The sequence below is a fragment of the Microbacterium galbinum genome (genome assembly GCF_023101185.1).
Taxonomy (GTDB): Bacteria; Actinomycetota; Actinomycetes; order Actinomycetales; family Microbacteriaceae; genus Microbacterium; species Microbacterium galbinum.
Window position 1 is genome coordinate 165,469 of the sequence record NZ_CP078077.1, and the last position, 56,783, is coordinate 222,251.

54 protein-coding genes (2 of these 54 only partly in view) are annotated in these 56,783 nt (G+C 69.7%); 27 read left to right on the plus strand and 27 right to left on the minus strand.

The genetic code is table 11. The features are described 5' to 3' along the window. From KV396_RS00915 to murI, 4 genes are all read right to left on the minus strand, one after another. Nucleotides 1–25 carry the beginning of a cation diffusion facilitator family transporter gene (locus tag KV396_RS00915; protein ID WP_247634344.1) on the minus strand. 896 nt of this gene lie to the left of the window's left edge, so only the first 25 of its 921 coding nucleotides appear in the window; it begins with the start codon at nt 23–25; its stop codon lies off the left edge, out of view. 100 nt (nt 26–125) lie between these two features. After that, nucleotides 126–719: an RdgB/HAM1 family non-canonical purine NTP pyrophosphatase gene (gene rdgB, locus KV396_RS00920; protein WP_247624796.1), complete on the minus strand. Its 594-nt coding sequence runs from the start codon at nt 717–719 to the stop codon at nt 126–128. A gap of 2 nt (nt 720–721) precedes the next feature. After that, nucleotides 722–1,459, minus strand: coding sequence for a ribonuclease PH (rph, locus tag KV396_RS00925; RefSeq protein ID WP_247624797.1), 738 nt, complete (start codon nt 1,457–1,459; stop codon nt 722–724). 33 nt (nt 1,460–1,492) lie between these two features. Next, a complete protein-coding gene (murI, locus tag KV396_RS00930) occupies nt 1,493–2,329 on the minus strand; it encodes a glutamate racemase (RefSeq protein WP_247624798.1) in 837 nt (278 codons plus the stop codon). Nucleotides 2,330–2,391: 62 nt separating this feature from the next. On the opposite strand from murI, the gene KV396_RS00935 reads away from it, so the two are divergent. Continuing rightward, nucleotides 2,392–3,717: a nicotinate phosphoribosyltransferase gene (locus tag KV396_RS00935; protein WP_247956550.1), complete on the plus strand. Its 1,326-nt coding sequence runs from the start codon at nt 2,392–2,394 to the stop codon at nt 3,715–3,717. A gap of 16 nt (nt 3,718–3,733) precedes the next feature. Here the strand turns inward: KV396_RS00935 and KV396_RS00940 are convergent, their stop codons facing one another. From KV396_RS00940 to KV396_RS00950, 3 genes are read right to left on the minus strand one after another with little or no spacing between them, the layout of a single operon-like run. After that, a complete protein-coding gene (locus tag KV396_RS00940; RefSeq protein WP_247624800.1) occupies nt 3,734–4,000 on the minus strand; it encodes a DUF3039 domain-containing protein in 267 nt (88 codons plus the stop codon). Between the two features lie 40 nt (nt 4,001–4,040). Further along, nucleotides 4,041–5,600, minus strand: coding sequence for a hypothetical protein (locus tag KV396_RS00945; RefSeq protein ID WP_247956551.1), 1,560 nt, complete (start codon nt 5,598–5,600; stop codon nt 4,041–4,043). Next, complete coding sequence (locus tag KV396_RS00950; RefSeq protein ID WP_247956552.1) at nt 5,576–7,363, minus strand: ABC transporter ATP-binding protein; 1,788 nt, start codon at nt 7,361–7,363, stop codon at nt 5,576–5,578. Before KV396_RS00950 ends, KV396_RS00945 begins: the two co-directional genes overlap by 25 nt. 240 nt (nt 7,364–7,603) lie before the next feature. Here KV396_RS00950 and KV396_RS00955 point away from each other — a divergent pair, with 240 nt between their 5' ends. The 4 genes from KV396_RS00955 (at nt 7,604) to KV396_RS00970 (ending at nt 11,283) form a co-directional block, all read left to right on the plus strand. Then, nucleotides 7,604–8,296 carry a phosphocholine cytidylyltransferase family protein gene (locus KV396_RS00955; RefSeq protein WP_247634340.1) on the plus strand — a complete coding sequence of 231 codons (693 nt, stop codon included), beginning with the start codon at nt 7,604–7,606 and terminating at the stop codon, nt 8,294–8,296. A gap of 96 nt (nt 8,297–8,392) precedes the next feature. After that, nucleotides 8,393–9,385, plus strand: coding sequence for a hypothetical protein (locus tag KV396_RS00960; RefSeq protein ID WP_247956553.1), 993 nt, complete (start codon nt 8,393–8,395; stop codon nt 9,383–9,385). Nucleotides 9,386–9,475: 90 nt separating this feature from the next. Next, nucleotides 9,476–11,065, plus strand: a complete 1,590-nt coding sequence (locus tag KV396_RS00965) for an acyl-CoA carboxylase subunit beta (RefSeq protein WP_372491583.1) — start codon at nt 9,476–9,478, stop codon at nt 11,063–11,065. Next, nucleotides 11,062–11,283, plus strand: a complete 222-nt coding sequence (locus KV396_RS00970) for an acyl-CoA carboxylase subunit epsilon (protein ID WP_247956554.1) — start codon at nt 11,062–11,064, stop codon at nt 11,281–11,283. The genes KV396_RS00965 and KV396_RS00970 overlap by 4 nt, the downstream gene beginning before the upstream one ends. A gap of 29 nt (nt 11,284–11,312) precedes the next feature. On the opposite strand, the gene KV396_RS00975 is transcribed toward KV396_RS00970, so the two are convergent. From KV396_RS00975 to KV396_RS01000, 6 genes are all read right to left on the minus strand, one after another. Further along, a complete protein-coding gene (locus tag KV396_RS00975; protein ID WP_247956555.1) occupies nt 11,313–14,321 on the minus strand; it encodes an alpha-mannosidase in 3,009 nt (1,002 codons plus the stop codon). A 56-nt stretch (nt 14,322–14,377) separates the two neighbouring features. After that, nucleotides 14,378–15,634, minus strand: coding sequence for an ROK family transcriptional regulator (locus tag KV396_RS00980; RefSeq protein ID WP_247956556.1), 1,257 nt, complete (start codon nt 15,632–15,634; stop codon nt 14,378–14,380). Nucleotides 15,635–15,911: 277 nt separating this feature from the next. Next, nucleotides 15,912–16,919, minus strand: a complete 1,008-nt coding sequence (locus tag KV396_RS00985; protein WP_247634336.1) for a hypothetical protein — start codon at nt 16,917–16,919, stop codon at nt 15,912–15,914. Continuing rightward, complete coding sequence (locus tag KV396_RS00990; protein ID WP_247956557.1) at nt 16,916–18,151, minus strand: sensor histidine kinase; 1,236 nt, start codon at nt 18,149–18,151, stop codon at nt 16,916–16,918. The genes KV396_RS00985 and KV396_RS00990 overlap by 4 nt, the downstream gene beginning before the upstream one ends. Next, entirely contained in the window at nt 18,141–18,800 is a 660-nt protein-coding gene (locus KV396_RS00995) for a response regulator transcription factor (RefSeq protein ID WP_247624811.1), read from the minus strand. Before KV396_RS00995 ends, KV396_RS00990 begins: the two co-directional genes overlap by 11 nt. Before the next feature lie 13 nt (nt 18,801–18,813). Further along, nucleotides 18,814–20,061: a class I SAM-dependent RNA methyltransferase gene (locus KV396_RS01000; RefSeq protein WP_247956558.1), complete on the minus strand. Its 1,248-nt coding sequence runs from the start codon at nt 20,059–20,061 to the stop codon at nt 18,814–18,816. Nucleotides 20,062–20,100: 39 nt separating this feature from the next. Between KV396_RS01000 and KV396_RS01005 the strand changes: the two genes are divergently transcribed. Beyond that, on the plus strand, nt 20,101–20,757 hold the full coding sequence (locus KV396_RS01005; protein WP_247956559.1) for a Maf family protein: 657 nt from the start codon (nt 20,101–20,103) through the stop codon (nt 20,755–20,757). Nucleotides 20,758–20,835: 78 nt separating this feature from the next. After that, entirely contained in the window at nt 20,836–22,602 is a 1,767-nt protein-coding gene (locus tag KV396_RS01010; RefSeq protein WP_247956560.1) for an acetyl/propionyl/methylcrotonyl-CoA carboxylase subunit alpha, read from the plus strand. A 60-nt stretch (nt 22,603–22,662) separates the two neighbouring features. Here KV396_RS01010 and KV396_RS01015 read toward each other — a convergent pair whose 3' ends face one another. Next, nucleotides 22,663–24,111, minus strand: coding sequence for an NAD(P)H-quinone dehydrogenase (locus tag KV396_RS01015; protein WP_247956561.1), 1,449 nt, complete (start codon nt 24,109–24,111; stop codon nt 22,663–22,665). Nucleotides 24,112–24,160: 49 nt separating this feature from the next. On the opposite strand from KV396_RS01015, the gene KV396_RS01020 reads away from it, so the two are divergent. The 3 genes from KV396_RS01020 to KV396_RS01030 all read left to right on the plus strand — a co-directional run bounded on the left by KV396_RS01020 (nt 24,161) and on the right by KV396_RS01030 (nt 26,991). Beyond that, on the plus strand, nt 24,161–24,994 hold the full coding sequence (locus tag KV396_RS01020) for a purine-nucleoside phosphorylase (protein ID WP_247624816.1): 834 nt from the start codon (nt 24,161–24,163) through the stop codon (nt 24,992–24,994). After that, on the plus strand, nt 24,991–26,661 hold the full coding sequence (locus KV396_RS01025) for a phospho-sugar mutase (RefSeq protein ID WP_247956562.1): 1,671 nt from the start codon (nt 24,991–24,993) through the stop codon (nt 26,659–26,661). The genes KV396_RS01020 and KV396_RS01025 overlap by 4 nt, the downstream gene beginning before the upstream one ends. A gap of 66 nt (nt 26,662–26,727) precedes the next feature. Beyond that, nucleotides 26,728–26,991, plus strand: coding sequence for an HPr family phosphocarrier protein (locus tag KV396_RS01030; protein WP_247624818.1), 264 nt, complete (start codon nt 26,728–26,730; stop codon nt 26,989–26,991). A 38-nt stretch (nt 26,992–27,029) separates the two neighbouring features. On the opposite strand, the gene KV396_RS01035 is transcribed toward KV396_RS01030, so the two are convergent. Beyond that, nucleotides 27,030–28,949 carry a BglG family transcription antiterminator gene (locus KV396_RS01035; protein ID WP_247956563.1) on the minus strand — a complete coding sequence of 640 codons (1,920 nt, stop codon included), beginning with the start codon at nt 28,947–28,949 and terminating at the stop codon, nt 27,030–27,032. Nucleotides 28,950–29,120: 171 nt separating this feature from the next. On the opposite strand from KV396_RS01035, the gene KV396_RS01040 reads away from it, so the two are divergent. The 8 genes from KV396_RS01040 to KV396_RS01075 all read left to right on the plus strand — a co-directional run bounded on the left by KV396_RS01040 (nt 29,121) and on the right by KV396_RS01075 (nt 36,830). Continuing rightward, nucleotides 29,121–29,435, plus strand: a complete 315-nt coding sequence (locus KV396_RS01040) for a PTS sugar transporter subunit IIB (protein WP_247624820.1) — start codon at nt 29,121–29,123, stop codon at nt 29,433–29,435. Continuing rightward, nucleotides 29,432–29,707, plus strand: coding sequence for an HPr family phosphocarrier protein (locus tag KV396_RS01045; protein ID WP_247624821.1), 276 nt, complete (start codon nt 29,432–29,434; stop codon nt 29,705–29,707). The genes KV396_RS01040 and KV396_RS01045 overlap by 4 nt, the downstream gene beginning before the upstream one ends. Further along, nucleotides 29,707–31,392, plus strand: a complete 1,686-nt coding sequence (ptsP, locus tag KV396_RS01050; protein ID WP_247634328.1) for a phosphoenolpyruvate--protein phosphotransferase — start codon at nt 29,707–29,709, stop codon at nt 31,390–31,392. Before KV396_RS01045 ends, ptsP begins: the two co-directional genes overlap by 1 nt. Beyond that, nucleotides 31,389–33,005: a PTS mannitol transporter subunit IICB gene (locus tag KV396_RS01055; protein WP_247956564.1), complete on the plus strand. Its 1,617-nt coding sequence runs from the start codon at nt 31,389–31,391 to the stop codon at nt 33,003–33,005. The genes ptsP and KV396_RS01055 overlap by 4 nt, the downstream gene beginning before the upstream one ends. A 63-nt stretch (nt 33,006–33,068) precedes the next feature. Then, complete coding sequence (locus KV396_RS01060) at nt 33,069–33,503, plus strand: PTS sugar transporter subunit IIA (protein WP_247624824.1); 435 nt, start codon at nt 33,069–33,071, stop codon at nt 33,501–33,503. Next, on the plus strand, nt 33,500–34,657 hold the full coding sequence (locus KV396_RS01065; RefSeq protein ID WP_247956565.1) for a mannitol-1-phosphate 5-dehydrogenase: 1,158 nt from the start codon (nt 33,500–33,502) through the stop codon (nt 34,655–34,657). The genes KV396_RS01060 and KV396_RS01065 overlap by 4 nt, the downstream gene beginning before the upstream one ends. 81 nt (nt 34,658–34,738) lie before the next feature. Then, entirely contained in the window at nt 34,739–36,034 is a 1,296-nt protein-coding gene (locus KV396_RS01070; RefSeq protein ID WP_247956566.1) for a flavin-containing monooxygenase, read from the plus strand. A gap of 37 nt (nt 36,035–36,071) precedes the next feature. After that, nucleotides 36,072–36,830 (plus strand): alpha/beta hydrolase, encoded by a 759-nt coding sequence (locus tag KV396_RS01075; RefSeq protein ID WP_247956567.1) that lies wholly within the window; start codon nt 36,072–36,074, stop codon nt 36,828–36,830. A gap of 9 nt (nt 36,831–36,839) precedes the next feature. On the opposite strand, the gene KV396_RS01080 is transcribed toward KV396_RS01075, so the two are convergent. The 9 genes from KV396_RS01080 to KV396_RS01120 form a co-directional block, all read right to left on the minus strand. Beyond that, a complete protein-coding gene (locus tag KV396_RS01080) occupies nt 36,840–37,886 on the minus strand; it encodes a polysaccharide deacetylase family protein (protein WP_323131835.1) in 1,047 nt (348 codons plus the stop codon). A 74-nt stretch (nt 37,887–37,960) separates the two neighbouring features. Continuing rightward, nucleotides 37,961–39,076, minus strand: coding sequence for an adenosine deaminase (locus KV396_RS01085; protein WP_247624829.1), 1,116 nt, complete (start codon nt 39,074–39,076; stop codon nt 37,961–37,963). A gap of 67 nt (nt 39,077–39,143) precedes the next feature. Continuing rightward, entirely contained in the window at nt 39,144–40,439 is a 1,296-nt protein-coding gene (locus KV396_RS01090; RefSeq protein WP_247956568.1) for a thymidine phosphorylase, read from the minus strand. Continuing rightward, nucleotides 40,436–40,834, minus strand: coding sequence for a cytidine deaminase (locus KV396_RS01095; RefSeq protein ID WP_247624831.1), 399 nt, complete (start codon nt 40,832–40,834; stop codon nt 40,436–40,438). The genes KV396_RS01090 and KV396_RS01095 overlap by 4 nt, the downstream gene beginning before the upstream one ends. Before the next feature lie 7 nt (nt 40,835–40,841). Continuing rightward, nucleotides 40,842–42,122 (minus strand): ABC transporter permease, encoded by a 1,281-nt coding sequence (locus KV396_RS01100; RefSeq protein WP_247956569.1) that lies wholly within the window; start codon nt 42,120–42,122, stop codon nt 40,842–40,844. Continuing rightward, nucleotides 42,119–43,390 carry an ABC transporter permease gene (locus tag KV396_RS01105; protein ID WP_247956570.1) on the minus strand — a complete coding sequence of 424 codons (1,272 nt, stop codon included), beginning with the start codon at nt 43,388–43,390 and terminating at the stop codon, nt 42,119–42,121. The genes KV396_RS01100 and KV396_RS01105 overlap by 4 nt, the downstream gene beginning before the upstream one ends. Next, nucleotides 43,387–44,895 carry an ABC transporter ATP-binding protein gene (locus KV396_RS01110; protein WP_247956571.1) on the minus strand — a complete coding sequence of 503 codons (1,509 nt, stop codon included), beginning with the start codon at nt 44,893–44,895 and terminating at the stop codon, nt 43,387–43,389. Before KV396_RS01110 ends, KV396_RS01105 begins: the two co-directional genes overlap by 4 nt. Nucleotides 44,896–44,993: 98 nt before the next feature. Then, nucleotides 44,994–46,088 (minus strand): BMP family lipoprotein, encoded by a 1,095-nt coding sequence (locus tag KV396_RS01115; RefSeq protein ID WP_247624835.1) that lies wholly within the window; start codon nt 46,086–46,088, stop codon nt 44,994–44,996. A gap of 149 nt (nt 46,089–46,237) precedes the next feature. Beyond that, complete coding sequence (locus KV396_RS01120) at nt 46,238–47,353, minus strand: mannose-1-phosphate guanylyltransferase (protein WP_247956572.1); 1,116 nt, start codon at nt 47,351–47,353, stop codon at nt 46,238–46,240. A 265-nt stretch (nt 47,354–47,618) separates the two neighbouring features. Here KV396_RS01120 and sdhC point away from each other — a divergent pair, with 265 nt between their 5' ends. The 8 genes from sdhC to KV396_RS01160 all read left to right on the plus strand — a co-directional run bounded on the left by sdhC (nt 47,619) and on the right by KV396_RS01160 (nt 54,863). Next, a complete protein-coding gene (sdhC, locus tag KV396_RS01125) occupies nt 47,619–47,969 on the plus strand; it encodes a succinate dehydrogenase, cytochrome b556 subunit (RefSeq protein WP_407665553.1) in 351 nt (116 codons plus the stop codon). Next, a complete protein-coding gene (locus KV396_RS01130) occupies nt 47,969–48,412 on the plus strand; it encodes a succinate dehydrogenase hydrophobic membrane anchor subunit (protein WP_247634316.1) in 444 nt (147 codons plus the stop codon). Before sdhC ends, KV396_RS01130 begins: the two co-directional genes overlap by 1 nt. A gap of 19 nt (nt 48,413–48,431) precedes the next feature. Further along, on the plus strand, nt 48,432–50,258 hold the full coding sequence (gene sdhA / locus KV396_RS01135) for a succinate dehydrogenase flavoprotein subunit (RefSeq protein WP_247956573.1): 1,827 nt from the start codon (nt 48,432–48,434) through the stop codon (nt 50,256–50,258). A gap of 2 nt (nt 50,259–50,260) precedes the next feature. Then, nucleotides 50,261–51,028, plus strand: a complete 768-nt coding sequence (locus tag KV396_RS01140) for a succinate dehydrogenase iron-sulfur subunit (RefSeq protein WP_247624840.1) — start codon at nt 50,261–50,263, stop codon at nt 51,026–51,028. Between the two features lie 96 nt (nt 51,029–51,124). Further along, nucleotides 51,125–52,279: a YihY/virulence factor BrkB family protein gene (locus tag KV396_RS01145; protein WP_247956574.1), complete on the plus strand. Its 1,155-nt coding sequence runs from the start codon at nt 51,125–51,127 to the stop codon at nt 52,277–52,279. A gap of 10 nt (nt 52,280–52,289) precedes the next feature. Then, nucleotides 52,290–53,129 (plus strand): exodeoxyribonuclease III, encoded by an 840-nt coding sequence (locus KV396_RS01150; RefSeq protein ID WP_247634313.1) that lies wholly within the window; start codon nt 52,290–52,292, stop codon nt 53,127–53,129. 68 nt (nt 53,130–53,197) lie between these two features. Continuing rightward, nucleotides 53,198–54,175, plus strand: coding sequence for a tryptophan--tRNA ligase (gene trpS, locus KV396_RS01155; protein ID WP_247625264.1), 978 nt, complete (start codon nt 53,198–53,200; stop codon nt 54,173–54,175). 22 nt (nt 54,176–54,197) lie between these two features. Beyond that, nucleotides 54,198–54,863: a hypothetical protein gene (locus tag KV396_RS01160; RefSeq protein ID WP_247956575.1), complete on the plus strand. Its 666-nt coding sequence runs from the start codon at nt 54,198–54,200 to the stop codon at nt 54,861–54,863. Between the two features lie 79 nt (nt 54,864–54,942). On the opposite strand, the gene pth is transcribed toward KV396_RS01160, so the two are convergent. Next, nucleotides 54,943–55,524: an aminoacyl-tRNA hydrolase gene (gene pth, locus KV396_RS01165; RefSeq protein WP_247956576.1), complete on the minus strand. Its 582-nt coding sequence runs from the start codon at nt 55,522–55,524 to the stop codon at nt 54,943–54,945. 100 nt (nt 55,525–55,624) lie between these two features. Continuing rightward, complete coding sequence (locus KV396_RS01170; protein WP_247956577.1) at nt 55,625–56,233, minus strand: 50S ribosomal protein L25/general stress protein Ctc; 609 nt, start codon at nt 56,231–56,233, stop codon at nt 55,625–55,627. 231 nt (nt 56,234–56,464) lie between these two features. Here KV396_RS01170 and KV396_RS16780 point away from each other — a divergent pair, with 231 nt between their 5' ends. Next, on the plus strand, nt 56,465–56,590 hold the full coding sequence (locus tag KV396_RS16780; protein WP_281731609.1) for a hypothetical protein: 126 nt from the start codon (nt 56,465–56,467) through the stop codon (nt 56,588–56,590). A gap of 4 nt (nt 56,591–56,594) precedes the next feature. On the opposite strand, the gene KV396_RS01175 is transcribed toward KV396_RS16780, so the two are convergent. Next, nucleotides 56,595–56,783, minus strand: partial view of a gluconokinase gene (locus KV396_RS01175; RefSeq protein WP_247956578.1) — the end only. It continues 306 nt past the right edge of the window; only the last 189 of its 495 coding nucleotides appear in the window; its start codon lies beyond the right edge, outside the window; its stop codon occupies nt 56,595–56,597.

The following is a 56,783-nucleotide window of genomic DNA, read 5'->3' on the forward strand; positions in this document are numbered from 1 at the left end:
CGGCAGCGGGAGCGTGATCGTGCATGCCTCCAGGCTAAGCGCGGAATCAGCCGTTCAGCCGCGATTTCGCTAGTCGGGAAGGGTAACGAGAACCAGTCTCATCACGCGCTGCACCGGACGGTGGCTCAGAGGTCGGCGAGCAGCGGCGCCAACTCCTCGAACGCGCGGGCGCGATGGGACTGCGCCTGCTTCTCCTCGTCGGTGAAGTCCCCGACCGAGCGCTCCTCCCCCGCCGGCTGACCGTCGGGGATGAAGATGGGGTCGTACCCGAACCCGCCCCCGCCGGAGGCGGCGTGCGCAAGCCGCCCGGGCCAGATACCGGTGACGACCTTCTCGGCACCGTCGGGTGAGACGAGCGCGATCGTCGAGGTGAAGTGCGCGGCGCGATGCGGGTCGGCGATGTCGCGCAGCTGATCGAGCAGCAGCTCGAGGTTGGCGACGGCATCCTTCTTCTGTCCCGCCCAGTAGGCGGAGAACACGCCCGGCGAGCCGCCGAGCACGTCGACGCAGATTCCCGAATCGTCGGCGAGCGCCGGAAGTCCGGTGTGCGCAGCCGCGGCTCGAGCCTTGATCAGCGCGTTGTCGGCGAAGGTCACTCCGTCCTCGACCGGTTCGGGTCCGTCGTAGCCGACGACCTCGAGGTCGGGGCGCACCCGGGCGACGATCTGCTGGAACTCGGCGACCTTGTGCGGATTGTGCGTGGCCAGGACGACCTTCATCGTCACTCGGCCGCCAACGCGGCGATCTGCCGCTCGGTGAGGGTCGCGCAGCCGTCGACGCCGAGCTGCAGCAGCGCGTCGAGTTCGCGCTTGTCGAAGGGCGCACCCTCGGCGGTGCCCTGCACCTCGACGAACAGTCCGCGGCCGGTGACGACGACGTTCATGTCGGTCTCCGCGCGCACGTCCTCGACGTATGCCAGATCGAGCATGGGCTCTCCATCGATGATCCCGACCGACACCGCGGCGACCGAGTCGAGCAGCGGGGTGGAATTGCGACCGATGAACTTCTTCTCACGGCCCCACTCGATCGCGTCGGCGAGGGCGACGTACGCCCCCGTGATCGCCGCGGTGCGCGTTCCACCGTCGGCCTGCAGCACGTCGCAGTCGATCACGATCGTGTTCTCGCCGAGCGCCTTGGTGTCGACGACCGCACGCAGCGCGCGCCCGATCAGGCGGGAGATCTCGTGGGTGCGCCCGCCGATGCGGCCCTTCACGCTCTCGCGGTCGTTGCGGCTGTTCGTGGCGCGAGGGAGCATGGCGTACTCGGCGGTGACCCACCCCTTGCCCTTGCCGGTGAGCCAGCGCGGAACGCCGTTCGTGAAGGATGCCGTGCACAGCACCTTCGTCCCGCCGAAACTGATCAGCGCGGAGCCCTCGGCCTGAGAGCTCCATCCGCGCTCGATCGTGACCTCGCGGAGCTGGTCGGTGGAGCGGCCGTCGGCACGCACGATGTCAGACATGGGCTTCCTTCGTTTCGGGGAGAGGTGTACCGCTCAGCGCGGCTCGGAGAGGGAGTCGGGAAGGGGGATGACGCCGGTCTGGACGAGCTGCACGTCGCGCACCTCGCGACCCATCAGGCGGTTCGCGAGCGCGGTGAAGTCCGAGGCGGAGTCGCCCGTGGCCTCGTACACGTACCGCGCGGTCGCGTCGGGCGGGGCGAGCAGATCGCCGCGGACGAGCTGACGGTAGACGTCGCCGGCCGTCTCGTCATCGCTCGACACGAGCGTGACGCCCTCGCCCATCACGTAGCTGATGGCGCCGCGCAGGAAGGGGTAGTGGGTGCAGCCGAGCACGAGCGTGTCGACCTCTGCTTCGCGCAGCGGCGCGAGGTACTCCTCGGCGACGGCGAGCACCTCCGGGGTACCGGTGATGCCCGCCTCGACGAACTCGACGAAGCGCGGGCAGGCCGCGGTGAACACCTGCAGCCGCTCGTTGACCTCGAGCATGTCCTGATAAGCGCGCGAACCGATCGTGCCGACCGTACCGATCACGCCGATGCGTCCGTTGCGCGTCGTCGAGACGGCCCGCCGAACGGCGGGTCCGATGACCTCGACCACCGGCACGTCGTAGCGCTCGCGCGCATCGCGGAGCATGGCCGAGGATGCCGTGTTGCAGGCGATCACAAGCATCTTCACGCCCTGGTCGACGAGCGTGTCGAGCACCTCGAGCGAGTAGCGGCGCACGTCGGCGATGGGCTTCGGCCCGTAGGGCGAGTGGGCGGTGTCGCCGATGTAGACGAACGACTCGCGGGGCAGCTGGGCGCGGATGGCCCGCGCCACCGTGAGCCCGCCGACACCGGAGTCGAAGATACCGATCGGCGCGTCGTTCATGACTCCCCAGCCTAGTCGCGACGACACGGCCGCAGGTGAGCCGCGCTCACTAAACTGAGCGCATGACCTCGTCGACGGCGCTGCTCACCGACCGCTACGAACTCACGATGCTCGCTGCATCGCTGCGCGACGGGACCGCATCGCGCCCGAGCGTGTTCGAGCTCTTCTCGCGCCGCCTCTCGGGCGGACGCCGGTTCGGGGTCGTCGCCGGCACCGGGCGCCTGCTCAGCCTGGTGCGCGACTTCCGCTTCGGTGACGACGAGCTTCGTTTCCTCCGCGACAACGACGTGGTCGATGCGGCATCCCTGCGCTACCTCGAGGACTACCGGTTCACCGGATCCATTCGCGGATACCGCGAGGGCGAGCTGTACTTTCCCGGCTCCCCCATCCTCACCGTCGAGGGCAGCTTCGCCGACGCGGTCGTCCTCGAGACGCTGGCGCTGAGTGTGCTCAACCACGACTCGGCCGTCGCCACGGCCGCCTCGCGCATGAGCATCGCGGCGGGCGAGCGCCCCCTCGCGGAGATGGGATCGCGACGCGCCGCCGAGCGGTCGGCCGTCGCGGCCGCCCGCGCCGCCTACATCGCCGGGTTCCGATCGACGAGCAATCTCGAGGCCGGCCGCACGTGGGGCATCCCGACGATGGGCACCGCCGCGCACTCCTGGACCCTGCTCCACGACAGCGAGGAAGAGGCCTTCCGGTCGCAGATCGAGAGCCTCGGAACCGACACCACGCTGCTCGTCGATACCTACGACATCTCGACGGGCGTGGAGACGGCGATCCGCGTCGCCGGCACGGGCCTCGGCGGGGTGCGCATCGACTCCGGCGACCTGCCCACCGTGGCGGCCGCCGTGCGCGAGCAGCTCGACGCCCTCGGGGCGACCGAGACCCGCATCACGGTCACGAGCGACCTCGACGAGTACGCCATCGCGGCCCTCGCCGCGTCGCCCGTCGACGCCTACGGCGTCGGTACGTCGGTGGTCACGGGATCGGGATATCCGACGGCCAGCATGGTCTACAAGCTCGTCGCCCGACAGGATGCCACGGGTTCGTGGATCGGCGTCGCCAAGGCTTCCGCGGACAAGGCGTCGCACGGCGGCCGCAAGGCCGCGTTCCGTCGGCTCGAGGACGGCGTCGCCACCGCGGAGGAGGTTCTCGTCGCCGACGGCTTCGAGAAGCTGGACGGGCCGGCATCCTCCGTCGGCGGGCGCCCGCTCCAGGTGACGTTCATCGACAACGGCGAGATCGACTCCGTGCACGAGGGCGCCGCGGGAACGGCATCCGCCCGCGAACATCACCTCCGCGTCCGCGAGGAACTGCCGGTGCGCGCGCTCGCGCTGAGCAAGTCCGACCCGGCCATCCCCACCGTCTACATCGACGTGGAGTGAGATCGCGCCCGCGCGGTCAGCGCGTCATCGACTCGTAGATCTCCTTGCACGTCGGGCAGATCGGGAACTTCTCGGGGTCGCGCCCCGGCGTCCACTTCTTGCCGCAGAGTGCGCGGACCGGCTTGCCGGTGATCGCCGACTCGAGGATCTTGTCCTTCTTCACGTAATGCGAGAAACGCTCGTGGTCACCCGGCTCGAGATTCTCCTCTCGGAGGAGCTCTTCCAGTTCGCGATCAAGCGTTGCCACGCCGCCCTGATCGGGGCTGTCCAGCGGAGTACTCATCCCGTGAGTCTAGCCGCGTCCACGCGTGCGCGGGGCGGCGTCACGCGGTCTCGACGAACTCCATGAGGCGTTCCCCGCTGCGTTCGAAGATGAGGCCGCCGACGACCGCGCCGATGACGAAGACACCGACGCCGGTGCCGAGGCCGGCCCAGAACGTCGCCATCGCCTGCTCCTCCCCCGAGAGGAGGTTCGAGGCGAAGAGCCAGATGACCGGACCGCTGACGAGGATCGCCCCGAGGAACGCGACGGCCGGCCCGTAGGCGCCGCGCGACGTCGGACGCTGCGGTTGCTGGAACGGACTGTCGCCCGGGCGTGACACCGCGTACGGCGCGACGACCGACACGATGCTCGACAGGCCGAGGGCCGAGAGCAGCAGGCTGGATCCGAGACCGATCAGCGGCAGCAGCAGATGCCAGTCGTCGATGACGAGGAGCGTGAGCGGAACGGCGATCGCCAGGACCGGAATCGACACCAGGAGAACGGGGACCAGGCGCCCGAGCCGATCGGGCAGCCCGCGCACGCCGCTGGCGACGTGCGTCCACAGGGCCGTCGAGTCGTAGGCGACGTCGTTGTGCGGCAGCCATCCGAAGAAGAGCGCCATCACGGGGACCGGCACGAGGGCGGCGATCTCGAGCGGTACTCCGGCGACCAGGAGCGGGAGCACCGTGAGGACCCCCGCGACCGGGACGACGATCACGTTGACGATGTAGCGGCGGTCGCGCAGCCAGTACACGAGGCTGCGCGAGGCGATGGCTCCGAAGGCCGTCGACGGCAGGAGGGCGAACCACCCGAGACCGGTGCGTTCGCGCGCGGCCACGGGCCGCTCGGTCGTCGTGAGCAGGCGGCGGACCAGCCATTCCCACACCACCCAGAGCCCCGCGAGGGTCACGACGGCGATGAGGCCGATGAGCCACGCCGTCGAACTCTCGGGCGCCTGGAAGAGCGCGCCGGGCGCCGCTCCGAGCGGGGTGAGGGAGATCACGCCCGTCAGCGAGATCAGGGATGCCGGCACCTCCCCGTCCCACCGGAACGACGCGAGGAACACGGCGACCGGGAACGCGACGACGAGCAGCGCGAGCACGAACAGTGCCGTGAGCTCGCGCGAGCGCCGTTCGGGCAGCAGCAGCGCATTGACCGCCATGCCGATGCGCGCGACCAGGATGGTGCTGACTATGCCCACCACCGTCATCCCGACCGCGAGCGGCCACGCGACGCCGAGCTGCACCGCCACGATGCCGACGCTGAGGTACACGGCCAGGAGAGCCAGGCTCGGGACGCTGATCAGCGACGCGACGACGAGGATCCATGGCATCTGACGCTCGTCGACGCCGAAGACGGCGAAGCGGCGAGGATCGAGCTGGTCCACGGCTCCCACGAGGATCGGGCCGATGAGGAAGCCGAGGAGGATCGCGGCGCCGCCGAGGACGGTGACCGTGCGGGCGACCCCGAGCGGTGCGCCGGCGAGGCTGAGCACCGAGGTGCAGACGACGACCGTGATCGCCACGACGACGAGGAAGGACAGGATCGACCGCGTCCGGCGCTCGCCGCGCAGCGATCCGAGCAGAAGGGCGAGCCTCAGTCGGAGAACGTGTGCAGCCACTCGAGCCCCTCCACCTCTCCGATACCGCCGGAGAGCTCGACGAAGCGCGCTTCGAGCGTCTGGCCCGCCCGCACCTCGTCGATCGTCCCCTCGGCGAGCACTTCGCCGTCGACGATGATCGCGACGCGCGAGCACACCCGCTCCACGAGATCCATCCCGTGGCTCGACAGGATGACGGTGCCGCCGTGCGCGACATACGCCCGCAGGATGTCGAGGATCACCGCCGAGGAGACGGGGTCGACCGATTCGAACGGCTCGTCGAGCACGAGCACGCGCGGCGAATGGATCATCGCCCCCGCGAGCATGACCTTCTTGGTCATACCCGCCGAGTAGTCCGAGACGACGCGACCGAGCGCATCCCCCAGATCGAAGGCGCGCGCGAGATCGGCGACGCGCTTCTCGATCACGTCGGAGGCCAGGCCGCGCAGGAGCCCGTAGTAGTAGAGGAGCTGACGGCCGGTCAGACGGTCGAACGTGCGCAGGCGATCGGGGAGGACGCCCATCACCCGCTTCGCCGCCTGGGAGTTCGTCGCCTGGTCGATGCCGCAGATCACGACGCTCCCGGCGTCGGCGCGCAGCAGCCCCGCGATGATCGACAGCGTCGTCGTCTTTCCGGCCCCGTTGGGTCCGACGATGCCGTAGAAGGAGCCCGCCGGCACCGACAGGTCTATGCCGTGCACGGCGCGATTGTCGCCGAAATGCTTGACGAGCCCGCGGATGTGCAGAGCCTCGACGTCCGACGCAGCGGGGGCGGCCGATTCCGCGGCGACGGCGGATGCCTCGGACCGGACGTCCGTGGCCTCGACCTCGGGCCCGGCTTCGGTGGTCTCCGGCTCGACGATCTCGGCCTCGACGACCTCGGGCTCGACGACCTCAGGCTCGATGACGGGCTCGACGACCTCCGCCTTGACGACCTCGGGCTCGACGACATCCGCCTCCGCGGTCTCCGCCTCGACGAGCACCTCGTCGACGCCGACAGTCGCTCCGGCACCGGCCGTCTCCTCGACCTCGACCACCGCCTCAGGCGGGTCGATCCGGGTCGACTCGATCGTGACGGGAGCCTGCGGCTTCGGCTCGGCGACCTCCGCGGCCTGAGCCGCGGCCGCTTTCGCCGCAGCGGTCTTCGCGGCGGCAGTCTTCGCCGCGGTCGTGCGAGTGGAAGCGGCGCGTGATGCGGCGGTGCGTGCCGTCGACTTCGCCGCCTGAGCCTTCGTCGCCGCGGTCTTCGCCGCAGCGGTCTTCGCCGTCGTCGACTTCGCCGCCGTAGTCTTCGCCGCCGTCGACTTCGCCGCAGCCGATCTCGCGGCCGCTGTCTTCGCTGCCGTGGTCTTCGCTGCCGTGGTCTTCGCCGCAGCGGTCGTGCTCGCGGCGGTCGTCTTCTTCGCCGCCGCCGACTTGGCTGCGGCCGTTTTCGCCGCAGCGGACTTCGCGGGTGTACGCGTCGTCGTGGCACGCGCTCCGGCAGCCGGCCGCGCGGGAACCTTCTTCTCGATCGGGCCCGCCGCCGAGACGGGCTCGATGACGACGTCGGTGCCCGCAGCGGCCTTCTCCGCCGCAGCCTTCGCCGTGCTCGGGCGCTTCGCGGGCGTGCGGGCTGCGGGAGTCTTCTTCGCGGCGTTCGTGCGGGCCGCGGAAGCCTTCTTCGCCGTCGGGGAGGACGCGGATGCCCGCTTCGACGTCGCCGTCCGCTTCTCCGGGGTCGCCTTCGATTCGGTCGTGGGGTCTTCCGCCTTTTCGGGGCGGGCGTCGGGGGAAGCAGTCACGGGTTCTACGGTATCAACGCGAGCCGACTTCCCCGGGGTCGGTCGCAACATTCACCCTGACAATCACCCGGGCGCCTTCCCCGACGTCGACCCTGGGTATACGGTGTGGACTGGGTCACGAAACGGCAACGGGCGCCGTGAGACCCGGTGTTTCCCAGGGTCCATCGCTAGCATGAACGCGGCACGACGAAGTGTCCGGCTGGTTAACCGGCCATGAACACACCTTCCAAAGGAGCACTCGTGACTCTTCAGACCGTCATCCTCGCAGCCGGCATGGGCTCGCGCCTGGGCCGTTCGCTGCCCAAGCCGCTCACCGAACTCGGCGACGGCCGCACGATCATGCGCCAGCAGCATGACAACATCCGCGCCGCGTTCGGCACCGACGCGCGCATCACCACCGTGGTCGGCTACCGCGCCGAGACCATCATCGAGGCCTTCCCCTCCGCCAACTACGTGCACAACGAGCGCTACGACGAGACCAACACCTCGAAGAGCCTCCTGCGCGCCCTCGGCGCGACCGGACGCGGCGGCGTGCTGTGGATGAACGGCGACGTCGTCTTCGACCCGATGATCCTCGGCCGAGCGGCCTCGTTCATCGAGCGCGATCAGTCGTTCGTCACGGTCAACACCTCCAAGGTCAGCGACGAAGAGGTGAAGTACACGGTCACGGCCGAGGGCTTCATCAAGGAGCTGTCGAAGACCGTCACCGGCGGCCTCGGCGAGGCCGTGGGTATCAACTACATCTCCTCGGCGCAGAAGAAGGCGTTCATGCGCCAGCTGCAGCGCGTCGACGACCAGGACTACTTCGAGCGCGGCCTCGAGCTCGCGATCGCCGAGGACGGCCTGCTGCTCGAGCCGATGGACGTCTCCGACCTGTACGCGGTCGAGGTCGACTTCGCCGAAGACCTCGAGCGGGCGAACCTCTTCGTCTGAGTCGCTGTCGAAAGCCTCCAGCAAAAACGCCGGGAGCCGCACCCTCAGGGGTGCGGCTCCCGGCGTTTTCGCGGGCGGGGTTCCTAGGATCGTGACATGGCCCCGAAGGTGCACAAGATCCACTCCCTCCCGGACGACGCCCCGTGGGACAAGGGCATCCCTCCGACGGGATCGCCCGAGCATCCGTTCGTCGTCCGTGGCCTCGATCGCGTGCTCTCCATCCAGCGCCCGCTCGTGCTCGCGCACATCCGCAGCATCCGTCTGCGCAATCCCCATGCGTCACCCGCCGAGATCGTACGGATCCTCGAACGTCGCTACCTCGCCGCCGTCACCACCGGTGGGGCAGCGGTCGGGGCCACAGCCGTCGTACCGGGGATCGGCACCGGCGTGACGCTCGCGCTCTCCGGCGTCGAGACGGTCGGCTTCGTCGAGTCGACCGCACTGTTCGCGCAGTCGGTCGCCGAGGTGCACGGCATCGCGGTCGCCAACCCCGATCGCGCCCGGGCGCTGGTGATGACCCTGATGCTCGGCAAGGAGGGCGTCGACCTGGTCGGGCAGCTCGCCGGTCAGGTCGCCGGCCGCGGCGGCACCCGCAACGCCTACTGGGGCGAGCTCGTGACGAAGTCCCTCCCCCGTGCCGCCGTCGGACCGCTCGTCGATCAGCTCAAGAGCATGTTCGTGAAGCAGTTCGCCGCGCGCGGCGGCGCCTCCTTCCTGGGCAAGGCGCTGCCGTTCGGAGTGGGCGCGGCGATCGGCGGCGCGGGCAACCACATCCTCGGCCGACGCGTGCTGACGACCTCGCACCGCGCGTTCGGGGCCGCTCCCCTCGACCTCCCACCCGAGCTCGAACCCGTTGCCGGCGCCGAGAAGGTCGAACTCCGCGTGCTCCGCGGCGCGCGCTACGCGGGTTCCGCGGTCGCGGGCGCGGCCGGCACGGCGGTGCGCGGGGTGGGCTGGGCCAGTCGTAAGGTCGGGGAACTGACCACCCGTCGCGGACGTGGCGCGAGCGGAGAGCTGGAGTCCGATTCCGCCCCGCGCGGCGACCACGAACTCCCCGAGAATCCGGGCGCCGACGGTCCGCTGCGCTGATCGGACAGAGAGCACCTCACCAAAGGATCACGCCACCCGTTGTGGCGAGCATCCAACAGGCCGAGCCGCGGCGACGATAGTGTGGAATCCGTGACGGACAAGCCCGACCTCTTTACCACCGCCGGCAAGATCGCGGATCTGCGCGCTCGCTACACCGAAGCCGTCGTCGACGCAGAAGCGAAGGCGAAGGAGAAGCAGCACGCCAAGGGCAAGATGACCGCTCGCGAGCGCATCGAGCTGCTCGTCGATCCCGGGAGCTTCGTCGAGTTCGACGAGTACGTGCGCCACCGCACGACCGCGTTCGGCATGGATCGCTCCCGGCCCTACGGCGACTCGGTCGTCACCGGTGTCGGCACGATCAACGGGCGCACGGTCGCGGTCTACTCGCAGGACTTCTCGACGTTCGGCGGCTCGCTCGGCGAGGTCGCCGGCGAGAAGATCATCAAGGTCATGGAGTTCGCCCTCGCGGGCGGCATGCCCTGCATCGGCATCCTCGACTCGGGAGGGGCGCGCATCCAGGAGGGTGTCGTCGCGCTCGGCAAGTACGGCGAGATCTTCCGTCTGAACACCCGCGCCTCCGGTGTCATCCCGCAGATCTCGATCATCATGGGCCCGGCGGCCGGCGGCGCGGTGTACTCCCCCGCCCTCACCGACTTCGTGATCATGGTCGACAAGACGAGCCAGATGTTCGTCACCGGCCCCGACGTCATCAAGACGGTCACCGGCGAAGACGTCGGCATGGAGGAGCTGGGCGGTGCGTACACGCACAACACCCGCTCCGGTGTCGCCCACTACCTCGCGGAGGACGAGGACGACGCGCTCGACTACGCGCGCACTCTGCTCAGCTTCCTGCCGGACAACAACATGGCAGAACTCCCCTCGTACGAGGGTGTCTTCGAGTTCGAGACGACGGATGCCGACCGCACGCTGAACACGATCATCCCGGACTCGGCCAACCAGCCGTACGACATCCACACGGTGATCGAGCACGTCGTCGACGAGGGCGACTTCCTCGAGGTTCAGCCGCTCTTCGCGCCGAACATCGTCATCGGCTTCGGCCGCATCGAGGGCCGCTCGGTCGGCATCATCGCCAACCAGCCCTCGCAGATGGCGGGAACGCTGAACATCGAGGCCGGCGAGAAGGCGAGCCGCTTCGTCCGCTTCTGCGATGCGTTCTCGATCCCGATCGTGACGCTCGTCGACGTTCCGGGCTACCTGCCCGGAACCGACCAGGAGTGGACCGGCGTGATCCGACGCGGAGCCAAGCTGCTCTACGCGTACGCCGAGGCCACCGTGCCGCTGGTGACCGTCATCCTGCGCAAGGCCTACGGCGGCGCCTACATCGTGATGGGCTCGAAGCAGCTCGGCGCCGACGTCAACCTCGCGTGGCCGACCGCCGAGATCGCTGTCATGGGCGGCCAGGGCGCCGTGAACATCCTCTACCGGGGTGAGATCAAGAAGGCCGAGGAAGCCGGCGAAGATGTCGCCGCCGTGCGCACCCGCCTCGCGAACGAGTACACCTACAACGTCGCCTCGCCGTTCCTCGCCGCCGAGCGCGGCGAACTCGACGGCATCATCGAACCCGCGAACACGCGCGTCTCGATCGCCAAGGCACTCCGTGCCCTGCGCGGCAAGCGCGCTGAGCTGCCGCCGAAGAAGCACGGGAACATCCCGCTGTGATCGACGAGAGGGGCGAGCGCCCGGCGCTCGAGATCACCCGCGGCACGGCGACCGAGGAAGAACTGGCCGCGCTCATCGCGGTGGTCAGCGATGCCTACGCGGCCGAGGAATCGGATGCCGTCGCCGACGAGCCGGTCGTCTCGGCGTGGACGCGCACCCAGCGCTCCCTGCGCAAGCCGCTGCGCAGGGAGATCCCCTGGGGACGCTTCGCCCGTTGAGCGCCGCCGGGCTCTCCCGGAACCGTGGATCAGCGCGCGAAGCGCAGCGTGACCAGCTGGAACGGCCGCAGCGACAGCTCGACGCCCGTCGCGACGCCGGTGACCGCCGCCCGCGGTGTCTCCCGCTCGAGGAGGTCGGTCTCCACGACCGACCCGAAGTCGAACGACGGCGTGACTTCCCCCACCGCCCGTCCGCCGTGCGCTTCGTACAGCCGGACGATCACATCACCGCTCCGGTCCTCCGCGAGCTTGACCGCCTCGATCACGATCGCGTCCGACGACACCGCGAATAGCGGCGCGACGGGGCCAGAGCCGCGCACCGCGCGTGCGGGCAGATTCAGGCGGTACCCCTCGCGCACGGCATCCGCGATCCCCGCATCCGGACGGATGCCGACGCGGAAGGCGTGTCGTCCCTGATCGGCCTCCGGATCGGGGAACAGCGGCGCGCGCAGCAGGGAGAGCCGAACCGTCGACGCCGTGCCACCGCCGTCGCGCGACGACCGCGTGATGTCGTGGCCGTAGGTCGAGTCGTTCGCGATCGCGACCCCGAAGCCCGGTTCTCCGACGTGCACCCAGCGGTGGGCGACCGTCTCGAAACGGGCGACGTCCCACGACGTGTTGGTGTGGGTGGGCCGGTGCACGTGACCGAACTGGATCTCGGATGCCGCACGATCGCTGTGCACGTCGAGCGGGAAGCCGAGCTTGAGCAACTTCTGGCGCTCGTGCCAATCGACGATCGTCTCGATGTCGAGGCTCGGGGACCCCGCCGCGAGCGTGAGGACCTGAGTGATGCGGGACGCACCGAACTCCCGGTCGATCCGCACGACGGCAGCGGTCGGGTGCGCGACGACCTCGATCGCCACGGCATCCCTCAGCTCGACGGCGTGCCGGCGGTAGTGCTCGTCGATGTCCCAGGCATCCCACGCCGTGGGGGTGTCGCGGTGCAGCGTCAGCAGGTTCCCGCGCTCCCCCGTCGGGATCGTCTCGCGCCCGGTCGCACGCACGCTCAGCGAGGAGATGAGCCCATCGGCATCCACCACGACCCGCAGATGCTCGTTCTCGAGCACGATCTCCTCGCCATGCCTTCCGGCATGGGCCGCCGCATTCGCGGACTCCGCGACGCCGATCGCCAGGCCGGGCACACCACCCGACGGGTAGGGGCTCGCGTTGGCGACCAGTTCCGCCTCCCCGCGGCCTGCGACGACGTCGAGCGCGGTGTCGACGATGCCGTCGAGCGTCTCGAGTACCTCCGCGTAGCGGCGCTCGGCCTCGCGGTGCACCCAACCGATCGAACTGCCGGGAAGGATGTCGTGGAACTGCTGCAGGAGCACGGTCTCCCACGCCTCCCCCAACGCGTCGTACGGATACTCGGCACCCGCCAGCGCTGCGCTCGTCGCCCACAGCTCGGCCTCGCGCAGGGCGTGCTCGCTGCGCCGGTTACCGCGTTTGGTGCGCGCCTGCGAGGTATAGGTGCCGCGGTGGAACTCGAGGTACATCTCCCCCGACCACACCGGCGGATTGGAGTACTCGGCCTCGGCCGTCTCGAAGAAGCGCCGCGGATCGGAGAGGGTCACGGTCGGTGATCCCTCCAGCGATCGCAGTCGTGCGGCGGCGGCGAGCATCTCGCGGGTCGGCCCGCCTCCGCCGTCGCCGTATCCGAAGGGCACGAGCGAGGCGGTCGCCGCGCCCTTCTCGGCGAACTGGCGCTCGGCGCGGGCGAGATCCGCACCGGAGAGCTGCGAGTTGTACGTGTCGACCGGCGGGAAGTGCGTGAAGATGCGGGTGCCGTCCAGGCCTTCCCACGTGAAGGTGTGATGGGGCATCGTGTTCGTCTCGTTCCACGACATCTTCTGCGTCAGCATCCACCGCGACCCGGCGGCCCGCGCGATCTGCGGGAGCGCGGCCGAGTATCCGAACGAATCGGGCAGCCAGACGTCGAGGGGCTCGACCCCGAACTCCTCGAGGAAGAAACGCTTTCCCCGCACGAACTGGCGCGCGAGGGCCTCGCCTCCCGGCATGTTCGTGTCGGACTCCACCCACATGCCGCCCGCGGGGTGGAATCGACCGGCCGCGACGGCGGTGCGCAACCGCTCGAAGAGCTCGGGCTGGAACCGCTTCATCCAGTCGTACTGCTGCGCCGACGACGCCGCGAACGAGAACTCGGAGTCCTCTCCGATCAGCGAGAGGACGTTCGAGAACGTGCGCGCCACCTTGCGCTGCGTCTCGCGCACCGGCCACAGCCACGCGGAGTCGATGTGGGCGTGCCCGACCGCGTGGGCGGAGTGCGCGGACGCGGATGCCGGGCGGCCGAGCACCTCCGAGAGTGCGGCGCGCGCATCGGCGACGGTGCCGGCGACGTCGTCCGGATCCGTCGCGTCGACCGCGTGCTCGAGGGCGCGCAGGATCTCGGCACGGCGGGAGGAGCTCTCGGGGAGCTCGGCGCGCAGACCGTCGAGCACTGCGATGTCCTGCAGAAGTTCCCAGACCGTGAGGTCGAGCACGGCCACGTCGGCGCGACGCAGCTCGTACAGCGGTTCGTCGCCGGCGGAGTCCCATTCCCCGAGCGGCGTGGGGCCGAAGGTGCGGAACCCGTCGCCCACATCCGGGTTCGCCGCCGCCTCGAGGTAGAGCTCGATCGCATCGCCCGGATCACCGTCGAGCGGCACGTAGGCGTTGCGCGGCTCGACCGCCTTGACGATGGATCCGTCCGGCCGGTACACCGTGCCCTCGGCCTGGAACCCCGGCTGCGCGCCGTGGAAGCCGAGGTCGAAGACGAGTTCGGCCCGCTGCCCGGCATCGGTCGTCGGGATCGTCCCGGTCACCCGCAGCCACATCGTGCTCCAGGCACGCCCCCACGGCGAGCCGACGGCGAAGGGTGCGTACGTCTGCCCGACGGCCTCGGCGAACGGCACGGGTTCACCCGGGACCTGCCAGGCCTCGAGAGTGAGCTCGTGCGAGTGTGCGTACAGCGCGGGCTCGAGGCGCTCCCGCACGAACCGGCGGATGCGTGCTTCGACCAGTGAGGAGTTGTCGTGCATGACGGGTTTCCGATCGACGATGACGGAGGAACACCCGAATACTACATCGATTGGATTTAAGGAGCGACAGGCACGTCCGAGCGTTCCGACAGCATCAGCGTCGAGCTTCGCGGGGTGAGCGCCCGATCGAGCACCACGCAGGCCGCCCCCACGGCTCCCACGTCGGCCCCCACGACCGTGCCGTCGATCGGGATCTCCCGCAGCGCTCGCGTCGCGCTCAGTCGCTGCACGTGCTCCGAGATCTCGGCGAGGTAGACCTCCGAGACGTACCCCCAGAAGGGTCCCCCGAGCACGATGCGCTCCACGTCGAGGACGTCGGTGAGCACCACCAGGAGGGCGGCGGTGCACCGTGCGGCACGGCCGAGGATGCCGGAGGCCGCCGCCTCCCCCTGTTCCGCCTGCGCGCACACGTGCGCGAACCGCGCCTCGAGCGCACCGGGCTCGTCATCGTCGCCCTCCGCAGACAACACCCCCGCACGCACCGCTTCCGCCACGATCGACTGCGGCGTGCACGTGACGGCGACGCATCCCCGGGATCCGCAGGCGCACGGCGGCCCCTCAGGATCGACCACGATGTGCCCGATCTCGCCGAGGTTGCCCGTGCGCCCGCGCGTGACATCGCCGTCGCGCGCGAGCGCCGCACCGAGCCCCGTGCCGAGGTAGAGGAAGACGAACGAGTCGTCCACGGGACCTCGGCGCGTCCAGAGCTCACCCACGGCCGCCGCAGCGGTGTCCTTCTCCAACGCCACCGCGAACCCGGTCGCCGCCGACAGCAGCTCACGCAGGGGCACCCGGCGCCATCCGCGCAGCATGGGAGGGTCGACCACGGTCCCGTTCGCCTCGTCGAGGGGTCCGGGAGCGGCGAGTCCGATACCGAAGATCCGCGAGCGATCGACACCGACCTCGGCGATGAGGGCATCGATCGCGCGAGCCATCTCGTCGATGATTCGCCCGGGTTCGGGTGATCCCACCGGGATCAGGCGCCGCGCGACCACCGCGCCGGCGAGGTCGAGGACCACCACCGTCACCACGGCGGGATCGAGATGGACACCCACCGAGTACCGGCTCTCCGCGACCAGACGGAGCAGGACGCGGGGCTTTCCCGGGCCGTTGATGGCACGCCCGGCCTCGGCGATCAGTCCCTCGTCGAGGAGGCGGCGGGTGATGTTCGTGAGCGTCTGCGCGGAGAGTCCGGTGGCCGCAGCGAGCTCCGTACGGCTCAGCGCCTCACCCGCGCGGCGGATCGCCTCGATCACGACCGCCTGATTGAAGTCGCCCATTCGGGGCAGGTTCGTTCCGCGCCGCGTGCTCATCCGGCCATCCTCCCGCATCCGCGCACCTATGTCCCCCAAAATACCTACAGACACGGGGGTTGCGAGCCGCGAAACTAATGGAGACGCTTCGCGTTCGATCGGTCTCTCTGTCCCAGGGTAGACAGACGGTGATCGATCATCCGCGGCTGGTTTTCGGGTAACTGAGCCGCATGGCGAGGGGCTGGCGATATCGCCGCCCCTCGCCCATTCTCACCTCTTCTTCGACTCCGGCACCCTCCCCCAGCCGGAGCCGAAGAGACGCGCCGTCGCCGGTGGTTCAGCCGCGGGCGGCGCTGCGCGGGATCTCGTGCCACACGTCGACGGAGTCGTCGTCGCGCGACGATCCCGACCCCACGCGCCCGACCACCGTCACCGCGGTGCGATCGTCCTTGGCGGAACGGATGATGAGGCGTCCCGCGTGGGCCTCCGCCAGGACGCCGGCGAGCTCGTCCCGGATCTCGATGCGACGCGCCTCGTCGACCCCCTCGAGACCGCCCTCGTCGAACACCGTGACGACCGCACCGCGCCGACGCGCCGCTTCGATCGCATCGCGGACCGCATCGTTGAGCAGGTCGGCTCCGCGCAGCTCATCACGCAGGCGCCCCTCGGCGAGCCGGGCATCAAGACGCTCCTCCTCGGTCAGAGAGCCACGCGTCGCCACCGCGCGGCTGAGCACGGGGCCGGCGACCGCGAGCGCGAACTGGGTGCGCACGCGACGCTCGCGCTGACGCACGAGCTGGGTGGCGTGCCAGGCCGACACGGCCTGCTGGATCTCGGCGAGGCGCTCGGTGTCGCGCACCGCCCGGTCCCAGAACCACACCAGGAGGTTCGCGACGACCACCCACATGATCGATCCGACCAGGCCGAGCCGGAGCGAGGTGAAGAATCCCAAGAACATCGATGACGTGGCGACGAGCAGCAAGAGGATCAGCCAACCCGTCAGAAATCGACGACGCACCACGAGAATGACGCTGAGCAGGCCGACGCCGCCGATGTACCAGGTGGCGAAGGGTGCCGTGCGGGAAGGTTCGGGCAACGCGAACGTCACCGCGATCGGGATGATCACGCTCACGACGACGGCGAGCACGGCCGCCCACAACGGCAGCCTCACGGTGTCGGGCGACCCGAGGATCGCAAGGTTCACGACGACGAGGTAGAGGGCGATCGCGAGCACCATGAACACGGGCGCCGATGGGTCAGCCGTCCAGGCCACACCACGTGCAGCGAAATACAACGCGAAGCCGACAGCGAGCGAGGTCGCGGTGCTGCGGACCGTACGGTTCACGGTGCGCTCCATCCCAGGGTCACCGTCGTGCCTCCGGTATCCGAGTCGATCTGCGCGGTTCCCGCCACTCCGGCCATACGGGCGAGGACGGATGCGCGGATACCCAGGCGGTCCTCCCCGATGGCGGCGAGATCGAAGCCTGCGCCGGTATCGCTCACGATCACACGGATGCCGTCGTCACCCTGCGAGTCGGCGAGGATGTGGAGGCCTCGCCCGCCCGCGTGCGTGACCGCATTGCCGATCGCCTGACGCGCGGCGAGCACGAGCGCACGCGCCACGCGGCCGGGAATCGCCCCGGGAGTACCGGTCTCCTCGACGATCGCGTCCACGCCCATCTCCGACAGTGCCCGACGCAGCTCCGACACGATCTGGCCGACGGCGACCGGCTCGTCGGTGCCCTCCTGGGCGACCGCCGCCTCGGTGTTGGCGAGGCGGGTGAGCGCCTCGCGCGCCATCGCGACGGCGAGTTCCTTCGCCCTCTCGCTCTCGGCGCGCTCGGCGGCGATCAGCGCTGCGAGCACGCTGTCGTGCATGAGCGCCGACATCGCGATGCGCTCCTCCTCCGCGGCGGCCGCCGCCGCCGCGGCCGCGTACGAGGCGACCGCGTGGCCGCGCGCGTCGTCGACGCCCGCGGCGACCGAACGGAACATCCACCCCAGCGAGATGATGACGAGGCCGAGGATCAGCGTGAACGAGACATCGAAGGCCGTGGCGACCCAGAACGGCCGCGAGAACTCCCCCTGCACCAGCTGCACGTAGCCGTAGACGAAGGGCACGGCGACCGCCCAGGCGTACTGCACGCGCACCGGGAAGGCGAGCATCGCTGCCACGACGCCGACGTTGACGAAGTAGAAGATCCACGGCTGCGTGGCCGCGAGACCGTCACCGTTCGTCACGACGTTGGGCCAAGCGGCGAGCACGAGCACGTAGGTCACCGCGAAGATGCCGGAGGCGATGCGGACTCCCCGGCCGATCAGGCAGCACAGCAGCATCACCGCGAACGGCACGTAGACGAGGAAGACGATGACGGCGTGGCCGACGTTCGCATCCGCGAGGGAGGGGATCGCGAAGAACAGCGCCTGCACGCCGAGTGCCGTCGACCCGATCGCGACGACCGTGGCGAGGATGCGCTCCATGCGCTTGCCGGTGAACCGTTCGAATTCGGTCTCGGCCGCTCCGGGAGACGGGATCTGGTTCCACGCCTCGCGGATGCTGAGGGACTCAGCGGCCACTCGACGCCCCGTCTGGTTCGACGATGCCGTCTTCCATCGCACGGCGGAGCAGGTCGACCTTCGTCGGCGCCGGGCGCCCGACCTCGACGTACTTCACGCGGATGCGGGTGATGTTCTCCTTGGCCGTCGAGTACGCGACACCGAGACGCTCGGCGACCGCCTTGAGCGGCAGCCCGGCGGCGTACAGGCGGAGCACCTCGCGCTCGCGAGTCGAGAGCTGCGCATCGGCGAAATCGCGGTCGCCGTCGACCGCGCTCGCCCACTCCACGTTGTTGAGCGCCTCGCCGTGGGCGACGGTGCGGATCGCGTCGAGCACGTCGTCGAGCGCGGATGACTTGCTCACCACGCCCGCGGCTCCGGCGGCGAGCGCCTCTCGGACCGCGGCCGGACGATCGGCGACGCTGTGGATGACGACGCTCGCGCCGTCGGTGACCAGCGAGGTCACGTTCTCGGTGACCGTCGTCCCGTCGCCGAGGGTGAGATCGAGCACGACGACCTCGGCGGGTGCCGCGCCGGATGCGGCGCGCCAGTCGAGGTACGACACGACCGTGCTGCCCGAGAAGACGATGGTCTGCCCGTCGCGCGCGCACGCCGCTTCGAGTCCCAGGCGGACGGACTCGTGATCATCGATGAGGGCGACCGTGCTCATCCCCACAGCCTAGTCAGCGGGTGAGCAGCGCGACGACCTCGAAGTGATGCGAGTGCGGGAACAGATCGAACCCGCGCAGCCGATCGACATTCCAGCCGAGCCCCCGGAACGTGCCGAGGTCGCGTGCCAGGGCGACCGGATCGCAGGCGACGTAGGCGATCGCCTCCGGAGCGAGGGCGTGCACCGCCTCGACGACCTGGCGGCCGGCGCCCGCGCGCGGCGGGTCGAGGATGACGGCTCCGCTGCGTCCGCCTCCGGTGCGCGTGGCGAGGAACCGGTCGACCCGCGCCGTCACGGCGTTCACCGCGAGCGGGGCGAGGTTCTCGGCGGCATGCTGGGTCGCCCGGGCGCTCGATTCGACGGTCACGATGTCGGTGCCGCCGAGATCGGCGAGCGTCGCGGCGAACAGGCCGACCCCGCCGTAGAGGTCGAAGTGCGTCGCCCGCTCGTCGACGTGCCCGTCGAGAAGGCCGTAGACCGCCGCATCCAGAACGGATGCCGCACGCGGATGCACCTGCCAGAACCCGGTGGAGTCGACCGCGAACCGCCGGTCGTTCACGACCTCGTGGATCACCTCGGGAGCCGGGCGGCGTCGGAACCCGCGGGCGACCTTCGCCGGACGCTCGGTGGCGTCGCGGCGGATGACCCGCACCGTGCCGTCGGCCGGTTCGACGAGTTCGATGCGCCCCGGGGCCTCTCCGTGCAGGGAGAGTGCGGCCTCGGCGATCGCCGGCCGCGCGAGCGGGTGGGAGGTCACGGGGATCACGCGGTGGCTGCGGGCCGCGTACGGACCGACCTGCCCCGCGTCGTCGACGTGCAGCGTGACACGCGTGCGCCAGCCGCTCCCGTCGCCCGATTCGACGGCCTCGATCTCGGGGGCCTCGAGACCCGCGCCGGCGAAGCGGTCGAGCGCCTCGGTCAGCACCTGCCGCTTGAGGACGCGCTGGTGGTCGAGATCGATGTGCCCCAGATCGGCTCCGCCCGGACGATCGGCGGGATCGCGGGTCACGTCGGCCTCTGCCCAGAGGTGCGGACGACGGTGCTCGGACGCGTCGAGCACCTCGACGGTCTCGGCGCGCCAGAAGCTGCGGGTCGAGGCATCCGCTCCCTCGCCCGGGGCGATCAGCCGGGCACGGACGCGCTCGCCCGGGATGGCGTCGGAGACGAAGACGACGCGTCCTTCGTGGCGGGCGACGAAGGTGCCGCCGTGCGCGATCCCCGTGATGTCGAGGTCGAGCAGGTCCGCATCGGGGGAAGTCATCCTTCGAGGATACGGCGGTCCACGGATACGGTGGACCACATGCGCGTCTGCCTCGCCTCCACCTCTCCCGCCCGTCTGATGCTGCTGCGGCAGGCGGGGATCGGGCCGCTCACCCTCTGCCCCGACGTCGACGAGGACGCGGTGGCCGCAGCCGCCGCGGCCGAACGGGGTGCGGAGCTGCCACCCGCGGAGCTCGTGCTGCTGCTGGGACGGGCCAAGGCCGCCGATGTCGCCCGTCGCCTCTCGTCCGAAGACCCCTCCTTCGACGGCATCGTGATCGGCGGCGATTCGATGTTCGAGCTCGACGGACGCGTCTACGGCAAGCCCTACACGGCGGAGGAGGCGACGCGCCGCTGGCGCGAGATGCGCGGCGCCACCGGCGTGCTGCACTCCGGACATTCGGTCTTCCGCGTCTCGCCCGGCGCGGATCCGGTCGAGGCCACCGCGACGGCCGCGGCGTCCGTCACCTTCGCCGACGACATCTCCGACGCGGAGATCGCGGCCTACGTCGCCTCGGGCGAGCCGTTGCTGGTCGCGGGCGCCTTCACCGTCGACAGCCTGGGCGGGGCGTTCATCACCCGGGTCGACGGCGATCCATCGACCGTGGTGGGGATGTCCCTCTCGACCGTGCGGCGCCTCGCCGCCGACCTCGGCGTCGTCTGGACGGACCTCTGGAACACCCCGACCACGTCGTAGACTCCCCTCCACGTTCTCGGCTCTTTCTTGTGGGGAGTCGTCAAATGGATCCCCCTGCTTCTCGCTAGGCTGGCAACCATGCCTGCTATCGCCAAGGTGCTCATCGCCAACCGCGGCGAGATCGCCGTCCGCATCATCCGCGCCGCCCGGGATTCCGGAATCGCCTCGGTCGCCGTCTACGCCGACCAGGACCGTGACGCGCTGCACACGCGACTCGCCGACGAGGCCTACGCACTCGGAGGCGCGACGAGCGCCGAGACGTACCTCCAGATCGAGAAGATCCTCTCCTTCGCCCGGCGCGCCGGTGCCGACGCCGTGCACCCCGGATACGGCTTCCTCGCCGAGAACGCCGAGTTCGCCCGCGCCGTGATCGGTGCCGGACTCATCTGGATCGGCCCGTCGCCCGAGGCCATCGAGGCCCTCGGAGACAAGGTCACCGCGCGCCACGTGGCGGAGAAGGTGGGCGCCCCGCTCGCCCCCGGCACGCCCGGTCCGGTCGAGACGGCCGACGAAGTGGTCGCCTTCGCGAAGGAGTTCGGCCTGCCGATCGCCATCAAGGCGGCCTACGGCGGCGGCGGGCGCGGCCTCAAGGTCGCCCGCGAGCTCGACGAGGTCGCCGAGCTGTTCGAGTCGGCCACGCGCGAGGCCGTCGCGGCCTTCGGTCGCGGCGAGTGCTTCGTCGAGAAGTACCTCGACAAGCCTCGCCACGTCGAGACCCAGTGCCTGGCGGACGCCGAGGGCAATGTCGTCGTCATCTCGACCCGCGACTGCTCGCTGCAGCGTCGCCACCAGAAGCTCGTCGAGGAGGCGCCCGCGCCGTTCCTGACCGACGAGCAGAATGCCCAGCTCTACGCCGCGTCAAAGGCCATCCTCAAGGAGGTCGGCTACGTGGGCGCCGGAACCTGCGAGTTCCTCATCGGCGCCGACGGCACGGTCTCGTTCCTCGAGGTCAACACGCGCCTCCAGGTCGAGCACCCGGTCTCCGAGGAGGTCACCGGCATCGACCTCGTGCGCGAGCAGTTCCGCATCGCCGCCGGCGGCACGATCGACTACGCCGACCCCGAGCCCCAGGGTCACTCCTTCGAGTTCCGCATCAACGGCGAGGACCCGGGTCGCGGCTTCCTCCCCCAGCCGGGCCCCGTCCACGTCTTCAAGACCTTCGGCGGTCCCGGCATCCGTCTCGACTCCGGCGTGACCGCCGGCGACGCGGTCTCGGGCGCCTTCGACTCGCTGCTGGCGAAGATCATCGTCACCGGCAAGGACCGCGAGGAGGCGCTGGAGCGCTCGCGCCGCGCGCTCGACGAGTTCGAGGTCGCAGGTCTCCCCACCGTGCTCCCCTTCCACCGCAAGGTCGTGCGCGACCCCGCCTTCACCGCCGAGAACGGCGATTTCGGCATCTTCACGCGCTGGATCGAGACCGAGTTCGTCAACGACATCCCCGCATGGGACGGCGAGCTCGAGGCCCCGGCACCGGGTGCCGGTCGCCACACGGTGGTCGTCGAGGTCGCCGGCAAGCGCCTCGAGGTCAGCCTGCCCGACCGCGTGGCCGTCGCCGCCGGCAGCGCCGGGCGCCCCGCCGCCGTGCCGCCGGCGCGTCGCAGCCACGCCACGACCGCCAACGCGGGCGCCTCGGGCGATGCGGTCAAGTCGCCCATGCAGGCGACCGTCGTCAAGATCGCCGTCGAAGAGGGACAGCAGGTCGTCAAGGGCGACCTCGTCGTCGTGCTCGAGGCCATGAAGATGGAACAGCCTCTGCAGGCCCACAAGGACGGCGTGGTCGGCAACATCAATGCGGATGCCGGTGCCACCGTCTCCGCCGGGCACCAGCTGCTCACGATCAGCTGACCATCCCCCGAACACGCGAAAGGCGCCCCACCGAGGTGGGGCGCCTTTCGCGTCGTCCGCTCAGGAGATGTTGAACAGGTGCATCGCCCGGCTCGCGTCCGTGATGCTGCTGGACAGCGAGGGGTACGCCGCGAAGACGCGCGAGACCTGATCGACCGTGAGGCGCCGCTCGACGGCGATCGCGATCGGGTAGATCAGCTCGGAGGCCTTCGGGGCGACGATCACGCCGCCGATGACGGTTCCCGACCCCTTGCGGGCGATGAGCTTCACGAAGCCGTCCTTGATGCCCATCATCTTCGCGCGCGGGTTCGCCGCCAGCGGGAGCTTGTAGACCATGCCGTCGGCCACGCCGTCCTCGACGTCCTTCTCGGAGTACCCGACGGTCGCGATCTCGGGCGCGGTGAAGATGTTCGAGGTGATCTTGATCTGCTCCAGCGGGATCACGATGTCGCCGAGAGCGTGGAACACGGCCGTACGGCCCTGCATCGACGCGACGGAGGCCAGCGGGAAGAAGTTCGTGCAGTCGCCCACCGCGTAGATGTTCGGGACCGAGGTGCGCGCCACGCGGTTCACACGGACGTGCCCCTGCTCGGTGAGCTCCACGCCCGCCTCGGCCAGACCGATGTCGGCGGTGTTGGGGATGGATCCGACCGCCATGAGGCAGTGGCTGCCGTCGACCGTGCGGCCGTCGGAGAGCGTGACGGTGACGCCGTCCTTCGTGGTCTCGACCTTGTCGGCGCGGGCCTTCGAGAGCACTGTCATGCCACCGCGCTTGAAGACCTTCTCGAGCACGCGGGCGGCATCCTGGTCCTCACCGGGAAGCACCTGGTCGCGACTGGAGACGAGCGTCACCTTCGCACCGAGGTTCATGTACGCGGAGGCGAACTCGGCACCGGTGACACCCGAGCCGACCACGATCAGGTGCTCCGGGAGGGACTTCATGTCGTACAGCTGCGTCCACGTGAGGATGCGTCGGCCGTCGGGCTTGGCGGAGTCCAGCTCGCGGGGAGCCGCGCCGACCGCCACCACGATGGTGTCGGCCTCCACGCGGTCGAAGTCGGTGCCGCCCTGACCGGTCGAGACGACGATCGCGTCGGAACCCTCCAGCCGCCCGTGACCGGAGAGGATGCGCACACCCGCCTCCAGGAGGGTCGCCCGCATGTCCTCCGACTGCTGTCCGGCGAGGGCCATCAGGCGCTTGTTGACGGCGGCGAGGTTGATCGCGATCTCGGGCTTGAGCGGCTTGCCCCTCTCGCCCTTCGCGTAGAACTGCACACCGAGGTCGCTCGCCTCGGAGATCGCGACCGCGGCATCGGCCGTCGCGATCAGGCTCTTCGACGGCACGACGTCGGTGAGGACTGCCGCACCGCCCACGCCGACGCGCTCGACCAGGGTCACCTCGGCTCCGAGCTGAGCGGCAGCCAGGGCCGCCTCGTAACCGCCGGGACCGCCGCCGAGGACGGCGACGCGCTGAGTGCGCTCGAAAGGGGTGGAAGACATGGAAGCCATTCTTCCGCAATCTTGGCAGCCGAGCCGTCACCTTCCTAGAGTGGAGCCTATGTCCGAGACTCACAGCAACCCCCTGGACGACCCGAACGCCAACCCGTTCGAGGTCGCCGCCACCGCCGCCGCCGACATCGCCCGGCTGACCGGCGTCGAGAAGCACGACATCGCGCTCACGCTCGGCAGCGGTTGGGGCAAGGCGGCCGACATCATCGGCGAGACCGTCGCGACCATCCCCGCGACCGAGGTGACCGGCTTCTCGAAGCCCGCGCTCGAGGGCCACGTCGGCACCCTGCGCAGCATCCGCACCCCCGACGGCAAGAACGTCCTCGTCATCGGCGCGCGCACCCACTACTACGAGGACCACGGCGTCCGTCGTGTCGTGCACAGCGTGCGCACGGCGGCGGCGACCGGCGCCAAGATCATGGTGCTCACGAACGGCGCCGGCGGCATCCGCGAGACCTGGACGCCCGGCCAGCCGGTGCTCATCAGCGACCACATCAACCTCACCGCCGACTCCCCGCTCGAAGGCGCCACCTTCATCGACCTCACCGATCTGTACGCGAAGCGCCTGCGCGACATCGCCCGCAGCGTCGACCCGAGCCTCGACGAGGGCGTCTACACGCAGTTCCGCGGCCCGCACTACGAGACGCCGGCCGAGGTGCAGATGGCGAAGGTCATCGGCGGGCACATCGTCGGCATGTCGACCGCTCTCGAGGCGATCGCCGCCCGCGAGGCGGGCATGGAGGTGCTCGGCTTCTCGCTGATCACGAACCTCGCCGCCGGCATCCAGAAGACGCCCCTCAGCCACGCCGAGGTGATCGAGGCCGGCCGCGAGGCGGAGCCGGTGATCTCGGCCCTCCTCGCCCGAGTGGTCGAGGCGCTGTGAGCGAGGAGCGGCTCGCCCAGGCACGCGCCTGGATGCGCCAGGACCCCGACCACGAGACCCGCGATCAGCTCGCCGGGATCATCACGCGCGCGGCGAGCGGCGAGGAGGCAGCGCTCGCCGACCTCGACGACCGCTTCGGCGCCCGCCTGGCCTTCGGGACGGCGGGTCTGCGCGGCGAGCTCGGTGCCGGGAGCAACCGCATGAACCGGGTGCTCGTGACGCAGGCCGCCGCGGGCTTCGCCGCGTATCTGCGCGAGCGCTCGGGAGGCGCGACGCCGACCGTGGTGATCGGCTACGACGGACGCCGCAACTCGCGGGTGTTCGCCACGGACTCCGCCGAGATCTTCGCCGGCGCGGGGCTGCGTGCCGTGCTGCTCCCGCGTCTGCTGCCCACACCGGTGCTCGCGTTCGCGGTGCGCCACCTCGGCGCGGATGCCGGGGTCATGGTGACCGCGAGCCACAACCCGCCGAACGACAACGGCTACAAGGTCTACCTCGGCGGTGCCGACGAGGGCTCGCAGATCGTCGCCCCGGCGGACGCCGAGATCGCGGCATCCATCCAGCGCATCGCGGATGCCGGCAGCATCGCCGCTCTCCCCCGCTCGACCTCCTACGAGGTCGCGGGCGAAGACGTCGTCGATGCGTACGTGGCCGCCACCGCCGCGGTCGCCCCCGCTCCCGCGAGCGCATCGAGCATGCGCTGGGTGTACACGGCGATGCACGGCGTCGGGTGGGAGACCTTCGCGCGCATCGTGACCGACGCGGGGTACCCGCGGCCCGCCGTCGTCGGCGAACAGCTCGCGCCGGACGCGACCTTCCGCACGGTCTCCTTCCCGAATCCGGAGGAGCCGGGAGCGATGGACCTCGCGTTCGCGCGTGCCCGTCGCACGAACGCGGACTTCATCCTCGCCAACGACCCGGATGCCGACCGCCTCGCCGTCGCCATCCCCGACGACTCGACCCCCGAGGGCTGGCGTCGCCTGACCGGCAACGAGGTCGGCCTGCTCCTGGGCGCCCGCGCCGCCCGCGCCGCCGCCGGTACGCCCGGCGCAGCGCTCGCGTGCTCACTGGTGTCGTCGCCGGGCCTCGGCGCGATCGCCGCGCACCACGGCCTCGACTTCCACGAGACGCTCACGGGGTTCAAATGGATCTCCCGTGCGCCCGGCATCGTCTTCGGTTTCGAGGAGGCCCTCGGCTATCTCGTGAACCCCGAGACGGTGCGCGACAAGGACGGCATCTCCGCGGCCGTCGCGATCCTCGGCCTCGCCGCCGAGGCCCGCGACCGCGGCGCATCGATCGCGGATCTGCTCGCGGAGCTCGGCGACACCTACGGGCATTTCTCGAGCGGTCAGGTTTCGATCCGCGTCGACGATCTCTCGATCATCGGGCGCGTCATGCTGGCCCTGCGCACGCTGCCCCCGGTCCAGATCGCCGGCCGCCCGGTCGCCTCGGCCGAGGATCTTCTGCACGCGGCAGCGGGTCAGCCCTCGGGCGATGTGCTGCGCTACCGGCTCGACGACGGCTCACGGGTGATCGTGCGCCCGAGCGGTACCGAGCCCAAGCTCAAGGTGTACATCGACGCCGCGGGCGCCTCGGCCGACGAAGCCCGCGCAGCGGTCGCCGAGATCGAGACCGGCGTGCGGGAACTCCTCGACGAGCGCTCCTGATCCCTCACGACGGCGCGTGGCCCCTCGGGGCCGCGCGCCGTCGGCATACCCGGATACGATCGGATCATGCCGACCCGCCACGTCATCGTCAGCGCGCACAACGGAGTGCATGCCCGACCCGTCGCCGAGATCGTCCGTCTCGTGCAGGCGCACGGGGCACCGGTCACCCTGCGCACCTCGGACGGGACGACCGTCGATCTGCGCAGCGTGCTGGCGGTGATGGACCTCGCGCTCGGCACGGGCGATGCCGTCGAGCTGCAGACCGCGGCGGGCCCGGGTGCCGATGAGCTGCTCGACGAGCTGGCGGCCGTCCTCGCGCCGGCGAGCTGACCCCGCTCCGCTGTCTGCGGTGATGACGGCGAGAACGCTCAGCCGTCGATGACGGCGACGAGCTCGTCGAGGAAGGCCTCGAAGGTCGTTCCCCGGCGCACGATCCGCTGCACGCTCTCGCGCTCGCTGAAGACCTCGACGAGCTGCTCGAACACGGTCTGGAACGCCGCGCGATCGCCCTCGCTGAACGCGGCGAGCGCGACCACCTGCACACGCCCGTCCGCCCAGGCGGCCGATCCGTCGGCCACCCCGATCGCGATGGCCGTGCGCGTCGCGGTCATCTGCAGCGCATGCGGTACGGCGAGTGCATCGGTGAACGCGGTCGACGACATCCGCTCGCGCACGATGGTGTTCTCGACGTAGTCCTCCCCGATGACGCCGGTGTCCACGAGCAGTCCCCCGAGGCGTCGGATGATCGCCTCCTCGCCCTCGTCGGGGAGCGGGTGCACGAAGGCATCGGCATCGAAGTACTGGGCGAGCTCCTCGCGCAGGTGCGTGAGCCGGCGACCGCGGCGGATGCGACCGGCGGCCTGCTGCACGCGCTCGACGTCGGAGTCGGTGAAGAACGGATGGATGCGCACGAAGCGGTCGCCGGTGAGGGCGGGCTCGATCGTGCTGAGCACGAGGTCGGTGTCGAACGACGACCAGTCCGGGTCGACGCTGGTCACCACGCTCGTGACCTCGATCGCCGAGCCGAGCGACCGGTCGACGCTCGATCGCAGCAGCTCGTGCAGCTCGTAGTACCCCGGGCAGACGATGGTGGCGGTGAGGATCGTCGCGGCCTTGCGGCTGCGTTCGAGCCGTCCGCCGACGTGCATGGCGATGTAGGCGATCTCGTCGTCGTGGATCGGGGTGCCGAGGCGGTCGTGCAGCCCCGAGGCGATCGACACCGCGACCTCGAAGATCATGGGATAGGAGGTCTTCAGCGAACGTGTGAGCGGATTGCGGGCGAAGGCCTGGCCCTGCGCACGCCGGAGCAGGTTCTGCACGTGCAGCGAGAGGCGGAGCACGAACGAGTCCTCGACGAGGTCGACGTCGTACTCGGCCGCAGCCCGGGCGAGCTCGGCGCGCACCGCGTCTTCGACCCCGGCCTCCACACCGCTGCGGGCGACCTCCCGCGTCGCCTCCTCGCCGGGAGCGACGACCCGGGTGAGCACGAGCGAGGCGAGGTGCCGGCTGTCGCCCTCCCCCAGCTCGACGCCGAAGTGCTCGGTCGCCAGGCGTGAGATCGTCTCCCCCACCCGGGGGATCTCGTCGTGCGCTCCGGTCGGCACGCCCGCGATCGCGTAGCCCGCGGCGACGCGGTCCGTCGCGATCGCGATGTGCAGGAGCACGTCCGAGATCGCGAGCTCGTTGACGAAGTAGCCGAGCGTTCCGAGTTCGCGCACGAGCGCCGACTTGAACGGGCCGACCGCCTCGGCCGACATGCCCGTGCCGGCGAGCGCACGGCGGAACGTCTCGGGATGGAACGACGCGGCATCCATCTCGTCGTGGGCGAGGCGCGAGATCAGCCGGCGCTGCTCCTCCTCGGTGCCCTGCAGTCGCACGATCTCGCGATCGCGCTCGAGCACGAGGTCCGTGCCGTCGAGGAGGCTGCGGACACGGGCGAGATCGGACTCGAGGGTCGCCTCGCTCACGTGCAACCGCTCGGCGGTCGCGTAGATGTCGATGCCGTCGGGCTCGTCGAGGAGCATCCGCACCACGGCGTGCAGGCGATCGCGAGGAGCGGACTCGCCACCCGACCGCGCGCGCAGCGCATCGCGCGCGGCGGGACCCGCGCGATAACCCGCGGGACCGGACTCGACGGCGTCACCGCCGACACGGGCGTTGAGGGCGGCGACGTACGAGCGGATGCTGCGGGGCGTCACCCCGACCAGATCGGCGAGGCTGGCAGCGGTCACCCACGATCCCCGACGCAGCAGAGCGGTGAGGATCTGGTCCTGGCGCTGGCGCGACATGATCCTCCCTCTGCTCGTCGTACGTGCGCGACTTCTCTGTGCGCCGCCCTCCCATGATGTCAGGCCGCGGCCGGAGCAGGGGCCGGAAGCGGGGTTCCGCAGGGGCGGAAAGGATCCTGTTGGCACCCCACCCCCGGTCTTTCACAGACTGTTCTCAGGAAGGTGGAATCGATGAGGATCCTCATTGTGTGCGGCGCGGGTGCGTCGAGCACGTTCGTCGCACAGCGACTGCGGCGCGCCGCATCCGACGCGGGTCTCGAATGGGATGCCGTCGCCGGAGTGGAGTCCTCCGTCTTCCCCGGCGCACAGGATGCGCTCCTCGTCGGCCCGCACCTCGCGGACCGGGTGGACGCCCTGCGCGCGAGCGCCGGGGTTCCCGTCGCCCTCCTGCCCGCCGACATCTTCGCCGACCGCGACGGGGAACGGACGCTCGCTCTGGTGCGCGCGCTGCTCGCCGCGGAGACCACCCCGAAAGGAACACCATGACCGTTTCACGCACCGTTCGGATCGGCTCCTCCCACGGGCTGCACGCGCGCCCCGCGAAGCTCTTCGCGCAGGCCGCCAAGGAGGCGGGTATCCCCGTCACGATCGCCAAGGACTCCGGCAAGGCCGTCAACGCGGCCAGCATCCTCGGGGTCATCGCCCTGGCGATCGAGCACGGCGACTACGTCACCCTCACGGCCGACGGCGACAGTGCGGAGGGTGTGCTCGACACGCTCACCGAACTGCTGACCACCGACCACGACCAGGAATCCTGATGAGCGAGCTGCGCGGAGTCGGCATCGGGCTCGGCGTCGCGCAGGGCCCGGTCGTGCGCATGACCGAGGCGCTGCCCGCGCCCGACCAGACGCCCAGCACCGTCGGCGCCGAGGCGGAGCGCGCCCGCGTGCGCGAGGCCGTCGCGGTCGTCGCCCAGGAGCTCACCGCCCGCGGCGAGGCGGCGGGCGGGTCGGCCCAGGAGGTGCTCGAAGCCCAGGCGATGATCGCCGAGGACCCGACGCTCCAGGACGAGGTCGACGAGCGCATCGACGCCGGCTCCACCGCCGAGTGGGCCGTGCACGACGCCTTCGCGGGATTCAAGGCCACGCTCGAGGCCGTGGGCGGCTATCTCGGCGAACGCGCCGCCGACCTCGACGACATCGCCCAGCGGGTGCTCGCCCGCCTGCGCGGCGTCGAGGCGCCCGGTGTGCCGAACCCGGGGCATCCGTTCGTCCTGGTGGCGCGCGATCTCGCGCCCGCCGACACCGCACTGCTCGATCTCGACCAGGTACTCGCGCTCATCACGAGCGATGGCGGCCCCACCTCGCACACCGCGATCCTCGCGCGTGAGAAGGGCATCGTCGCTATCGTCGGAGCGACCGAGGCCGCGAGGCTCGCGACCGGCACGACGGTCATCGTCGACGCCGCGGCGGGCATCGTCACCGCCGATCCCGCACAGGACGCCCTCGACCGCGCCGCCCAGCGCGCCGCGGAGCGCGCCTCCGCCGACGCCGCACCCGCGACGCCGGGAGCGCTGGCCGACGGCACCGCGATCCCGCTGCTGGCGAACCTCGGCAAGCCCGCGGATGCCGCGGACGCCGTCGAGCGCGGCGCCGAGGGCGTGGGGCTCTTCCGCACCGAGTTCCTGTTCCTCTCGGCCACGCAGGCGCCCACGATCGCTCAGCAGCGCGAGTCGTACCGCGAGCTGCTCGCCGCGTTCCCGGGCAAGAAGGTCGTCGTGCGCATGCTCGACGCGGGCGCCGACAAGCCCCTCGCCTTCCTCAACGACGCCCACGAGGAGAACCCGGCACTCGGGCTCCGGGGCCTGCGCTCCCTGCGCGCGAGCGAGGACATCCTGCGCGAGCAGCTCACGGCCCTCGCCGAGGCGGATGCCGCCACCTCCGCCGACCTGTGGGTCATGGCGCCGATGGTCACGACCGTCGAGGAGACCGCGTACTTCACCGGCCTCGCCCGCGAATACGGGCTGAAGACCGCCGGCGTCATGGTCGAGGTTCCGGCGAGCGCGCTGCTCGCCGACCGGGTGCTCGCGCACGCGGACTTCGCCTCGATCGGCACCAACGACCTGACGCAGTACACGATGGCGGCCGATCGCCTGCTCGGATCGGTCGCGAGCTTCCAGGACCCCTGGCACCCCGCGGTCCTGCGCCTCGTGCGCGAGGTCGGGGCCGCAGGTTCTCGCCTGGGCAAGCCCGTCGGCATCTGCGGCGAGGCCGCCGCCGATCCCCTCCTCGCCGTCGTGCTCGTGGGCCTCGGCGCCACGAGCCTCTCGATGGCTCCCGCAGCGCTGGCGGACGTCCGCCACGCGCTCTCCGAACGCACGCTCGACGAGGCCCGTAACCTCGCCGAGCTCGCACTGGCGGCGGACGACGCCGCCGGTGCACGCCTGGCCGTGGTGGAAGCATCCACGGCCCTCCCTCCTCACCAGAAAGAGACGACATCATGACGACGACGTCACCAGCCCCCGCGAAGGCGAACGGGCTCCGAACGGGCGTGCAGCGTTTCGGCACGTTCCTCTCCGGCATGATCATGCCCAATATCGCGGCGTTCATCGCGTGGGGCTTCATCACCATGCTGTTCATCCCGGCCGGGTTCTTCGGCGCCAAGAGCCCCTTCGGCTGGCACTGGGCTCCGGTGGCCGAGATCATCGGCGGCGGCGGAGACTCCGCCGTCATCGGATGGCAGGGGGCCATGACGGCGGTCGCCGAGGGCGCCGACGGCAACATCTTCGCCTACGTCGGTCTGGTCGGACCGATGGTCACGTACCTTCTGCCGCTCCTCATCGCTAACACCGCGGGCCGCATGGTCTACGGCGAGCGCGGTGGCGTCGTGGCGACCATCGCCACCATGGGTGTCATCGTCGGAACCAACATCCCGATGTTCCTCGGCGCGATGATCATGGGCCCGATCGCGGCCTGGATCACGAAGCAGATGGACAAGCTGTGGGACGGCAAGATCCGCCCCGGCTTCGAGATGCTCGTCAACAACTTCTCGGCCGGAATCCTCGGCATGATCCTCGCGATCGTCGGCTTCTTCGCCTTCGGCCCGGTCATGCTCGGCATCAGCGCCGTGCTCGGCGCGGCGGTCGACTGGCTCGTCTCGCTCAACCTGCTGCCCCTGGTCTCGATCATCGTCGAGCCGGCGAAGGTGCTGTTCCTCAACAACGCCATCAACCACGGCGTCTTCACCCCGCTCGGCATCGAGCAGGCCGCCGAAACGGGCAAGTCGATCCTCTTCCTCATCGAGGCGAACCCCGGCCCCGGCCTCGGTCTGCTGCTCGCCTTCACCTTCTTCGGTGTCGGCGCGGCGAAGGCCTCGGCTCCGGGCGCGGCCGTCATCCAGTTCTTCGGTGGTATCCACGAGATCTACTTCCCGTACGCGCTCAGCAAGCCGACCACCATCCTCGCCCTCATCGCGGGTGGCGCGGCCGGTGTCACGACGAACATGCTCCTCGGCGGCGGTCTCGGCTTCCCGGCCGCACCGGGAAGCATCATCGCCGTCACCGCCGGAGCGATCGGCTCGGGCGTCGGCAACCTCGTCGTCGTCTACCTGTCGGTGCTCATCGCCGCGGCCGTGACCTTCCTCATCACGGCCGTCATCCTGCGGGCCTCCCGCAGGCGCGACCTCGAGGCAGAGGGCGACACCTTCGGCGCCGCGATCGCACAGACCGAGGCCAACAAGGGCAAGTCCTCCGCTGCGATGGACGCGCTGCGCACCTCGAGCGGCGCAGCCGCCGGTGGCACGGCCGTCGCGACCGATCGCCGCATCGAGAACGTCGTGTTCGCGTGCGACGCCGGTATGGGCTCCTCCGCCATGGGCGCGAGCGTCCTGCGCAACAAGTTCAAGAAGGCGGGCGTCGAGGGCGTCACGGTCACCAACCAGGCGATCGCGAACCTCGACGGAACGGCCGATCTCGTGATCACGCAGCAGCAGCTGACCGATCGCGCGAAGGCCCAGTCGCCGAACTCCCTGCACGTATCGGTCGACAACTTCATGAATTCTCCGAAGTATGAAGAGGTCGTCGAGATGGTGCGCGCCCAGCGCGACACCGACGCGTGACACACCCCGGTGGGCGGATGCTGCGGCATCCGCCCACCGGACCATTCTCAGAAAGGAATCATCATGAGCGTTCTCACCCTCGACCAGATCCGGATCCACCCGGGATCGGCGACGCAGGAGGAGGCCCTGCAGGAGGCGACCGACATCCTGGTCTCGGTGGGCGCCGTGACCCCGGCCTACGTCGACGCGATGCGTCAGCGCGAGGAGACGGTCTCGACCTTCATGGGCAACGGTCTCGCGATCCCGCACGGCACCAACGAGACCAAGGACGCGATCCTCGCCTCGGCCCTCTCCGTCGTGCGCTACGACGGCGGCGTGGACTGGGCGGGCGAGCCGGCGACGTTCGTGATCGGCATCGCCGGACGCGGTGACGAGCACCTCGAGATCCTCTCGCAGATCGCGATCCTGTTCTCCGACGAGGACGACGTCGCGAAGCTGACGGCGGCGCAGACCCCCGACGAGCTCTTCGCCCTGCTCTCGGCGGTGAACGAGGGATGAAGGCCGTCCAGTTCGGCGCCGGCAACATCGGCCGCGGGTTCGTGGGCCTCCTGCTCCACGAGGGCGGCTACGAGGTCGTCTTCTCCGATGTGGCGGATGCGCTCGTCGATGCGATCAACGCCGTCGACGCGTACACGGTGCACGAGGTCGGGCCGGGAGGCGTCGACCGCACCGTGACCGGGTTCCGGGCCGTCAACAGCAAGACTGATCCGGATGCCGCGGCCGAGGAGGTCGCCACGGCCGACGTTGTGACCTGCGCGGTCGGCCCGACCGTCCTGCGCTTCATCGCGCCGACGATCGTCGCGGGTCTCACCCGCCGCTCCCCCGACGCCGCGCCGCTGGTGATCATGGCGTGCGAGAACGCGATCGGCGCGACCGATCTGCTCCGCGCCGAGATCGAGAGCGTCGCCGGCGCCGACGCGCGCGAGCTGCTCGCGAAGGCCGTGTTCGCGAACACCGCCGTCGACCGCATCGTCCCGGCCCAGCCCGAGGGTGCGGGCGTCGACGTCACGGTCGAGCCGTACTTCGAGTGGACGATCGAGCAGGGCCCGTTCGGCGGCTCGCTGCCGAGCATCCCCCGCGCGCACTTCGTCTACGAACTCGCCCCGTACATCGAGCGCAAGCTGTTCACCGTCAACACCGGTCACGCGGCCACCGCGTACTTCGGCGCCCGCGCCGGCATCGACCGGATCTCCGACGCCCTCGCCGATCCGCAGATCGCCGCGGCGGTCGGCGCGGCCCTCGAGGAGACCTCGGCGGTGCTCGCCGCGACCCACGGGCTCGACCCGGCCGATCTGGCCGAGTACCGCGCGACCATCCTCGAGCGCTTCCGCAATCCGGCGCTCGTCGACACCGTGCAGCGCGTCGGACGCCAGCCGCTGCGAAAGATCTCGCGGCACGAGCGGTTCATCGGACCGGCCGCCGCCGCCGCCGAGCACGGCCTGTCGACGGACGCGCTCGTGGCGGCCATCGCCGCGACCCTCGAGTTCGAGGATGCCGAGGACACCCAGGCCGTCGAGCTGCGCCAGCTGCTCGGCACGCTGGACGCGCAGACGTTCACGACGCGCACGACGGGGCTGGAGCCGCAGCATCCGCTCTTCGCCGCCGTCGAGGCGGTCGTGGCCGCCCGACAGGACGCTCTCCGCGCCGCCTGACCCATCGATCGCGGACGCCCCCGCACCCCGATACGATCGGGGTGCGGGGGCGTTTTCGGTACACGGACGTGCGGGGGCAACATGGACACCTATGCCGTGATCGGCGCGGGACCGTCGGGCCTGGCCGCCGTCCGCGCTCTGCGGAAGCGCGGCATCCCCGTCGACGGCTACGAGGCCTCGCACGGCGTCGGCGGCCTCTGGGACATCTCCAATCCGCGCAGCACGATGTACGAGTCGGCGCACCTCATCTCGTCGCGCACGACGACCGAGTTCCGCGAGTTCCCGATGCGATCGACGGTCGACTATCCGGGGCACGCGGCGCTGCTCGAGTACTTCCGGGAGTACGCCGATCACTTCGGTCTCACCGAGCTCTTCCGCTTCGACACGCGCGTCACCCGGCTCGCCCCCCGCGACGACGGCGGTTGGGACCTGACGAGCGTCGGCCCGGACGGCAAGCACACGCACCGCTACGCCGGCGTCGTGCTCGCGAACGGCACGCTCGCCGAGCCGAACGTCCCCACCTTCCCGGGCGACTTCACCGGCGAGGTGCTGCACACGAGCGCCTACTCCTCCCCCGCGCAGCTCGCGGGACGCCGGGTGCTCATCATCGGCGCCGGCAATTCGGGCTGCGACATCGCAGTGGATGCCGTGCATCACGCCGACGCGATCGACATGAGCGTGCGTCGCGGCTACTACTTCGTTCCGCGCTACCTCTTCGGTCGCCCGAGCGACACCCTGAACCAGGGCCGTCCGCTGCCCGCCCGGCTCAAGCAGGCCGTCGACTCCCGCGTGCTGCGCGCCTTCACCGGCGACCCCGTGCGGTTCGGCTTCCCGAAGCCCGACTACCGCATCTACGAGTCGCATCCGATCGTGAACACCATGGTGCTCAATCACCTCGGCCAGGGCGATCTGCGCGTCCGGCCCGACGTCGACCGCTTCGACGGCTCGACCGTGCACTTCCGCGACGGATCGTCCGGCGAGTACGACCTGGTGCTCCTCGCGACCGGCTATCGACTCGACTATCCGTTCGTCGACCCCGCGTACCTGAACTGGCGCGGCGCCTCCCCCCGGCTTTTCCTGCACGTGTTCCCGTCGTCGTTCAACGGGCTGTTCGTGATGGGCATGATCGAGGCATCCGGGATCGGCTGGCAGGGCCGCTACGAGCAGGCGGAGCTCCTCGCCGCGTATCTCGACGCGGCCGAGCGGGACCCGGCCCGCGCGGCGCGGTTCCGCGCGAGGGTGACCGGCTCCGCCTGGCCCGACCTCACCGGCGGGTATCACTACCTGGGCCTCGACCGCATGGCCTACTACGTCAACAAGGACGCCTACCGCGGCGCTGTCCGGCGCGAGCAGCAGGCTCTCGCGCAGCCCGCGTGAGCGGTGCTGTCCCCGGCATCGCGCGTACCCTGGAGAGGTGCAGAAGAAGCGTGGCCGGCGCGTCCTGAAGTGGACGCTGTGGAGCATCCTGATCCTCGTCCTCCTCGGCGCCGGCGGCATCGTCGCCTGGAGCCAGATCGGTGTGATGGGGGCGGAGAAGGCACCCCTCGCCGCCGTGCGCGAGAACCCCGCGATCACGGTCGACGACGCGGAGCAGGGCATCGTCCTGGCGCCCGCCGACGGGGATTCCGAGATCGGTCTCGTCTTCGTGCCGGGCGCGAAGGTCGACCCCTGGGCGTACGCCGCGATCCTGCAGGGCGTCGCCGAGGGGGGCGTCACGGTCGTGATCACGCGGCCCTGGTTGAACCTCGCGTTCTTCGACCCGCGCCCCCTCGACTCCTTCACCTCCGCCGCACCCGACGTCGACGTGTGGGCCGTGGGCGGCCACTCCCTGGGCGGCGTGCGCGCCTGCCAGCTCGCGGCGGATGCCGACGCCCTCGTGCTCTTCGGCTCGTACTGCGCCAACGATCTGTCCGGCACCGATCTCGCGGTGCTCAGCCTCGCCGGCTCCGAGGACGGCCTCTCGACACCGGCGAAGATCTCGGATGCGCGCGGCAACCTGCCCGCGGACGCCGACCTCGTCGAGATCGACGGCGCCTCGCACGCCTCGTTCGGCGACTACGGGCCGCAGGCCGGCGACGGCACGCCGTCGATCTCCGACGACGAGATGCACGCCACGGTCACCGAACTCCTCGGTGCGTTCCTCTCCGAGGACGCGCTGGCTGCCGCAGGCTGAGCGCGGGGGTCAGCCGATCCGCGAGATCAGCGACTCGAGGCCCATGCCGTAGTCGATGCGCACGACCGGCAGCGCCAGCTTGTCGGTGCCGATCTCGACGTAACCCGGCTCGATGGTGCGGGCCATCTCGAAGCCGGCCTGCGTCACGCCCTGTTTCGCCGTGTCGTTGTAGTGCCCGAACGGGTAGGCGATGACCTCGCGCACGCCCAGCACGTCGCCGGAGGTGTTGAGGTCGGCGGCGATCTCGTCGGCGGTCCAGTTCTCCATCCGGCCCCGACCGTTGGCACCGGCCTGGTGCATGTCGTGCGTGTGCGAGCGGCGCAGCACGTACGGCGACGGCGGCGGGTCCTGCCGGTAGGCGGTGATCATGAACGACGTCGAGAGCAGCTTGTACTTGTCGACGACCGGCACGGCGAGGTCGAACCACGTCTGGTCGGCGTCGTCATCGGTGATGATGACGGAGCGCGCGGGAAGCGACAGCCGGCCGTCGATGAACGCACTCAGCTCGTCCCACGTGGGCAGGTAGAACCCGGTCGTCGCGATGTGGTTCATCTGCGCGTCGAAGTCGCCGATGTAGGCGTAGTTGCCCCGCAGCCACCCGGACTCCCCCTCGGGGTTCGGGGTGAACTGGTGGTACATGAGGATCGGCACCTGCACATCGGCCGCCGTGTTCGCCTCGGGCGTCGTCCACGCGCCGAACAGCTCGACCTCGGCATCCGTGCAGACGACCGCGTCCGCCCCGTTGACGCGCGCCGCGACGTTCTGGGCCGCCGCATCGTCGGCCGTGGCGTACCACCCGGCGAACACGCGACCGTCCTGCGCCGGGATCGGCAGGTACTGGTAGAGCGCGCCCTGCGACTGCACCTGCATGTCGAGCTCGATGCCCTCGCCCGTGAACGACACGGCGCACCCGTTCGGATCACCGGAGTCGGCGACGAGCTGCTGCGCCGCGGTCAGCGGGCGCTCGATCGGCGTCGCCTCGACCCGCGGGACGGCCTCCGGCTCGCGATTCATCCACGTGAAGGCGGCAGCGGCACCACCCGCCACGACCACCACGGCGACGACCGCGCCGATCCAGATCCCCCGGCGTCTGCACCGTGCCCGCGAACGGCTCCCCCGAGTCGTCATGGTCAGGCGTCGAAGCCTTCGGCGATCATCTCCACGAGCTCTTCGCGCTCCTCGACCGGGAGGAACGTCGCGGCCGCGGCGTTGAACTGGAAGGTCTCGAGATCGTCGAGGTCGTACTCGAACGCCTCGACGAGAAGGGCGAGCTCACGGGTGAGCGAGGTCGCGCTCATGGTGCGGTTGTCGACGTTCACGGTGACGGCGAAGCCGAGCTGGTAGAGCAGATCGAACGGGTGATCGGCGAGCTCCGAGCCCCAGGCGGCGACCGCCCCGGTCTGCAGGTTCGACGACGGCGACAGTTCGAGCGGGATCTCGCGGTCGCGCACCCAGCGGGCCACCTCGCCGAACTGCACCTGCACCTCATCGCCCTCGCGCGTGATGACCTCGAGGTCCTCGGCGATGCGCACGCCGTGCCCGAGCCTCAGGGCGCGTCCGTCGAGCAGGGCGGAGCGGATCGAGTCGAGTCCGGCCGCCTCGCCGGCGTGCACCGTCACGGGGAAGAAGTTGTCGGCGAGGTAGTCGAAGGCCTCGCGATAGTTCGACGACGGGAAGCCGTCCTCGGGGCCCGCGGTGTCGAAGCCCACGACGCCGCGGCCGCGGAAGTCGACCGCGAGTTCCGCGATCTCGCGGGCGCGATCGTGCTGGCGCATCGCCGACAGCAACTGGCCGACCCGGATGCTGTGCCCCGCGGCGTCCGCGGCGTCCTCGCCCTCCTCGATCCCCTGCTGCACGGCCTCGACGACCTGCTCGAGGCTGAGGCCGCCCGCCAGGTGCTGCTCGGGCGCCCAGCGCACCTCGCCGTAGATCACGCCGTCCTTCGCCAGGTCCTGCACGAACTCCCGGGCCACCCGGGTCAACGCCTCCGGCGTCTGCATGACCGCGATCGTGAGGTCGAACGTCTTCAGGTACTCGACCAGCGAGCCCGAATCGCTCTGCTTCGCGAACCAGCGCCCGAGCGAGCGTGCATCGCTCTGCGGCAGCTCGATGCCCGCGGCATCCGCCAGCTCGACGATCGTCGCCGGACGCAGCGCGCCGTCGAGATGGTCGTGCAGCGACACCTTCGGCAGACTCCGCAGGGAGATCCCCTGGATCTTGACGTCGCCGTTCGCATCGATCGCCATGGGGATCCTCCAGTCGCAGAAAAGTGTGGCGGTGGTGACCGCCGTGTTCAGGGTAGCGGGCCGGAGGTCAGGCCGTGATGCGTTCGCGCACGATCGGTCCGCGCGCGGGCGCATCCGCTCCGATCTCCCACGCTCCCTCGAGCGCCTCGATCGCGCGCGGGAAGCGCGCCTCGTCGGCCGCCGAGAGCGTGAACAGCGGCTGTCCGGCGACGACGCGGTCGCCCGGCTTCGCGTGCAGGTCGATCCCCGCCTCGAAGATCACGGGGTCCTCGGCGCGCGCACGGCCGGCGCCGAGACGCCAGGCCGCGATGCCGAACGGCAGGGCGTCCATGCGGCTGATGACGCCGTCGGCGGGCGCCGTGACGACGTGGGTCTCGCGGGCGACCGGAAGCGCGGCATCCGGGTCGCCGTCCTGCGCGCGGATCATCGCCTTCCACTGATCCATCGCACGCCCGTCGTCGAGAGCCGCCTCCACATCGGCATCCGGCTGACCGGCCAGCGCGAGCATCTCGCGGGCGAGCGCGATCGTGAGCTCGCGCACGTCGGCGGGACCGGCGCCGGCCAGGATCTCGACCGACTCGCGCACCTCGTTGGCATTGCCGATCGCGAAGCCGAGGGGCACGTTCATGTCGGTGAGCAGGGCCGTCGTCGCGACGCCCGAATCGGTGCCGAGCGCGACCATCGTGCGAGCGAGCTCGCGCGCACGATCGATGTCCTGCATGAAGGCGCCCGACCCGAACTTGACGTCGAGCACGAGGGCGTCCGTGCCCTCCGCGATCTTCTTCGACATGATGCTCGACGCGATGAGCGGGATCGCCTCGACCGTGCCGGTCACGTCGCGCAGCGCGTAGAGCTTCTTGTCGGCGGGGGCGAGACCGGAACCCGCCGCGCAGATCACCGCACCCACGTCGCCCTGCATCTGGGCGAACATCTCCTCGTTGCTGAGCGCCGCGCGCCAGCCGGGGATCGACTCGAGCTTGTCGAGCGTGCCGCCCGTGTGGCCCAGGCCGCGGCCGCTGAGCTGCGGCACCGCCACCCCGAACGCCGCGACCAGCGGAGCGAGCGGCAGCGTGATCTTGTCGCCCACGCCACCCGTGGAGTGCTTGTCGACCGTCTTCTTGCCGAGGGCGGCGAAGCTCATCCGCTCCCCCGACGCGATCATCGCGTCGGTGAGCACACGGATCTCCTCGCGCTCCATGCCGCGCTGGAAGATCGCCATCGCGAACGAGGCCATCTGCGCGTCCGACACGTAGCCGCGCGTGTACGCGTCGACCATCCATCGCAGGGCGGGTTCCGGAACGGCTCCGCCATCGCGCTTCGCGCGGATGACGTCGACCGCGTCGTAGGGCTCCACCGTGCTCATCGTGCGTCCTCCAGGTCGCGGGGGCCGAACGCGTCCGGCAGTACTTCGTCGATCGTGCGGATGCCGGAGACGGTCTCGAGCAGCATTCCGGGCATCGCGTGCTCGAACAGCAGCTGACGGCAGCGGCCGCACGGCATGATCGTCTGCCCGTCGTTGTTCACGCACACGAAGGCGACGAGCTGGCCGCCGCCGGACATGTGCAGATCGCCGACGAGAGCGCACTCGGCGCACAGGGTGACGCCGTACGACGCGTTCTCGACGTTGCAGCCGGCGACGATGCGCCCGTCTCCCACCAGTGCCGCAGCCCCCACGCGGTAGCGCGAGTAGGGGGCGTAGGCCTTCTCCATGGCGGACGTGGCGACCTGACGCAGCTCGTCCCAGTCGATGTCTGTCATGTCTCTCCTAGGACTTGATGTACGGTTCGCCGTCGGCCGCGGGGGCCCGCGACTTCCCGACGAGGCCGGCGACCGCGAAGATCGTCACGACGTACGGCAGCATGAGCATGAACTGGCTCGGCACCGGGGATCCGATGACGCTGAGCACGCCCTGCAGGTTGGTGGCGAAGCCGAACAGCAGCGCCGCGAGTGTGGCCTTGATCGGGTCCCACTTACCGAAGATCACCGCGGCGAGGGCGATGAAGCCCGCGCCCGCCGTCATCTCCTGGTTGAAGCGCGGCACCGAGACGAGCGTGTAGAACGCGCCGCCCATGCCGGCGACGGCACCGGCGAGCAGGATCGCCCGGTAGCGGGTCGCCAGAACCTTGATGCCGACCGTGTCGGCCGCCTGCGGGTGCTCGCCGACCGCGCGCAGGCGCAGACCCCACCGGGTGCGGTACAGACCGAACCAGACGAGCGCGACCACGAAGAACATCAGGTAGACGATGAACGACTGGCGGAACAGGATCGGGCCGATGACCGGGATCTCGCTCAGCACGGGGATCGACACGGTGTCGAACGTGGCCGGGCTGTTGAGGGTCTCGGTGTTCGGGGCGAGCACCACGCGGAAGAGGAAGGTCGTCAGACCGATCACCAGCACGTTGAGCACGACACCGACGATGACCTGGTCGACGTAGTACGTGATCGTGAAGACGCCGAGCACGAGCGAGACGAGCATGCCCGCCCCCATCGCGGCGACCAGACCCGCCCACGGTGAACCGGTGATCGACGAGGCGATCGCCGCCGAGAAGGCACCCGCCAGCAGCTGCGCCTCGATCGCGATGTTCACGACACCGGCGCGCTCACCGATCACGCCGCCCAGGGCGCCGAAGATCAGGGGCGTGGCCAGGGCCAGCGCTCCCCCGAGCAGGCTGATCATGCGCAGCGTCTCACCGGCGGCGGCCCAGGCGAGGAAGCCGAGCAGGAGGGCCGCGACGTAGACGATCACCAACCACAGCGGGATGCTGCGACGAGCGGATGCCCGCACGAACGCGAAGACGGTGACCGCGGCGAGCACCACGACGGCGACCCAGGCGGTCGCGTTCGCGGGCAGGATCACGTCCGGGATCGCGAAGAACGCGTCGGCCGAGGCCAGTCGGAAGGTCGTCTCCCCGTCGCGCGGGGCGAGCAACGGCAGGAGGGCGAACAGGACCGTGAAGATCCCGAAGATGATCGGCGCCTTCCACGAGGCGACGGCGACGGCGCGCGGCTCCTCGATCGCGACGGCGGCATTCGTGACGGCGCTCATGCCGACACCTCCTGCTTCTGCGACTTCTTGGCCGCTCGGGTCTTCTTGCGTGAGGGACGCCCGGGCTGCGGGAGACCGAACATCGCGCGCACCAGCGGGGGCGCGGCGATGAAGAGCACGATCAGCGACTGCACGACGAGCACGATCTCGATCGGGATGCCCTGGGAGGACTGCATCGTGAAGCCACCGGTCTTGAACGCCCCGAAGAGGAGTCCGGCGCCGAGGATGCCGATCGGCGAGGAGCGCCCGAGCAGAGCGACCGTGATGGCGTCGAAGCCGATGCCCGCGTCGATCGAACCGCCGAAACCGCTGGTCTCGGTGCCGAGGATCTGGCTGATGCCGGCGATGCCGATGAGGGCACCGGCGATGAGCATCACGACGAAGTACATCTTTCCGACATCGATGCCGGCGACGCGCGCGGCCGCCGGGTTCTCCCCGACCGCACGGAAGCGGAAGCCGAGCGAAGAGCGCTCGAGCAGCCACCAGGTGAAGGCGACGGCGGCGAGTGCCACGACGAAGCCCCAGTGCAGCTTGTAGGAATCGCCGAGCAGCGACGGGAGCACCGCGGAGTCGGGCATCGGAGCCGTCTTCGGGTTGCTCGACCCCGGAGCCTGCAGGATGCCCTGCGTCGCCAGCATCCAGGCCAGCAGGTAGAAGGCGATGTGGTTGAGCATGATCGTCGTGATCACCTCGTGCGCGCCGGTGCGCGCCTTGAGCAGTCCGGCGATACCGGCCCACAGGGCTGCGGCGACCATACCGGCGATGACGGCGGCGATCAGGTGCAGCGGGAACGGCATGTCGATCTGCGTCGCGACGTATCCGCCGGCCGCGGCCGCCATGAGCATCTGCCCCTGACCACCGATGTTGAACAGCCCGGCGCGGAACGCGAGGCCGACGCCGAGTCCGGCCGCGATCAGCGGCGTCGCGAACTTGAGCGTCTCGGTCAGCGGACGGATGCCGGTGGCGAAGTCGTCGGCGTTGAAGTTGTAGATCGCGCCGCGGAACAGCGCGGCGTACGCACCGCTGACGGCCTGCCAGACGGCGGCGATCATGTCACCGGGACGGGCGAAGAAGTACCCCGCCGTCTCCTGCACCTCTTCGTTCGTCGCCGCGATCATGATCGAGCCGACGACGACCGCGATCAGGACGGCGAGCACCGAGATGATCGCGTTGCCCGAGACGATCTGCTGGAACGCGACGCGCCACCGCGAGGGGGCCACGACGGTCTCCGGCTCGGCGAGCGGTCCCTTGGTCCCTGCGACGCTCATGCGCTCTCTCCGTTCATGCCCGCCATCATCAGACCGAGCTGATCGCGGGGGGTGTTGCCGGGCACGATGCCGACGACGCGGCCGCGGTACATCACGAGGATCCGGTCGGCGAGGGCGGCGACCTCGTCGAGCTCGGTCGAGATCACGATCACCGGAACACCGGCATCGCGCGTGTCGATGATGCGCTTGTGGATGAACTCGATCGATCCGACGTCGACTCCACGGGTCGGCTGCGCGGCGACGAACAGCGCGAGGTCGCGGCTGAGCTCGCGGGCGAGGACGACCTTCTGCTGGTTACCGCCCGACAGACGGCCGGCGGCCTGCGCCGGTCCCTGCGTACGGATGTCGAACTCGGCGATCTTGGCGCGGGCGAATTCGTCGAGAGCGCCACGGCGCACCGTTCCGGCGGAGACGAACTCCCCGCCGAACGACCGGTCGAGCATGAGGTTCTCCGAGATCGAGAACTCCTTGACGAGACCGTCGACGCTGCGGTCCTCGGGCACGAAGCCCACACCCGCGTCGAGGATCTGCCGCACGCTGCGTCCGACGAGCTCTTCGCCGTCGAGGCGGATGCTTCCGCGCACGTGGTCCTGCAGGCCGAGGATCGCCTCGGTGAGCTCGGTCTGGCCGTTGCCCTGCACACCGGCGATCGCGAGGACCTCTCCCCCGTGCACCTCGAAGCTCGCGTCGTCGACGAGGACGATGCCGGAGCGGTCGGTGACGGTGAGGCCCTGCACGCTGAGACCGTTCTCGCGCAGTGTCGGGGCGTCCTTGTGGACGGTGAGCTCGACCGCGCGGCCGACCATGAGCGAGGCGAGTTCCTCGTTCGAGGCCGTGGGCGATGCCTCGCCGACGACCTTGCCGAGACGGATCACGGTGATGCGATCGGCGACCTCACGGACCTCGCGGAGCTTGTGGGTGATGAAGACGATCGACGTGCCCTGCGACTTGAGCTGGCGCATCGTCGCCATCAGCTCGTCGGTCTCCTGCGGGGTGAGCACGGCGGTCGGCTCGTCGAACACGAGCACCTTCGCCTCGCGCGACAGCGCCTTGATGATCTCGACGCGCTGCTGCACGCCGACCGGGAGGTCTTCGACGAGCGCGTCGGGGTCGACGGCGAATCCGAAGCGGTCCGAGATCTCGCGCACCTTCGCGCGAGCGGCCGCGAGGTCGAGACGACCTCCGAATCGGGTCTGCTCATGGCCGAGCATGACGTTCTCGGCGACGGTGAAGACGGGGATCAGCATGAAGTGCTGGTGCACCATGCCGATGCCGGCCGCCATGGCGTCGCCGGGTCCGTCGAAGTGCTGGACGACGTCGTCCAGCAGGATGTCTCCCTCGTCGGCCTGGTAGAGGCCGTAGAGAACGTTCATCAGCGTCGACTTCCCGGCGCCGTTCTCTCCGAGAAGACAGTGGATCTCACCCTCTTCGACGGTGAGATCGATGTGGTCGTTGGCTGTCAGCGCCCCGAATCTCTTCGTGATGCCGCGCAGTTCAAGCTTCATGTATTCGATCCTATTCAGCAGACCGGAGCGTCGGGAATGCCTCCCGACAGGACGGAACGGGGAGGCCGACGAGCGTCGGCCTCCCCGTTCTCAGTGAATCACTCGCTCAGGTAGGAGTTGACGGTGACGGTGCCGTCGATGATGTCCTGCTGCAGCTGGGTGACCTCGTCCTGCAGGCCGGCGTCGACCTTGTCGGCGAAGTTGTGGAGGTCGGCGATGCCGACGCCCTCGTTCTCCAGCGTGCCGATGTAGGTCTCCGGGTCGAACTCGCCCTTGCCGCTGGCGAGGACGGCCTCGTAGGTCGAGAGGTCCATGGCCTTGAGGACCGAGGTGAGCACGACGTCCTCCGTGCTCGGGTCGGTCTCGAACAGGTCGGCGTCGGCGCCGATCAGCGCGACATCCTTACCGGACTCCTTGATGGCCTGCTGCGCCGACTGGTAGATCGGGCCGCCGACGGGGAAGATGACGTCGACGTCCTGGTCGAGAACGTTGACGGCGACCTGCTTGGCGTCCTGGTTGGCCTCGAAGCCACCCGTGAACGAGCCGGTCTTGCCGTCCCAACCGACGACCTGGACGTCGGTGCCCTTGACCTCGTTGTAGTGGTCGACGCCCTGCTTGAAGCCGTCCATGAAGATCGTGACGGTCGGGAACTCCATGCCACCGAAGGTGCCGACCTTGCCGGTCTTCGAGTAGCCGGCCGACAGGTAGCCCGCGAGGAAGGCGGCCTGGGCGGTGTCGTAGAGGAGCGGCTTGATGTTGTCCGCGTCCTTGGTTCCGTCGAAGTCGTTGTCGGCGGCGTCGTCGACGAGGATGAAGTCGACGTCCTCGTTGGCGGTGGCAGCCTCGACCGTGGCGGCCGAGAGGGCGAAGCCCACGGCGACGATCGCGTTGCAGCCCTCGTCGACGAGGTTCGTGATGTTGGGACCGTACTCGGTCTCGGCGTTGGACTGGACGTCCTTCAGCTTGACACCGAGCTCATCGGCGGCCTTCGTGGCGCCCTCGAACGAGAGCTGGTTGAACGACTTGTCGTCGAAGCCGCCCATGTCGGAGACGATGCAGGGCAGGAAGTCGGGGGTGTCGCCGCCCGCGTCGCCGCCCGATTCGGCCGGTGCCTGGCCACAGCCGGCGAGAGCGAAGATGACGCTCGCGGCGACGGTCGCGCCGAGAAGCTTCTTGGTGGTGGAGATGGTCAACTCAGTGCCTCCCTGAACGGAACCGCGTCCCTCGCGGATCGATCAAAGTTACCTACTGTTTCACCCTTTTCGCATACCGGCGGCCCTGGGTCCGGTGAATCTTTACAAACTCGAAACCTGGAGCGCCGATGAGCACGATGCGCTGCTCATCAGAGCACATCGCCCCGTCCCGTGAGTTTGAGCGACTCCACGACACCCTTCACCCGCTGCGCGTGCTCGACCGTCGTGACCAGCAGCGCATCGGGCGTGTCGACCACCACGATGTCCTGAACGCCCACCAGGCTGATCACCCGCGAGGTCTGACTCACGAGGATTCCGCTCGCGGCATCCGACAGCACGCGGGCGTGCGGCCCGAGGACCGCGAGATCGTTCTTGCGCCCGTTCGTGATGAGCTTCGTGAGCGAGGCGAAGTCCCCCACGTCGTCCCAGTCGAAGTGGCCCGGAACCACGGCGAGGCGCCCGCGGCGCGCGGCCGGCTCGGCCACGGCGTAGTCGATCGCGATCTTCTTCAGACGCGGCCAGATCCGATCGACCGCGGGACCGCGGGCCTCACGGTCGTCCCAGGCCTCGGCCAGCTCCTGCAGTCCCGCGTGCAGCTCGGGCTCGTTCGCCGCGAGCTCGTCGAGCAGCACGCTCGCCTTCGCGATGAACATCCCCGCGTTCCACAGGTAGCCGCGGTCGGCGAGGTATCCCTTCGCCGTCTCGAGGTCGGGCTTCTCGACGAAGGTGTCGACGAGCGCCGCCTCGCGCGCGCCGTCGACCACGAGCTCGGCGCCCATCTTGATGTAGCCGAATCCGACGGCCGGCTCCGTGGGTGAGATGCCGATGGTGCAGATGTAGCCCTCACGGGCCACCTCCACGGCATCCCGCACCGCGAACTCGAACACGCGCGTACCGCGGATGACGTGATCGGCGCTGAACGACCCGATGATCACGTCGGGGTCGCGGCGGTGGAGGATGGCGGCGGCGAGGCCGATCGCAGCAGCGGACTCGCGCGGCTCGGATTCGAGGAAGACGTTCAGATCGGCGATGCCCGGCAGCTGCTCCTCGACCGCGGCGCGGTGAGCGCGACCGGTGACGACGGCGATGCGATCGGGGCCCGCGAGGGGAACGAGCCGGTCCCAGGTGTCGCGCAGCAGCGAGTGACCCGACCCGGTGAGGTCGTGCAGGAACTTCGGCGCATCCGCTCGGGACAGCGGCCACAGCCGGCTGCCGATTCCGCCCGCGGGGATCACGGCGTAGAAGTCTTCGATCGGTTCCGTCATCCCGCCAGGGTATCCCGGGGCGATCGCAGACTCCCGGTGCTGCTCAAGAACGCCTCAAGACCCGCCGGAGTTAGGTTCCCCTTCGTCGCCCCCCGCTGGAAGACGGGAATAGGATGGACACCGATCGGGCGTGCCTGGCGGCATGCGACCGACGCACATCGATCCAGGGAGGACGACCGTGTCCACGAGCGCTCGCTTGACACCGTCGATTTCGGAAACCACGTCCAAGACCCCCCGCGGCACCCTCTACCGGGGTCGCGAAGGCATGTGGTCGTGGGTGCTTCACCGCATCACCGGAGTCGCCATCTTCTTCTTCCTGTTGGTGCACGTGCTCGACACGGCGCTGATCAGGGTCTCACCCGAGGCGTACAACGCCGTCATCGGCACCTACAAGAACCCGATCATGGCGATCGGCGAGGTCGTCCTGGTCGCGGGCATCGTGTTCCACGCGATGAACGGACTGCGCATCATCGCCGTCGACTTCTGGTCGAAGGGCGCGAAGTACCAGCGACAGCTCTTCTGGGGCGTGCTGCTGGTGTGGGGCATCATCATGGCCGGTTTCGTGCCGCGACACCTCATGCTCGCGTTCGCCGGATTCACGGGGGGTGGACACTGATGTCCTCGCAGACCATCGCAGCGCCGGCCCGTCGCCGCCGCGGATTCAACCTCGAGAAGTGGGGCTGGATCTTCATGCGCGCCTCGGGCATCGTGCTCGTCGTGCTGATCTTCGGCCACCTCTTCATCAACCTCATGGTCGGCGAGGGCATCCACGCCCTGGACTTCGCGTTCATCGCCGGCAAGTTCGCGACCCCGTTCTGGCAGTGGTGGGACGTGCTGATGCTGTGGCTCGCGCTGATCCACGGCGCGAACGGCATGCGCACGATCGTGAACGACTACGTCACGAACAACACCGCCCGCAAGGCGCTCATCTGGGCACTCGGCCTCGCCGCCGGACTGCTGATCCTGCTCGGCACGCTCGTCGTGTTCACGTTCGACCCCTGCTTGGGCGTGACCGAGTCGAGCACGCTGTGGGATTCGTGCCAGTCGCTGGGCAACTAAAGAAGAAGGCATACGAGAAGTGACTACCGAGACGCAGGATTCCGTCGTCCGTGACGGCGTGCACTACCACCAGTTCGACATCGTCATCGTGGGCGCCGGCGGCGCCGGCATGCGCGCGGCGATCGAGGCGGGCCCCGGTGCGAAGACCGCGGTGATCTCGAAGCTGTACCCGACCCGTTCGCACACGGGTGCGGCGCAGGGCGGCATGGCCGCGGCGCTCGCCAACGTCGAGGAGGACTCCTGGGAGTGGCACACCTTCGACACGGTCAAGGGCGGCGACTACCTCGTCGACCAGGACGCGGCGGAGATCCTCGCGAAGGAGGCCATCGACGCGGTCATCGACCTCGAGAACATGGGCCTCCCCTTCAACCGCACGCCCGAGGGCAAGATCGACCAGCGTCGCTTCGGCGGTCACACGGCCGAGCACGGCAAGACGCCGGTGCGCCGCGCCTGCTACGCGGCCGACCGTACCGGCCACATGATCCTGCAGACGCTGTTCCAGAACTGCGTCAAGCTCGGCATCAACTTCTTCAACGAGTTCTACGTGCTCGACCTGCTGACGGTGAAGGATGCCGACGGCAAGACGCAGGTCTCCGGCGTCGTCGCCTACGACCTCTCCACCGGTGAGCTGCACGTCTTCCAGGCGAAGGCCGTGATCTTCGCCACCGGCGGATTCGGAAAGATCTTCAAGACCACCTCCAACGCGCACACCCTCACGGGTGACGGCGTCGGGATCGTCTGGCGCAAGGGCCTCCCGCTCGAGGACCTCGAGTTCTTCCAGTTCCACCCGACCGGTCTCGCCGGCCTCGGCATCCTGCTCACCGAGGGTGCCCGCGGTGAGGGAGCGATCCTGCGCAACGCCTCGGGCGAGCGCTTCATGGAGCGCTACGCGCCGACCATCAAGGACCTCGCTCCCCGCGACATCGTCGCGCGCTGCATGGTGCAGGAGGTCGCGGAGGGCCGCGGCGCCGGTCCGCACAAGGACTACGTGCTGCTGGACTGCACGCACCTGGGCGCCGAGGTCCTCGAGACCAAGCTCCCCGACATCACCGAGTTCGCCCGCACGTACCTGGGCGTCGACCCGGTCGTCGAGCCGGTGCCCGTGATGCCGACCGCGCACTACGCGATGGGCGGCATCCCCACGAACAACAACGGCGAGGTGCTCGCCGACAACGACACGATCGTCCCGGGTCTCTACGCGGCCGGCGAGTGCGCGTGCGTCTCGGTGCACGGCGCCAACCGTCTCGGCACCAACTCGCTGCTCGACATCAACGTGTTCGGCAAGCGCTCCGGCCGCAACGCGGTCGAGTACGTCAAGACGGCCGAGTTCGTGCCGCTCCCGGAGAACCCGGCCGGATTCGTCTCCGACATGCTCGAGGGTCTGCGCAGTAACCAGGGCACCGAGCGCATCGCCGTGCTGCGCAAGACGCTGCAGGACGAGATGGACAAGGGCGCACAGGTCTTCCGCACGCACGAGTCGCTCCAGCACGTGCTGGGCGTCATCGCCGAGCTGCGCGAGCGCTACAAGAACGTGCACGTCGACGACAAGGGCCACCGCTTCAACACCGACCTCCTCGAGGCCGTCGAGCTGGGCTTCCTGCTCGACATCGCCGAGGTCGTCGTCTACGCCGCGCAGAATCGCGAGGAGAGCCGCGGCGGCCACATGCGCGACGACTTCCCGAAGCGCGACGACGAGAACTACATGCAGCACACGATGGCGTACCTCACCGGAGACGCGCACTCGTCCGACCCGGGCGACCACATCAAGCTCGACTGGAAGCCCGTCGTCTTCACCAAGAACGAGCAGGGCGAGTTGAACTACCCGCCGATGGAGAGGAAGTACTGAGCATGTCAAACGCCATCGCCGAAGCCCCCGCAGACACGACCGAAGAGACCGGGATCCAGTCCTTCATCGTCACCTTCAACATCCGCCGCTTCGACCCCGAGGTCGACTCCGAGCCGCACTGGGTCGACTACGACGTGGAGCTCTACTCCACCGACCGCGTGCTCGACGCGCTCCACAAGATCAAGTGGGAGGTCGACGGCTCGCTGACCTTCCGTCGGTCCTGCGCGCACGGCATCTGCGGATCGGATGCCATGCGCATCAACGGTCGCAACCGTCTCGCCTGCAAGACGCTGATCAAGGACCTCGACATCTCGAAGCCGATCTACGTCGAGGCCATCAAGGGCCTCCCCCTCGAGAAGGACCTCGTGGTCGACATGGAGCCGTTCTTCGCCTCCTACCGCGAGGTGCAGCCGTTCCTCGTCGCGAGTTCCGTTCCCGAGAAGGGCAAGGAGCGCACGCAGTCGATCGCCGACCGCGAGATCTTCGACGACACCACCAAGTGCATCCTGTGCGCGGCGTGCACCTCGTCGTGCCCCGTCTTCTGGACCGACGGTCAGTACTTCGGCCCGGCGGCGATCGTCAACGCGCACCGCTTCATCTTCGACTCGCGCGACGACAACGCCGCCGTGCGTCTCGACATCCTCAACGACAAGGAGGGCGTCTGGCGCTGCCGCACGACCTTCAACTGCTCCGAGGCCTGCCCCCGTGGCATCGAGGTCACGAAGGCGATCGCCGAGGTCAAGCAGGCCGTTCTGCGCGGACGCCCCTGACCTGCATCCGGCATTCGTTCGAGAACGGGCGGCTCCCTCGGGAGCCGCCCGTTCTCGCGTTTCGGCCCGTTGTCACCGATCGATAATGTGGAGGGCATGTCCGCTCCCCGTCCCCTCCGCGCGCGGCTCGAGGCCCCCATCGAGCGTGTGACGGAGCTGAAGGACCGCACCCTCGCCGCCTTCCCGGTGCGGGTCTGGCGCAACTTCGCGTTCAGCAACGGCTTCCTGCTGTCGGCGGGGATGAGCTACTACGTGCTCTTCGCCCTCTTCGCGCTGCTGTACGTCGGCTTCGCGGGCGCGGGTCTCTGGCTCGGAGCGAGCAGCCTCGCGATCGAAGCCCTCGTGCGCCTGGTCAACACGTACATCCCCGGGCTGATCGCCCCGGAGGGCGGCCTGTTCTCGGTCGAGGACGTCACCCAGATCGCTCAGGACTCCACGGGCATCCTGGGCGTCACCGGAGCGATCGCCGTCGGCGTGGCGCTGTGGACGGCGGTGAGCGCGGTGACCTTCACCCGGCGCGCGGTGCGCGACCTCTTCGGACTGCCGTTCGATGCGCGCCCGTACTGGTTGCTCAAGATGCGCGACTTCTTCGCGGCGATCGTCTTCGGCGGGGCCATGCTCGTCGGCGCGGTGCTCATCTCCCTGAGCGTCTGGGCGCTGGAGCAGATCTTCCTGCTCTTCGATTGGAGCACCGGCACCTGGTTCTTCTCGTTCGGCGCGCAGACCGTCTCGGTCGTCGTGGCCTTCGCGCTCGATGCGACCGCGCTGGCGATGCTGGTGCGCTTCCTGACGGGTACGCATCTGCACTGGCGATTCATCTGGCCCGGTGCGATGCTCGGCGGAGGCGCGATGGTCGTGCTGCAGCTCGGTGCCGGATTGCTGCTCTCGCACGTGCCCAGCAATCCACTGCTCGCCTCCTTCACCGTGATCATCGGTCTGCTGCTGTGGTGCCGCTGGCTGGCGATCGTGGTGCTGATGGCGGCCTCGTGGATCGCGGTGGCGGCCGAGGACAAGGATCAGCCGCTCGAGCGCGAAGACGAGGCAACGGCGCGTCGGGCCGAGAAGCAGGCGCTCCTGCTCGCCGCCCGCGTGCAGGTGCGCCGAGCGCAGGAGGCCGTCGACACGGCGCCCTGGTACCGGCGACCGGCCGCACGACGCGCGCTGAAGGCCGCGCAGCAGAGGCTGACGGATGCGCGGGCGGACGCCGAGGCGGACGCCGTGACGACAGGCAATGTCCGACCCCGCCCGTAGGCTGGTTCACATGCCTCATCTGCGTATCGCCTCGGTCAATGTCAACGGGATCCGGGCGGCCGCCCGCAACGGCATGAGCGGATGGCTCGACGCCGCCGACGTCGACGTCCTGACGCTCCAGGAGGTCCGCGGTCAGGACGAGCATCTCGCAGCCGCCCTGCCCGGCTGGTCGTTCGTGCACGACGAGGCGACCGCCAAGGGTCGCGCCGGCGTCGCGATCGCCAGCCGCGTTCCGGCGCTCGCTTCCCGCACGGCGTTCGGCGCCGAGGACTTCGACTCGAAGGGCCGGTGGATCGAGGCCGACTTCCTGCTCGGCGACCGTCCGCTCACCGTGGTCAGCGCCTACGTGCACTCCGGCGAGGCCGACACCCCGAAGCAGGACGAGAAGTGGAAGTTCCTCGATGCCTTCGGCCCGCGCCTGAGCGAACTCGGCGCCGACGATGCCCTCGCCCTGGTGACCGGCGACCTCAACGTCGGCCACCGTGAACTCGACATCAAGAACTGGCGCGGCAACCGCAAGAAGGCCGGGTTCCTCCCCCGTGAACGCGCCTACTTCGATCGCTTCCTCGGCGCAGCGGGCACCGAGGTGACGGGTGTCGACGGCACGGTCGGCACCGGGCTCGGCTGGGTCGATGTCGGCCGCCGCTTCCACGGAGAGGTCGAGGGGCCCTATACCTGGTGGTCGATGCGCGGCCAGGCGTTCGACAACGACTCCGGGTGGCGCATCGATTACCACCTCGCGACGCCTGCACTCGCCGAGCGCGCCACCGGCTACCACGTCGCCCGCGCCGCCGCGTACGACCAGCGCTGGAGCGACCACGCTCCGGTTGTCGTCGACTACACCTACTGACCCGGCACCGGCGACTTCCCCCGCCCCATAGGATTGAACGCGTGACCAAGCCTCGCCTCTACTCAGGAATGCAGCCCTCCGCCGACTCCCTCCAGATCGGCAACTACATCGGGGCGCTCCTCCAGTGGCGTGATCTGCAGAGTTCGTACGACGCGTACTTCTCGGTCGTCGACCTGCATGCCCTCACCGTCGCTCAGGATCCCGCAGTGCTGCGCGAGAAGACGCGCCGCACCGCCGCGCAGTACATCGCCGCCGGCATCGAGCCCTCGCAGTCGACGCTGTATGTGCAGTCGCACGTGCGGGCGCACGCCGAACTCGCCTGGATCCTCAGCACCATCACCGGCTTCGGCGAGGCCGGGCGCATGACGCAGTTCAAGGACAAATCGGCGCGGTACGGACAGGACGCCACGAGCGTCGGGCTGTTCACGTATCCGGTGCTGATGGCCGCCGACATCCTGCTGTACCAGACCGATGTGGTGCCCGTGGGCGACGACCAGAAGCAGCATGTCGAGCTCACCCGCGACCTCGCGGAGCGCTTCAACTCGCGCTTCGGCGAGACGTTCACGGTGCCGATGCCGGTGATCCAGAAGGACACCGCGCGCATCTACGACCTGCAGAACCCGACGTCGAAGATGTCGAAGTCGGCCGAGAGCGACGCCGGCGTGCTGTGGATGCTCGACGATCCGGCCAAGTCCGCGAAGAAGATCATGCGCGCGGTGACCGACAACGAGGGCTCCGTGCGCTTCGACCGTGAGAGCAAGCCCGGCGTCTCGAACCTGCTCACGATCTACGCGGCCCTCTCCGGCCGCCAGGTCGCGTCGATCGAAGACGAATACGCCGGGCGCGGCTACGGCGACTTCAAGAAGGGCCTCGCGGAGGTCGTCGTGTCGGAGTTCGAACCGGTGCGCGCCCGCGCGCTCGAGCTCCTCGACGATCCGGCCGAGCTCGACCGCATCCTGGCGGACAACGCCGGACGCGCGGATGCCGTGGCCGACGCGACCCTCGCGCAGGTCTACGACCGCGTCGGCCTGCTCCGCCGGGTCTGACCCTTCACCCTAGGATGACCTCGTGACCGATCCCCAGCTTCCTCCGCCGTCCGGTTCCGTGCCCTCAGGCTTCGTTCCCCCGGCTCCGCCGGCCGCACCGCCCGTCGCACCCGCACCGCCCGTCGCACCCGCACCGCCCGCTGCCGCTCCGGCTCTCGCACCTGCGGCGTACGGGGCGTCCGTTCCGCCTGTTCCGCCGGCGCCCGGCTACGCCGCGCCTCCCGGGGCCTATCAGGTGCCGGTCGGCGGATACGCGGCTCCCACCGGTGCCTACACCGTCCCCGACCCGGCACCCCGGCCGTCGAAGTTGACCGGCACGCTGTCGCTGGTCTTCGCTCTCGTCGCCGCCGTCGTCACGCCGATCGTGGCGGCGTTCGCCTCGTACGAGATCGGCCGACGGGTGCCCGAGGCGATCGTGCGCCTCAACAGCGACGACCTCTCGTCGCTCGCTGTCCTCTCCCCCGCCCGCGACCAGGTGCTGTGGGCGGAGATCTCGTTCTGGGCCGGCACGATCCTCGGCATCGCCGCGATCGTGCTCGGCATCATGGCCATCGCACGCAAGCGCGGTCGCGGCCAGGGAATCGGCGCGCTCATCGTCGCGGTCGTCGGCCCCGCGATCTTCTTCCTCATCGCCGGGGTCGCGCTCGGCGCCGGAGCGGCAGCCGGAGGCATCGGCCTCTACAGCTGAGGCGCCCTACGAAGCACGACGCGACGCCTTACGCGGCCCGAGTCCGCGCCATGCACAGCACGATTCCGCGCCCTGCGCCTCAGCGCGGTGCGTGGTGCTTCTGCTGGGCGGCGAGGAGTCCCTCGCCGATGAGGAGCTCGACGGCGTCCGCGGCATCCGAGACAAGGATCGGCAGGTTGGGTTTCTCGTCCTTGCCGAACGGCGAGAGCACCCAGTCCGCCGGATCCTGGCGTCCGACGGGGCGCCCGATGCCGACCCGTACACGCGGGAACTCGGGAGTGGTGATCGCGCGCGCGATGTCGCGCACGCCGTTGTGACCGCCATGCCCTCCCCCGGTCTTCAGCTTGACGGTGTCGAAGGGGATGTCGAGCTCGTCGTGCACAACGATGATCTGCTCCGCCGGCACCGAGTAGAAGCGCGCGAGGGCCGCCACGGGCGTGCCCGAGACGTTCATGAAGGTGTTCGGCTTGGCGAGCACGATCTTGTCGCCGCCCGGCCGGAGCCAGGTCTCGACGACGCGCGCTCCGCCCTTGTGCTCGCGGAAACTCTCGTTGCGGCGCGCGGCGAGCTCGTCGACCACCATCTGCCCGATGTTGTGACGGGTCGCTTCGTAGCGCGGGCCCGGATTGCCGAGCCCCACCACCAGCCAGGGGGAAGTCATGTCCTCATCCTCTCGCACGGGCGCGGCGGCCGCCCGGTCAGGGTACGACAGAGGGGACGCGATCGGATCGCGCCCCCTCTGTCGGTGATTCAGCCGGAGATCACTCCGCGGCGGGCTCCTCGGCGGCAGCCTCTTCGCCCTCGGCGGGCGCCTCGTCCTCTTCGACCTCGAGGGCCGGGATGGAGATGGCGACGACGAGCACCTCGGCGTCGGTCAGCAGCGTCGAGCCCTTCGGGAGCTTCACGTCGGCAGCCGTGATGTGCGTGCCGTCCTCGAGGCCCTCGACCGAGACCTCGACGTTCTGCGGGATGTGCGTGGCCTCGGCCTCGATCGACAGCGTGGTCGCGTCGAGGTTGGCGATCGTGCCGGGAGCCGATTCGCCGGTGACGATGATCGGCACGTCGATGGCGACCTTCTCGCCCTTCTTCACGACCAGGAGGTCGATGTGCTCGATGATCTGGTGCACGGGGTCCTTCTGGACGTCCTTGACCAGGGCGAGCTGCGGCGTGCCCTCGATGTCGAGCTCGAGCAGCGCGTTGGCGCGACGGATGATGAGCGAGACCTGGTGGCCGGGCAGTGCGACGTGCACGGGCTCGGTGCCGTGGCCGTAGATGACGGCCGGGATCTTGCCGGCGGCGCGCAGACGGCGGGCGAAGCCCTTGCCGAAGCTGTTGCGCAGCTCGGCCTGGACCTTGGTGTCTTCAGACATGAGGTTCTCCTTCGGGGCACGCAGCGATTGCGCCGCGCGGTGGTCTGTGTGTTGTCGTGTTCTCGACATGGACACGTGAGGAAAGCCACCGGGGACTCGCATCGCCGCGTCGATAACGGATGCTCGCGCACGCGCGCAAGCATCCCTCGCCGAGGTACTCGATCAATGGTACCGGATCACCCGATAGGCTGGGGACACCGTTCGCCTTCTCGCAGATCACGGAGACCCCTCATGCTCGACGGAGCCTTCTTCTCGCACGTCATCCTCTGGGTCATCGGCGCGATGACCGTCGGCGCCACGATCGCCAGCTTCGCCGCGCTGTTCTCGCTCGGCCGCTCCGGCTACCGCAAGGACTGACGCCTCAGGCGGCCGGGTCCCCGATCGCCGCCCGGATCAACGAGACGCTGCGTTCGACGTCCGCCGGCTCGACGCGGATGCCGTTCTCGTCACTCTCGAGCGACTCGAGGGTCGCCAGCTGCGAGTCCAGCAGAGCCGCCGGCATGAAGTGATCGGTCCGGGCACGCATCCGCTCCTCCAGCGCCGCCCTGTC

Bases quoted from the DNA above. Each gene is read 5' to 3' on its own strand.
- rdgB (WP_247624796.1), bottom strand. From the start codon at position 719: ATGAAGGTCGTCCTGGCCACGCACAATCCGCACAAGGTCGCCGAGTTC.
- rph (WP_247624797.1), bottom strand. From the start codon at position 1,459: ATGTCTGACATCGTGCGTGCCGACGGCCGCTCCACCGACCAGCTCCGC.
- murI (WP_247624798.1), bottom strand. From the start codon at position 2,329: ATGAACGACGCGCCGATCGGTATCTTCGACTCCGGTGTCGGCGGGCTC.
- KV396_RS00935 (WP_247956550.1), top strand. From the start codon at position 2,392: ATGACCTCGTCGACGGCGCTGCTCACCGACCGCTACGAACTCACGATG.
- KV396_RS00940 (WP_247624800.1), bottom strand. From the start codon at position 4,000: ATGAGTACTCCGCTGGACAGCCCCGATCAGGGCGGCGTGGCAACGCTT.
- KV396_RS00960 (WP_247956553.1), top strand. From the start codon at position 8,393: ATGGCCCCGAAGGTGCACAAGATCCACTCCCTCCCGGACGACGCCCCG.
- KV396_RS00975 (WP_247956555.1), bottom strand. From the start codon at position 14,321: ATGCACGACAACTCCTCACTGGTCGAAGCACGCATCCGCCGGTTCGTG.
- KV396_RS00980 (WP_247956556.1), bottom strand. From the start codon at position 15,634: ATGAGCACGCGGCGCGGAACGAACCTGCCCCGAATGGGCGACTTCAAT.
- KV396_RS00995 (WP_247624811.1), bottom strand. From the start codon at position 18,800: ATGAGCACGGTCGCCCTCATCGATGATCACGAGTCCGTCCGCCTGGGA.
- KV396_RS01000 (WP_247956558.1), bottom strand. From the start codon at position 20,061: ATGACTTCCCCCGATGCGGACCTGCTCGACCTCGACATCACGGGGATC.
- KV396_RS01005 (WP_247956559.1), top strand. From the start codon at position 20,101: ATGCGCGTCTGCCTCGCCTCCACCTCTCCCGCCCGTCTGATGCTGCTG.
- KV396_RS01010 (WP_247956560.1), top strand. From the start codon at position 20,836: ATGCCTGCTATCGCCAAGGTGCTCATCGCCAACCGCGGCGAGATCGCC.
- KV396_RS01015 (WP_247956561.1), bottom strand. From the start codon at position 24,111: ATGGCTTCCATGTCTTCCACCCCTTTCGAGCGCACTCAGCGCGTCGCC.
- KV396_RS01020 (WP_247624816.1), top strand. From the start codon at position 24,161: ATGTCCGAGACTCACAGCAACCCCCTGGACGACCCGAACGCCAACCCG.
- KV396_RS01030 (WP_247624818.1), top strand. From the start codon at position 26,728: ATGCCGACCCGCCACGTCATCGTCAGCGCGCACAACGGAGTGCATGCC.
- KV396_RS01035 (WP_247956563.1), bottom strand. From the start codon at position 28,949: ATGTCGCGCCAGCGCCAGGACCAGATCCTCACCGCTCTGCTGCGTCGG.
- KV396_RS01040 (WP_247624820.1), top strand. From the start codon at position 29,121: ATGAGGATCCTCATTGTGTGCGGCGCGGGTGCGTCGAGCACGTTCGTC.
- KV396_RS01045 (WP_247624821.1), top strand. From the start codon at position 29,432: ATGACCGTTTCACGCACCGTTCGGATCGGCTCCTCCCACGGGCTGCAC.
- ptsP (WP_247634328.1), top strand. From the start codon at position 29,707: ATGAGCGAGCTGCGCGGAGTCGGCATCGGGCTCGGCGTCGCGCAGGGC.
- KV396_RS01055 (WP_247956564.1), top strand. From the start codon at position 31,389: ATGACGACGACGTCACCAGCCCCCGCGAAGGCGAACGGGCTCCGAACG.
- KV396_RS01060 (WP_247624824.1), top strand. From the start codon at position 33,069: ATGAGCGTTCTCACCCTCGACCAGATCCGGATCCACCCGGGATCGGCG.
- KV396_RS01065 (WP_247956565.1), top strand. From the start codon at position 33,500: ATGAAGGCCGTCCAGTTCGGCGCCGGCAACATCGGCCGCGGGTTCGTG.
- KV396_RS01070 (WP_247956566.1), top strand. From the start codon at position 34,739: ATGGACACCTATGCCGTGATCGGCGCGGGACCGTCGGGCCTGGCCGCC.
- KV396_RS01085 (WP_247624829.1), bottom strand. From the start codon at position 39,076: ATGGCGATCGATGCGAACGGCGACGTCAAGATCCAGGGGATCTCCCTG.
- KV396_RS01090 (WP_247956568.1), bottom strand. From the start codon at position 40,439: ATGAGCACGGTGGAGCCCTACGACGCGGTCGACGTCATCCGCGCGAAG.
- KV396_RS01095 (WP_247624831.1), bottom strand. From the start codon at position 40,834: ATGACAGACATCGACTGGGACGAGCTGCGTCAGGTCGCCACGTCCGCC.
- KV396_RS01100 (WP_247956569.1), bottom strand. From the start codon at position 42,122: ATGAGCGCCGTCACGAATGCCGCCGTCGCGATCGAGGAGCCGCGCGCC.
- KV396_RS01105 (WP_247956570.1), bottom strand. From the start codon at position 43,390: ATGAGCGTCGCAGGGACCAAGGGACCGCTCGCCGAGCCGGAGACCGTC.
- KV396_RS01110 (WP_247956571.1), bottom strand. From the start codon at position 44,895: ATGAAGCTTGAACTGCGCGGCATCACGAAGAGATTCGGGGCGCTGACA.
- KV396_RS01120 (WP_247956572.1), bottom strand. From the start codon at position 47,353: ATGACGGAACCGATCGAAGACTTCTACGCCGTGATCCCCGCGGGCGGA.
- sdhC (WP_407665553.1), top strand. From the start codon at position 47,619: ATGTGGTCGTGGGTGCTTCACCGCATCACCGGAGTCGCCATCTTCTTC.
- KV396_RS01130 (WP_247634316.1), top strand. From the start codon at position 47,969: ATGTCCTCGCAGACCATCGCAGCGCCGGCCCGTCGCCGCCGCGGATTC.
- KV396_RS01140 (WP_247624840.1), top strand. From the start codon at position 50,261: ATGTCAAACGCCATCGCCGAAGCCCCCGCAGACACGACCGAAGAGACC.
- KV396_RS01145 (WP_247956574.1), top strand. From the start codon at position 51,125: ATGTCCGCTCCCCGTCCCCTCCGCGCGCGGCTCGAGGCCCCCATCGAG.
- KV396_RS01150 (WP_247634313.1), top strand. From the start codon at position 52,290: ATGCCTCATCTGCGTATCGCCTCGGTCAATGTCAACGGGATCCGGGCG.
- trpS (WP_247625264.1), top strand. From the start codon at position 53,198: ATGCAGCCCTCCGCCGACTCCCTCCAGATCGGCAACTACATCGGGGCG.
- pth (WP_247956576.1), bottom strand. From the start codon at position 55,524: ATGACTTCCCCCTGGCTGGTGGTGGGGCTCGGCAATCCGGGCCCGCGC.
- KV396_RS01170 (WP_247956577.1), bottom strand. From the start codon at position 56,233: ATGTCTGAAGACACCAAGGTCCAGGCCGAGCTGCGCAACAGCTTCGGC.
- KV396_RS16780 (WP_281731609.1), top strand. From the start codon at position 56,465: ATGCTCGACGGAGCCTTCTTCTCGCACGTCATCCTCTGGGTCATCGGC.